Below are 57671 nucleotides of genomic sequence, written 5' to 3'. Positions count from 1 at the left end.
CACAACCAAAGCCATTTACATTTGAAGGCGGCGAAAAGGCTGTTTTATTACTTCACGGTTTTACCGGAAATTCTGCTGATGTTCGTATGTTAGGTCGTTTTTTAGAGAAAAAAGGATACACATGCCACGCACCTCACTATAAAGGACACGGTGTAGCGCCTGAAGAGCTTGTTCATACTGGTCCAAAAGATTGGTGGAAAGATGTCATGGAAGGCTATGAGTTTTTGAAAAGTAAAGGCCATGAAAGTATTGCCGCTGTAGGTCTTTCACTAGGTGGCGTATTTTCACTGAAATTAGGTTACACTGTACCTATAAAGGGTATTGTGCCTATGTGCGCGCCTATGTATATAAAGAGTGAAGAAGTCATGTATGAAGGTGTTTTAGCGTATGCACGCGAATATAAAAAGCGTGAAGGTAAATCGTCTGAACAGATTGAACAAGAAATGGAAGAGTTCAAACAAACACCAATGAACACGTTAAAGTCTTTACAGGAATTAATCGCTGAAGTGCGAAATTCAGTTGATATGATTTATGCACCGACATTTGTTGTACAAGGTCGTCATGATCATATGATTAATACAGACAGCGCCAATATTATTTATAATAGCGTCGAGTCTCCTACAAAAGATATAAAGTGGTACGAAGAATCTGGTCATACCATTACCTTTGATAAAGAGCGAGATCAGCTTCACGAGGATGTATATGCATTTTTGGAATCACTTGATTGGTAATAGAGATAATACGAATAATGAAAAAGGAGGGACATGATGTGAAAGAAGAAAATCAGCCCTATATGAATGAAATATTGGATTTTATGAAAAGGGATAATTACAAACCTTTGACTGTCCAAGAGCTTGCAAAAGAATTTAATACGGAGGATGCAGAGTCATTCAAAGAGTTTGTTAAGGCACTTGTTATTATGGAAGAGAAGGGTTTAATTATCCGAGCAAGAAATGACCGCTACGGGCTGCCGGAACAAATGAATTTTGTCAAAGGGAAAGTAAGCGGACATGCAAAAGGGTTTGCGTTCGTAGTTCCTGAAGAAAAAGATGCGGGTGATGTATTTATTCCCCCTACTGAAACAAACAATGCTATGCACGGAGATATTGTGCTTGCAAGAGTGTTATCAGAATCATCAGGTGCTCGTCGTGAAGGAACCATTGTAAAAATCTTAGAACGAGGTACCCAGCAAATTGTAGGTACGTATACGCAAAGCAAGAATTTCGGCTTTGTGATTGCGGATGACAAAAAAATTGCAGGTGATATCTTTATTCCCAAAGCAGCAAGAAACGGTGCAGTTGAAGGCCATAAAGTAGTAGTAGAGCTCACAACCTATCCGGAAGGCCGCATGAATGCAGAAGGAAAAGTTGTTCAAATTCTTGGACATAAAAACGATCCGGGGATCGATATCATTTCTGTTATCCATAAGCACGGTCTTCCTCAAGAATTTCCTGCTGACGCTTTAACGCAAGCAATTGATACACCTGAGACGATTGATGAAAAAGATATCGGTAACCGTCGCGATCTTCGGGATCAAGTTATTGTAACCATTGACGGAGCAGATGCAAAAGATTTGGATGACGCTGTAACGGTTACAGAGCTTGAAAACGGAAACTACAAATTAGGCGTTCATATTGCAGATGTAAGTCACTACGTTAAAGAAGGTTCTCCGATTGATGTAGAAGCAGCAGAGCGCGGAACAAGCGTCTATTTAGTAGACCGAGTTATTCCGATGATTCCTCACCGTTTATCTAACGGAATCTGCTCATTAAATCCAAAAGTTAACCGTTTTACACTTTCTTGTGAGATGGAAATTAATCCACAAGGTGAAGTAGTAAAACATGAGATTTTTGAAAGTGTCATCAAAACGACAGAACGAATGACGTATTCAGATGTGAACAAAATCTTAGTGGATAAAGATGAAGAAGTGTTAGAACGCTACGAGCCAATCGTTCCGATGTTTGAGCGTATGGAAAAGCTGGCAGCTATTCTTCGTAAAAAGAGAATGGATCGCGGTGCCATTGATTTTGATTTCAAAGAAGCAAAAGTATTGGTAGATGATGATGGACATCCTCACGATGTTATTTTGCGTGAACGTTCAGTTGCTGAAAAGCTAATCGAAGAATTTATGCTGGCGGCGAATGAAACAGTAGCAGAACATTTTCACTGGATGAACGTACCGTTTATTTATCGTATTCATGAAGATCCAGATGCAGAGAAGCTTACTCGTTTCTTAGAGTTTATTACAAACTTTGGTTATACAGTGAAAGGGACAGGCAACGATATTCATCCGCGTGCGCTGCAAGATATTTTAGAAGAAGTAAAGGGTACGCCTGAAGAGATGGTTATTTCAACTGTTATGCTTCGTTCGATGAAACAAGCGAAATATGAAGCAGAAAGTTTAGGCCACTTTGGTTTATCAGCTGAATTCTATACGCATTTTACGTCTCCAATCCGTCGTTATCCGGATTTAATCGTTCATCGTCTCATTCGTACGTATTTAATTGAAGGAAAAACAGATCAGCAAACGCAAGAAAAATGGCGCGAGCTTCTGCCTGATGTTGCTGAGCATTCTTCTAATATGGAACGTCGTTCAGTTGACGCTGAGCGAGAAACGGACGATATGAAAAAAGCTGAGTTTATGGCTGATAAAGTTGGGGAAGTATTCAATGGTATTATTAGCTCTGTTACAAACTTTGGGATGTTCGTGGAGCTAGAAAATACGATTGAAGGGTTAGTTCATGTTAGTGACTTAACGGATGACTATTATCGTTACGACGAACGTCATTATGCGATGATTGGAGAAAGAACGGGCAACGTCTTCCGAATTGGAGACGAAATTGAAGTGAAAGTTGCCGATGTGAATAAAGACGAGCGTTCAGTGGACTTTGTTATTGTGGGAATGAAAGAAGGCCGCAAACGCTTATCTAAAGATCGTCCTAAAGTGATTAAGGCAAAGCAAAAGTCACGCAAAGATGATAAAGGAAAAGGTCGAGAGGGCAGCCGAAGCAAAAATGAAGAGTGGTCTACTCAAAAACCAAAGAAGAAAAAGAAAAAAAGATTCTTCGAAGGCGCTCCAAACGTTAAGCGCAAAAAGAAAAAGCGCAAATAATCGACAGCAGTGAAGCAGAAGGGTAGACCTTCTGCTTCAAAACAGCTCTATTAAACGTTTTAGTTGTTGTTTAGATTTCCATACAGTAAAATGATACATAATATCATACATATACGTAAGTACGGCTGAAGGGAAGGAACGTTTTATGCCAAAAGGTGAAGGGAAATTAATTGCACAAAACAAAAAAGCCCGCCACGACTTTTTTATTGAAGAAACATATGAGACGGGTATTGTTCTACAAGGAACGGAAATTAAATCAATTCGTAATGGTCGTGTGAATTTAAAGGACTCTTTTGCTCGTGTGCAAAACGGAGAAGTATTTTTACACAATATGCACGTTAGTCCTTACGAACAAGGAAATCGATACAATCATGAGCCACTTCGTACACGAAAGCTATTGCTGCATAAACGCGAAATCAGCAAGCTAATTGGCTATTCAAAAGAAACAGGTTATTCACTAGTTCCGTTAAAAGTGTATTTGAAAAATGGATACGCAAAGGTTTTACTAGGGCTTGGTAAGGGTAAAAAGAAATATGATAAGCGTGAAGACTTAAAGCGTAAAGAAGCCAAGCGTGATATCGAACGAGCATTTCGTGATCGTCAAAAGATGTAAAATTACAAAATCTTACAATTGCAAAATGCTCATTTTGTGATATAATAAATATTGTTATCAGTTAGATTTCATTTTGCACACTGAAGTCGCTATCTGATGTAAGAATTTTTCTTACACATTCCGACTCCCTTTTATATGGGGACGTTACGGATTCGACAGGGATAGTTCGAGCTTAGGTTGCGAGTCGAGGAGATGGCCTCGTTAAAACATCAACGCCAATAATAACTGGCAAATCTAACAATAACTTCGCTTTAGCTGCATAATAGTAGCTTAGCGGTTCCTCCCTCCATCGCCCATGTGGTAGGGTAAGGGACTCACTTTAAGTGGGCTACGCCAGAGTTCGCCGTCTGAGGACGAAGGAAGAGAATAATCAGACTAGCGACTGGGACGCCTGTTGGTAGGCAGAACAGCTCGCGAATGATCAATATGCCAACTACACTCGTAGACGCTTAAGTGGCGATATTTCTGGACGTGGGTTCGACTCCCACCGTCTCCACCAAATACATATTTTTGGTGGCTTACCTTACTTATAACAGGAGCTAATCAAATGTATGATCTACATTTGATTAGCTCCTTTTTAATTTATGATGTATGTAAAATTGAAAAAGCGGTACAAAAGTAAAAGGATGCCTCTTTGTGTAAGAGGCATCCTTTTACTTTTGTTTAAGCTGAACAAAAAGCAGCATAAGAAAGGAAAGAAAGACGATCGAGATAACCCATAGCCAAGCGAGATTCGTGTTTCCAGAGTCAATCGCGACGTAGATAGCGGTAGGAACAGTTTGAGTTTCACCTGGAATATTGCCAGCAAACATCAAAGTGGCTCCAAATTCTCCGAGTGCTCTTGCCAGACTTAACACACCTCCTGTTACGATAGCTTTAGAAGCTAAAGGAATGGAAATAAAGAAAAAGACTTTCCATTCGCTTGCACCATCTACTCGAGCTGCGTCTTCAATTTCATGATCAACGCCTTGGAAGCCCGTTTTGGCAGATTGATACATAAGGGGAAACGCAACGACAACGGATGCAATAACAGCTGCCCACCACGTAAAAATAACGGGTTGTTGAAAGAACCATTCAATTGCTCGGCCGAGTAGGCTGTGTTTTCCGAATATGACAATCAATAAAAATCCAACAACGGACGGAGGCAGGACCAATGGCAGCATCAACACCGTTTCAACCATCACTTTTCCCTTAAAGTGTTTCCTTGATAACAGTTTTCCTATAACAGTGCCTAGAATAATCACGACAAATCCCGCTACTAATGCAATTTTAAGCGATAGCTGAAGAGGAGATAAAAACTCTTGAATCATAGCAGTCTCAATTCGCAGTGAAACCGTATTTTTTAAACGTGTTAAGAGCCGTCTTACTTTGTAAAAATTGATAAAAATCCTTGGCTTCTTGTGGATGTTTCGAATCCTTAATAACGCCTACAGGATATACAATTGGTTTGTGAGTGCTATGATCTGCAGTGGCTACAATCTTCACTTTTTTTGAAATCAACGCATCGGTTTTATAAACAACTCCAGCTTCAACGTTTCCTGTCTCCACATAGGAAAGCACCTGGCGTACGTCTTTTGCATAGACGGTTTTAGGCTCAACGTTTTTCCACAGATTCATGTGTTCAAAAGTCTCTTTTGCATACTGTCCGGCAGGAACGGATTCCGGTATGCCAAGTGCAATTTTTTGAACAGCAGGCTTTGATAGATCTTCAAAATTTTTGATGGCAGCCGAATTATTCTTTGGGACGATAAGCACAAGGTCGTTGCCAACCAAGTCAGTTCCATTTTCTTTAGAAATAACTCCCGACTTTACCAGTGCATCAAACTTATCTTCCGCTGCTGAAAAAAACAAATCAGCCGGTGCGCCGTTTTCGATTTGCTGTTGCAGCGAGCCTGAAGCCCCAAAATTAAATTTTAAGTCGACATTCGGATGCTTTGTTTCATATTGCTTTTGAATATCAGTAAGCGCATCTTTTAAGCTGGCTGCAGCGGATATCGTTAAGCTGACGTTTTGGTACTGAGCCGCTGATTGACTCGTATTTGTTCCGTTCGAACAAGCAGCAGTAAACATAATTAAAAATAATAGTGCGAATAAGGGTTTAAAGTATTGTTGCATCGTGTCACCTCAATTAGTTTTAGTAGAGCAATTTAGTATAACTATATCACGTTCACTTAGAAAGGGACTTCCTAAAAAGAAAACAGCGACTTGAAAGGGAAAAAACTTTCAAGTCGCTGTCTTATTTACTCTTCCAACGCTTTGCCCATTCCTTTTAAAAAGTGAAGTCCAAATCCAATTGCACGATTAACATCTGGATCATTTAGCGCTTTTATAAGAGCTAACGCACTTACTTTTTTTCCTGTTTTTACATATTCATTTGCTTCGTTCATACCAGCTGTTGCACTGTTCACAAGTTTAGCGGTTACCTCTGGGTCTGCCTTCATCAAACCGCTGCTTGCACCCATAAGGGTATTAATTAAATTGGTTACGGGTTCTCTAGAAATTTGATGAAGCGCAATTTTTGAGATTTTTTCTTTTGCTTGAATCATTGAATCAGCAGCTTCAAGAACACCCATGTCGTTAAGTTCTCCGACAATACCGAGAATACGATTCAGCGCTTCTTCATTATCTGCCAGCAGGGAAGTCAAGTCTTCTAATTTTTGCTGTTTTTTTTCTTCCTCGCTTGGAAGAGGCTTTTTAATTTCTGTAATAGGTTGTGCCATCTTTTCTCCTCCTATTTACTTGTTAAATGGACGTAGCCAGGACGATTCCATTTACGCTGAACCTCGACCCCATTTTGAGGATGACGTTTTTTGTTACGCGGATTTGTAGACGGTAAAGGCGTTTTTCCACCTTTGCTTAATACTTCCATCCGTACTTTTGTTTGTTTGTAAGCCGGCGTATTTGTTCGTTGGTCTACTGCAGGCCCCGTCAAGAAGTTAATAGCCGAATCTTTATGAACGGAGTGCATCGGAAGATACAGCTCATTTGCTTTTACTCGCTCTGTAATTAATGCCTGTACTTTTACTGCTCCAAACGGTGAGATTAATCTGACAAGCGAACCGTCTTCAATTTCACGCTCCTTGGCAAGCTGAGGTGAAATTTCTACAAATACTTCCGGTACCTTTGATTGAATACCGCTCGATTTATTGGTCATATTCCCTTCATGAAAATGTTCTAACATTCGTCCGTTATTAATGTTCAAATCATATTCCTCTGAAAATTCAGCAGGAAGAACCCAATCTGATAAAGCAAAGCGCGCTTTTTTATCTGGGAAATTAAACCCATCGACGTAAAGTAAAGGCGTGCTTTTCCCCTCTAAGCTCCCCCATAAGAAGCTATCCCAGCCTTCAAGGTTTTCGTAGCTGGCTTGGCTGAACAGAGGTGATAGACTAGCCATTTCTGAAAAGATGTCACCAGGGTGTGTATACGTCCAATTTGCACCTAAGCGGTTTGCAATCTCTTGAACAATCCACCAATCCGGCTTCGAATCACCAAGCGTTGGCAATGCTTGATACAATCTTTGTACGCGTCGCTCCGTATTGGTAAACGTTCCGTCTTTTTCAAGAGAAGGAACAGCAGGGAGTACAACATCAGCATATTGAGCCGTTCTTGAAAGGAAAATGTCTTGGACAACAAAAAAATCTAGATTTGATAATATTTCGTGTACGTGATTAGCGTTCGAATCGACAAGAGCCATATCTTCTCCTACAAGGTACATAGCTTTCATTTTTCCTTCATCAATTGAATGAAGCATTTGGATATTATCAAGACCCGGCTTGTCTTTAATTTTCACGCCGTATGCTTTTTCAAATTTTTCTCGAGCGACTGAGTCCGTGACGTGCTGATAACCTGGAAGCCAAGCGGGAAGAGTTCCCATATCGCATGCGCCTTGCACGTTATTGTGGCCTCGGAGTGGATAAGCGCCTGCACCAGGGCGTCGATAGTTTCCAGTAGCAAGCAACAGGTTTGAGATAGCCGCTGATGTATCAGAGCCTCCTGTATTTTGCGTCACGCCCATACCCCACAGCACACAGGTTCCATCGGCGTCTCGAATCATTTCAGCTATTTGAATGAGTGTTGCTGCTGAAATACCCGTAATTTGTTCAGCATATTCAAGTGTGTACTTTTCAAGCAAAGAGTTAAAGTCTTCAAAATAGTTGACGTTTTCTTGGATGAATTTTTCGTTGTGCCATCCTTGATCAATCATGTATTTTGTTACAGCCATTAGCCATACTTGGTCCGTACCTTGTTTTGGACTGATAAAAATGTCAGAGCGTTCAGCCATTTCGTTTTTGCGCAAATCTGCGACGATTAGTTTTTGGTCATGAAGCTTATGCGCGCGTTTGATACGAGTTGCTAATACAGGGTGACCTTCGGCAGGGTTAGCTCCAACGATGATAACCAGTCCAGCTTTTGCGATGTCTTTTATCGTGCCGGCATCGCCTCCCATTCCGACTGTTCGAAATAATCCATCGGTTGCAGGAGACTGACAGTAGCGAGAACAGTTGTCTACGTCATTTGTTTCAAACATTTGGCGAGCCAGCTTTTGAATAACATAGTTTTCTTCGTTTGTAATCTTAGAAGAAGAGATAAAACCAACGGATCCATGTCCGTACTGCTGATTGATAGAGTTTAACCTGCTTGCTACTAAATCGAGCGCTTCTTCCCATGATGACTCTACAAATGCGCCATTTTTTCGGATTAAAGGCTTAGTAATACGTTTTTCAGAGTTTACAAAATCCCAGCCGAATTTTCCTTTCACACAGGTTGAAATAGCGTTTGCGGGAGCATCTGAGCTAGGTTGAACTTTAAGGATTTCGCGGCCTTTTGTCCACACTTCAAATGAACATCCAACTCCGCAAAATGTACAGACGGTTTTTGTTTTTTTCGTCCGAGTTTCACGCATAGCTGCTTCCACCTCTGAAACAGCAAAAATTCCGCTGTACCCTGGTTCCACTTCTTTAACTAAATCAATCATTGGATTCAAAACGCTTTTTGGAAGTCCGGTCATGAATCCAGCTTCTCCGAGCATAGATTTTTCCATTAAGGCATTACAAGGGCATACTGTTACACATTGACCGCAGCTCACACAAGAAGATTCATTGATTGCTACACCATCATCCCAGAGAACGCGGGGACGTTTCGCTTCCCAGTCGATAGAGAGCGTTTCATTAACTTGAAGATTTTGACAAACCTCTACACATTGTCCACAAGCAATGCATTGATTAGGGTCATAACGGTAAAACGGATGAGACATATCGACTTCATCCTCTGAGGCCTTTGGCGTATAGGGGTATTTTTGATGTTCAATCTCCATCATTTCGGCTGTATTATGTAATTTACAGTTTCCGTTGTTATTATCGCAAACGGTGCAGTATAGCAAATGATTTTCTAATAAGCGATCCATTGCTTCCGTCTGTGCCGCTTTTGCGGGTGCTGATTGTAATTCAATCTTCATGCCGTTTTCAGCTTTTGTAGAACAAGAACGAACTAACTCGCCATTCATTTCAACAATACATGTGTCACAAGTTTGAATAGGGTCTACTTCAGGCACATAACAAATCTGAGGATGCTCGATGTTTTGCTGGTTAATAATTTCGAGTATGGTAGAACCTGAAGCTGCCTTGTATTCGTTGCCATTTATATGAACAGTGATGATTTCACGACTCATTTGTTTTCCTCCTTTATATAAAACAAAAAACCACCATGAATACACATGCCTAATTAAATAAGGGAAGTGCAATCATGGTGGAATAGTTTACTAGCAGGTCTTACTAATATGCCAATCCGGCCCATTTATATCGTTAAGAAAAAGTGATAGAGTAATAACAATTCATTATTATTATTATTCCATCTCGGTTATTTATAATTATATCGCTACGTTTTTAAATGCACAACTTTTTTAAATACCCAACTCTCTTCAAAAGTTTTGCTGCAAAGATTTTAGGCTTTTATTTTTTGAAGTGTTGATTTATGATAAAAAAACTGTAGGAATAAAATGCACAATTTAATTTTAATCGGTGGGAGAGCGTTGATTATGTCAAAAACAATTCATGAATTTAATGATATTATTCGGAAGCTTCGAAAAGATTTATTTGGAAAAGGACCGGAAAGAATACATACGGTTTTTGTTGAAAATATGGCTGTCTCAACACTGTATGGAAATTTAACTCCGACAGAAACATTTATTGCAAGCACTTCTGAAGGGTGTGACATGGTTCATTTAGCTCGAACAAAAATGATTCAAGATGTATATGCATCGAATCCGCCGGAAGGGCTAGAAGAATTGGTAGGAGCAAAGCTGGTTAATTTATTTTCAGATATGAAAATAAAAGAAAATATAGCGGTTTCCGTATTTGTTTTTGATAAAAACATTATTTAAAAAAGGAGACATCACATGAATTCGACCGTTAAGAAGCGTACAGTTCTTAGATTTAAAAATGGTGAAATGGAAAGCGTGGAAGATAAAATTGTAACGGAGTTTCCTGTGACTGTGAAAATTAATGAAGAAGAGTTTGTCACGATGGTATGTAGCCCTCAATACATTGAAGATATGGTAATTGGCTATTTAGCATCTGAAGGGGTTATTCGAGAATACAAAGACATTAAAAACATATGGGTTCAAGAAAAAGAAGGGTATGTTCATGTTACAATAGATAAATTAAACCCGTATTTTCAAAACCTTCAAAATAAACGATATATCACGTCTTGCTGCGGGGCGAGCAGACAAGGGTTTGTCTTTATAAATGATGCGCTGACTGCTAAAAAAATGAATGATATATCGGTAGAACTTTCAATTAAGGATTGTTTTCAACTCATGAATAAGCTGCAGCAATCTGCTGCTACGTTTCAAGAAACGGGTGGCGTTCATAACGCTGCCATTTGTGATAAAAATGGTTTCATGCTTAGCAGAATGGACATTGGCAGGCATAATGCTCTAGATAAACTATATGGGTATTGCTTAAAACACCATATTTCAATTAGGGATAAAGTAGTCGTTTTCAGCGGCCGTATTTCTTCAGAAATTTTGTTGAAAGTAGCGAAGATCGGGTGTGAAGTGGTTCTTTCAAAATCCGCTCCGACTGAACTTGCTTTAAATCTAGCAGAAGAATTGAGAATTACAACGGTAGGGTTTATCCGAAGTGATTCGTTGAATATTTATACATGCCCGGAAAGAATTTTAAGAGAAAGTTAATCTGCTGTGGAGAAGCTGACAGCTAGAGAGGAGAGATGAGGCAGATGTCATACACTATAGTTGATACGTTAAAGCGCCCTTTACGAGACTTGCGTTTGTCCGTAACAGATCGCTGTAACTTTCGCTGTCGATATTGTATGCCTGAAGAAATTTTTGGGGCAGACTATCCATTTTTACCTGCCGAAAATATTCTTTCGTTTGATGAATTAGAGAGACTCACGAGATTATTCGCATCGCTAGGAGTAAAAAAAGTGCGTATAACGGGAGGAGAGCCACTGCTAAGAAAAGGCTTGCCAGATCTAATCAATCGTCTGAAGCAAATTGAGGGTATAGATGATATTGCCATAACAACAAACGGCTCACTGTTAAAGAAGCATGCAGAAGCCTTATCAAAAGCGGGATTATCAAGAGTAACCGTCAGCTTAGACTCGCTTGATGAAGTGAGATTTCAAGAGCTGAACGGAAATCGAGGAAGCGTCAAACGAGTGTTAGAAGGAATAGAGGCAGCAGCTCTTGCGGGGATTTCAGTCAAAATAAACATGGTTGTCCAAAAAGGCAAGAACGAGCAGGATATCCTTCCGATAGCCCAATATTTTAAAGGCAAAAAACATACGCTGCGCTTTATTGAATACATGGATGTTGGAAATTCAAACGGATGGAAAATGGATGAGGTTATAACAAAGAAACAAATTCTTGATATAGTTGGACAAGAAATGCCTCTTGAAGAAATTCCGCCTCATTACACGGGAGAAGTAGCTACCAGGTATCGGTATGTTGGGACAGAAGAGGAAATTGGTATCATTTCATCCGTGACAGATTCATTCTGTTCGACTTGTTCACGCGCAAGAGTATCGGCTGAAGGAAAGCTCTATACCTGCTTGTTTGCGTCAAAAGGGTACGACCTCCGGAAACTGATACGATCACAAGCATCTGATCATACTGTTTGTGACACCATTTCTGATATCTGGAATCATCGGAAAGATCGTTACTCAGATGAGCGGGCTAACGGAAGACAGGTCCAAGGCGCTGAGAAAGTGGAAATGTCTCATATTGGTGGATAATTCAAAAAAAGCCTTATAAATGCCAATCACTGCGATGATTCACATTTATAAAAGTAGGATCTTCTGCTGAAAAAGGCACGCGAAGGACGTTTGCCTGATTCAACAATCCTGTAAGCCTTCTTTCACCTTGTGTAACGAGTTGGTCAATAAGAGGAAGCGTTCTACGGTGATAGAGGGCTAGAAGCGGGTGCATGTGATTTGGCTGAACAGGAAGAACAATATCAGCTGAGTTCGCCTGAGTTAGGGTAATCATATTATGAACAAACTCAGCATTAACAAAAGGAATGTCACACGAAAGAATAAAGAACCATTCAGCACGGCAATCAATTGCAGTTAAAGCATGATGAATTGCATACAAAGGTCCTTGATACGGGCATTTTTCAACTGCAAATGAAACATCTTTTCTTTGAAAATAAGGAAGTAAATCTTGGTTGGTAGACACAAGTATAGGTGTGACGTGATTTTCTTTTAATGCATCTATACTATATTCGTAAAATGATTTCTTGTTATAGGTTTCAAACATTTTTGGTTGACCGTAGCGAGAAGATTTTCCTCCTGCTAATACAATGCCGGCAATGGACATTTATTAAATACCTCCATCAAAATATATTTGTATATTTATGCACATAAGCGTCCGTAAAGCAGCTTAGCTTTATGTGTATAATAGCATGTTTTTAAAGAAATATCTTTGACGAAGGAATAGATAGTGAGGTCATAGATTGAACGAGAAAGGGAGAGAAAAGAGTGACAGAACGTTATTCACGTCAGCAGCTTTTCCAGCCCATTGGAAACAAAGGGCAGCAGCAAATTAGAAGTAAGCATGTTTTAGTTGTAGGCGCAGGGGCTCTAGGCAGCGCTAGTGCAGAAGCCCTCGTGCGTGCTGGAATTGGAAAATTGACTCTTGTAGATCGTGATTATGTAGAATGGAGTAATCTGCAGCGTCAGCAGCTTTATACAGAACAAGATGCGCAAAACAAACTGCCTAAAGCTGTAGCAGCCAAAAATCGTTTGCGTCAAATAAACACAGAAGTGAAAATCGAAGCGCTGGTGATGGATGCTCAGCCTGCTAATTTAGAAAGTATCGTCCAAACAGCTGATTTGATTATCGATGCGACAGACAATTTCGACATTCGCTTTATTTTAAATGATTTGTCACATAAGTATGAAGTTCCTTGGATCTACGGCTCATGTGTAGGGAGTTATGGCACCACTTATACCGTTATCCCAAACGTAACCCCTTGTCTGCACTGCATATTGAAAAAAATGCCTGTGGGAGGAGCGACGTGTGAGACAGCAGGAATTATCAGTCCAGCCGTTCAAATTGTGGCAGCCTATCAAATAACCGAAGCATTAAAAATTTTAGTGGGAGACGTTGAAGCTTTGCGACACACATTTCTAACTTTTGACGTCTGGAATAATCAGCACGCTGAATTTAAGACGGGTAAAATGAAAAGTTATGAATGTTCTTCTTGCGGATCGGCACGCACATATCCGTACTTAGCGTATGAAAATCAGCTTAAAACAGAAGTTCTTTGCGGCAGAGAGACGGTTCAGATCAGACCCTCGCAGCAGCATTTACACAACTTTGATGAATTGGAAAAGCGTTTAAAAAACCAAGGGAAAGTAGACCGCAACCCATATCTTCTGTCATGTCAGCTTCCAGAGCAGCGCTTTGTTATTTTTCAAGATGGCCGTGTATTTATTCATGGAACGAATGATATTCAATTTGCGAGAAGTTTATATTATCGTTTATTAGGATGAGTAAAGGAGTGAAAAAATGAGAGAAAAGCGAACTCCTATCCCTGTCGGAGAATGCGTTGGGCGAGTGATGCAGTATGTCAAAAGCGGAAAGCAAGAAATCATTGCGCTTGAAGAAGCTCACGGCAGATTTTTAGCAGAAGATTTAATGGCAGATCATGATGTTCCTGCTTTTAATCGTTCTCCATATGATGGTTTTGCTATTCGGTCACAAGATACGAAAAAAGCATCATCACTTCATCCAGTAGAACTGGATGTTCGAGGAGAGATAGGAGCGGGTTCTGTTTTTGAACATACAGTCAACGCGATGCAGGCTGTGCGTATTATGACAGGAGCTCCTATTCCAAAAGGCTGCGATGCGGTGGCAATGCTTGAAGTAACAAAAGAATATATAAAAGACAACCAGCCCGTCGTTCAAATCAAGCGGTCGTTTAACAGCGGAGATAACATTTCGTTTCAAGGAGAAGAAACAAAAAAAGGCACTATGTTAGTTTCAAAAGGAACGTATATCACTCCGGGAGTAGCTGCTCTTCTAGCCACATTTGGTTATAGTAACGTAGCTGTCTTCAAAAAGCCTGTAGTTGGATTACTTGCAACGGGAAGTGAACTAGTGGAAGTACGTGATCCTGTTCAGCGAGGGAAAATTCGTAATAGCAATGCTCATATGCTTCGTGCCCAAATTGAAAAAGCTGGAGGAGAAGTAAACTATTTTGGTATTATGCCCGATGATTTAAGTCAGTGCTACAGCGCGGTAAAATCTGCGCTATCAGAAGTGGACATGCTGATTACAACGGGGGGCGTTTCAGTAGGAGATTATGATTATCTACCAGAGGTGTATAAGCAATTACAGGCCGAAGTTCTTTTTAATAAAATAGCGATGAGACCAGGCAGTGTCACAACAGTTGCACGTATGGAAGACAAGCTTTTATTTGGTCTATCGGGAAACCCTACGGCCTGCTACGTTGGTTTTGAACTGCTAGCTCGTCCGGTCATCAGTACATATGCGGGGAAAAGAACCCCTCACCTCCGGAAAGAAAAAGCTTTGTTAGGAAAAGACTTCTTAAAGCCAAATCCTTTTATGCGATTTGTATCTGGCAGGCTTTCATACAGGGAAGGACAGCTGATTGCTTCTCCATTAAGCTTTACAAAATCTAGTGCTGTTTCTTCTTTAGCTCATGCGGATACGTTAATTATATTTCCCGGAGGGACGAGAGGGTACAAAGAAGGAATGCTGGTTGACGTCTTATTGCTAGATGACGTGCAGGGAAGTGAATGGCCTTGGTAGCAAGTTGCACCGTTTTACAAGTAGTTGGATTTCAAAACAGCGGAAAAACGACTTTAGTGGAAAAGCTAATTAAAAAAGCGAAACAATTCGATCTACGTGTAGGTTCTATTAAGCACCATGGACACGGCGGACCTCCAGATAGCAGCAGTGAGCTAAAAGACAGTCATCGCCACCAGCAAGCAGGTGCCGATGTGGCAGGTGTAGAAGGAGGTGGGATCCTTCAGCTTACGGCAAACAGTAAAGACTGGAGCCTAAAAAAGCTGATTGATTTTTATCAATTTTTCTCGCCAGATGTCATTTTTGTTGAAGGATATAAAAAAGAATCCTATCCAAAAGCAGTCTTGATTCGAAGTGAAGAAGATCTTGTTCTGCTTTCCTCTCTAACCAATATCATATGCGTGATTAGTCACATTCCGCTTAAAAACGAAGTGCAGCGAGCATATCCAATGTTTCACTTACAAGAAGACGAGCTTTATCTTAATTTTTTATTGAAAGAAGTGGGGGAAAGAAGATGAACCAGCACTTATTTGAAGTAGTAAATCAGCCAATTGCGGTAGATGAAATAATTAAAAAAGTTTCTAGAAGAGACGCGGGAGCTATTACGACATTTATTGGAACGGTAAGAGAATTTACAAAAGGCAAAAAGACGCTCTCTCTTGAATATCAAGCCTATGTGCCAATGGCAGTGAAAATGCTCAGCCAAATTGGTGACGAAATTCAGGAAAAGTGGCCGGATGCTTTGACAGCTATTACTCATCGAATCGGAAAGCTTGATATAACAGAAGTCGCAGTAGTTATTGCGGTTTCTTCTCCGCATCGCAAAACAGCTTATGAAGCAAATGAGTATGCTATTGAACGTATTAAGCAAATTGTGCCAATTTGGAAAAAGGAATTTTGGGAAGATGGAACAAAATGGATTGGCGATCAGTTAGAAACAAAAGAATATCCTGAAGGAAAGCCATTGAAGGAGATGTAAAAATGATTAACGTCTTATTTTTCGCTGCTATACGTGAAGAGGCTGGAGTGGAACAAGTAACAGTTGATAAGCAAGATATAACAGTGAAGGAATTAAAGGAATATGTACAAAAAACATATAAGCTGTCCTCTCTGAATCAAACGATGACAGCAGTCAACGAAGAGTTTGTAACAGATGAAGAAATCATTGGAACGGGAGATACCGTTGCATTTATTCCACCCGTTAGTGGAGGATAAAAAAAGGTGCTGAATACACAGCACCTTTTTTATTATCTAAATTGAGCTACTTTTTCAATTGGTAAACGTACAGAAGGGTAACCGCTATTTGCTGCTTTGCCGATTGAAAGTAACATAACCGGTGCATAGCGTTCTTTGTCTAAACCGAATGCTTCGGCAATTTGATCTTTTTCATAACCGCCAATAGCATTCGTATCATAACCGTGAGCACGTGCAGCAAGCATTAACTGCATAGATACTAAACCGCCGTCAATTAATACCGTTTCTTTATTTAATTCTTCAGAAGCAGCTGCGTAGTGCGCTTTGATTTTTGGAATTTGCATATCTCTAATTTCTTGTGGCATATAGCCTAGTTCAACAGCTTTATCGTAAATTTCATCTAAATTTTCTTCGCTTTTTAAATCGCCGAATATCGCAATAACAGCTGCCGATGTTTCTACTTGTGATTGATTAAATTTAGCAAGCGGAGCTAGTGTTGCTTTTCCTTCAGGGCTATCAATTACTAGAAAGCGCCAAGGCTGTGCATTAACAGAAGATGGAGCTAGCGTCGCTTCTGTTAAAATTTCTTTCATTTCTTCACGGCTGATTTTGACAGATGGATCGTAATAACGAATAGATCTGCGCCCTGTAATAATATCTTGGAAATCATTGTTTAGTGTTTTTGTTTGTGTCATGATGAACTCTCCTTTATGTTAAAAATGTTATGACCGTTCAATGGCCGAAATGTTTACTTTTAAACGCTCAAGCATTTTGGAAAGCAGCAGCTGTTCTTCTTCGCTGAAATCTTTAAATGCTTCATCAATAAAGCGAGCTTTTTCGTTTCGAAATGCACCGATTTTTTCATGTCCGCTTTTCGTAAGCTTTACAAATGTTACGCGGTTGTCATCAGGATTTTTACGGCGTGATACAACATCTCTTTCTTCTAGCTGCTTTAAATGCCTTGTAATTGCAGCATTATCAATGTTTACTTGCTGTTGAAGCGCCTTTTGACTCATTTCACCTGTTTCATAAAGCTGATGTAAAATATCAAGACGTGATTGGCTAACACCGGTACAATGCTCAAACTTTTGATTAATTTGTTTATTAACTTCTTGCAGAGCATACAGAACATTTGCTTTTTCAGAACATGAATGTGACAAGAAAGTCGCTCCCTTTTTTCTATGATATTTATTGATGGATTAATATTTGATACATCAATGTTTGATACATCAACTAATATAAAATAAATAAAAGTGAAAGTCAAGAAAGTGAACAATCTTTTTTTTATAAATAATAAAAAGAGATTGAGATATAACGAAATCAATGCAATCTAAAGACGAACAAATCGGATAAATGAGCTCGTATGGACCGCTTGTGACACGGCAGTTGATTTCCGTGCAAGACTTCGCTTTGTCCTCCAATCAACTGCCAGAAGGAACGAAACAGATAAAATCTACGTTCATCGTAACCAAAAAAAACGAACCACTGATCAAACGGTTTGATTAGTGGTTCGTTTTTCACTTCAACTATACTATTTTTGTCTCAGCGTCTTTAAGCTGAATGATTTTTTTTACTAATTTGTTCATGCGTGTAACGAGACAGAAACGGAATACGCTTGATAATCACATCGTGAATCCAGAATAATCGCTGGATAAGAGGAGCTGTTTTATCTGAAAGATAGATAACAAAGCAGCTGATAGCTCCCGCAATTACCATGCCTCCAAGTACATCTGCTGGATAGTGGACACCTACGTAAATGCGTGAAAGGCCCGAGATGGCAGCCCATATAAAAATGACGCTTCTCCATTTGTTTTTTCGTAACCACATGATCCAAGCAGCAGAAAAGACTAAAATCGAATGATCACTGACAAAAGATGAATTAGCCGGGTGCGGAATCAGCTTATGAACATGATGAGTCACAAACGGACGCGGGTGGTAATACACCAGGTGAATGACTTCATTGATACAAAGAGAAAGGACAATTGTAAACAACATGTATAAAGCCGTATAACGGTGATAAATTGTTCTTTCTGTTTTTCCGCTAAACCAAAGCAAAAGCAAACAGGCCATTATAAAATAAGGAACGCTATTCGTAATGATAACCATGACAGAATCCATTGCGCTGGATTTACCAGCAAACGAGTTAATCCATTGAAATACTTCGTAATTGAGGTTCATTTGTTTTCTCCTTATGCAGTACTTTTCACTCTTAGTTTAGATTGACACTCTAAAAAAACGATGAATTTCACATTAAAAATCAATTAAAATCCGAAATTCAAGGACATTTAATGATATAAAAAGGAGAGGAAGAAACTGCTTTTAGAATAGGAGATGAAACAGTTGAAAAAGGTTTTATTTTTACCTCTTCTAAAAATGCCTTCTGGCCATCATCAAGTGGCAGAGGCGTTAATGGATATATTGGAAAGAAGAACAACAAATATTTGTTATAAAAAAATAGATTTATTAAGTTATACAAACGAACTATTAGAAAAAGTGGTTACAGGCACATATTTGAAATGGATTCGTTATGCTCCAGAAACATACAATTTGGCATACAAACATCTCTTTTATGAACCGCCTGTTCATTCATTTAAATGGTATCATCACGTATTTGCAAAAAAAATGGAGCACTTAGTTAAAGAAGAAAATCCGGATTTAATTATATGCACACATGGATTTCCTTCTTATTTGCTCAGCCAATTAAAAGCAAAAGGCAAGTGCAATGTTCCTATTATAAATGTCTACACGGATTTCTTTATTAATAATTTATGGGGAAAAGAAGAGATTGACTTTCACTTTCTTCCTAGTGAAGAAGTAAAAAGAGGGCTTCGTGCTCAAAGTGAAATTCCACTTCAAAATATGATGGTCACAGGGATACCGGTACATGAAGAAATAACAAAAACAAGAACTGTTAAGCATCATGGTAGCCGAAATATTTTAATTGCCGGAGGCAGCAGCGGTCTAGGCAATATTATGGATTTTTACAATGATTTAAAAGACGCGCGCCATTTTCATTACTTTGTCTTATGCGGCAAAAATCAAAAGTTATATGAAGAAATCAAAGGGTGGGAACTACAACACGTTACACCAATTCCGTACATTTCATCACGCACAGAAATGAATGAACTGTATGAGCGAGTGGATGCTATTGTAACAAAACCAGGTGGTATCACGGTCAGTGAAGCTCTTCGCAAAAATTTACCGATTTTTGTTCATTCTGCTTTACCGGGTCAAGAAGAGGTGAATTTACGCTATTTAACAGAGCGAAACTTAGTTCAAGAACTAAAGGCGGATCAATCGTTAGAAAGTCAGCTGCAGACAGTGCTGCAGGATGCTGATAAAATGAGCACATTGTATAACGCGATTGCTGCTTACCATAAAGAAATCGAAGCACAAACGCCTGAAGAACTTTTAGCAGTAGTCAATTGGATTCTAGGTGAAAAGCAAACGATTGGTCTTCATGCGTAAAACATTCATGTTTACAAACAATAAGGATAAGCTAAAGAACAAGTATGTTGAAAAAGTAGGGTTTAGATAAAAAAACAAACATCTTTTGAAAAAGGTGTTGTTTTTTTATCTAAAGAAGCTATTCTTTCACTTAAGACATGTGGTGAGAGGTGCATAATATGAAAGAGAAAATTTTAATTGTGGAAGATGAAGCGCAAATTGCGAAAGTGCTAAAGATTGAATTGGAATTTGAAGATTATGAAGTAGATGTTGAGTACGACGGGAAAGCGGGTTTAGAGACGGCAATATCCGCTCAATATGACCTCATTTTGCTCGACGTGATGCTTCCAAGTCTGAGCGGTATTGAGGTGTTAAGAAGACTTCGGAAAGCGGAAGTGTTTACGCCAGTTATTTTATTAACTGCCCGAAATACGACGTTAGATAAGGTAATGGGGTTAGACCAAGGGGCTAATGATTATGTTACAAAACCGTTTGAAATTGAAGAGCTGTTAGCACGAGTTCGCTCTTGTATTCGCTATCGTTCGCTCGTAGAAGCATCAGGAACGAAAGAAGCTGAAGCAGAGCTCTTAACGATCAGTGATTTGACCATTAATCTTGAAACAAGGGAAGTCCTAAGAAACAATGAATCCATTACGTTGACACCGAAAGAGTATGATTTAGTCGTGTATTTGCTTACGAATAAAAATAAAATTGTCACGAGAGAAGGGATTCTCACAAACGTTTGGGGCTATGAATATGAAGGAGAAACAAACGTAATTGATGTGTATATTCGCCACTTAAGAAAAAAAGTAGATGAAGGTTTTTCTACTTCTCTCATTCATACGGTGCGGGGCGTAGGATATATGATGAAAGAGGAGAAACATGAAGATCACGACGAAGATTAATTTGCTGACAACAGCATGGCTAGTGGTTATTTTATTAATCATGAACATCGTTGTTTTTTTCTCCTTCACTAAATCTACGGTGAATATGGAACAGGACATTTTATTCGAAAAAGCACGCGAGATTATTCAAAAAGGTCAGCAAGATCATTCCGTGGAGCTTTCGCCAGAGTTACTAAAATTTTATTTGACCAACCATTCATTTATCCGAACAGTCTCAGAAAATTCTACGGTCATTAATCAAGTATCAAATGATCCTCATCTGGTGAAAATTAAGCCCGAATTTTCAAAGAAAAAAAAGGTGAAGCTTCGCAAAATTAGAGAAAAACAAGTATTGGTTATTCGCATGCCTGTCAAAGTCAATAATCAAGTCGTTGAAACGCTTGAGATTGGTGAGCTCCTGACTGGTTTTGAAACCCGCAAAGATATTTTGCTATCAATTTTGATTTTTTGTTCGCTTGTGTCCATTTTACTGTCGCTTTTAGGAGGAAGATGGTTATCACGCGTCATTATGCATCCTATTAAAAATATGGTCACAACGATGAAAGAGATTGAAGAGAGCGGTGTTCCTAAAAAAGTTCTCATTCAAACGGAGACGAGAGATGAACTGCAGGGTATGACCGTTACGTTTAATCATATGATTGACCGCTTGCGAGAAAATATTGAAAAGCAAAATCAGTTTGTTTCTGATGCTTCTCACGAATTAAAAACCCCTCTAACCGTTATTCGCAGTTATTCTAATTTATTAAGAAGAAGAGGGATTAAAAATGAAGAAATTACGCTGGATGCGATCGACACCATCTATGCGGAAGCAACCAAAATGCAAAAAATGATTGAAACGCTGCTTGATCTGGCAAGTGTGGAAAAAGAACAAACGCTTGATCTGAAGCAAACAGATCTTGTTCTTATTTTTGAACAAATCGTTAAGCAGCTGCAGCAGGTATACAAAAGAGAATTAGTTCTTCATTATGATCAAACGCCCATTATGATTCAAGTGGATGAACTGAAAATGAAGCAAGTGCTGATTATTTTGCTTGATAATGCAATTAAATACAGTACGAATAAAATTGAAGTGACCGTGGAAAAAAAGCAGGAAGATGTCATTATCAAAGTGAAAGACTATGGAATTGGTATTCCAAAAGAAGATCTTGCACATATTTTTGAACGTTTCTACCGAGTGGATAAAGCTAGAAGCAGAGCTACGGGAGGAACGGGGCTTGGACTATCGATTGCACAAACTATTGTCCGCCAGCATAAAGGCGAGATTTTTATTAAAAGTGAAGAAGAACAAGGGACGGAAGTTGTGATTCATCTTCCCGTTTCATCTATAAACTAAAAAAGCCGCCATTAGGCGGCTTTTTTATGATCATGATGCTGATTTTTGTTTTCTTACTCTTAATTTTTTTAACTCCGTTTGGAAGAATAGATACAGTGATGCAACTGTAAATACACTAAATCCAATTATCTCAAGGGGTTCTCCACCAGCTTCAAATAGCTTAACCAAACCTTCACCGCATAACTCTCCCCCAATAAAAATAAGGAAAATACCAAGCGCTTTAAAAATAATCCAAAGGTTCAGCTTAATAGCTGTTTTGAACAAAATGTATGTAATAACGACGGCCAGCAAAATGCCACTTATACTGCCGAATACAATAGAAGAGGCGTGTTGATTCACTTGTGTCAGATTAAAAATGATTAGTTCTGTTCCTTCACGAAAGACAGATAAAAAGGCTAAAACGATTAATCCCCACTTGGAAGAGCTTTTGGAAATTTTTGATGTAACTGAAGATGTCACTTCTTTGCTTCGGTGCAACCACAGAATAAAATAAGCAATAAGGCCTGCAGCTAAAAGCATCATGACTCCTTCAAAAATTTCTTCTGACTCTTCTTCTAACTCTTTCGCCTCATTAAAACCAATAAAGCCAAATACTAAGCTGAAAATAAGGCCAGCAGCAGCGCCAATAAAGACGGAATATTTTAAGTCTTTTCGGCCGATTTTTGTAACATGAGCTAAAATAATTCCAATGATAAGCGATGCTTCTAAACCTTCACGAAGCGACAAAGCCAAACTTGACCACATAAAAAGCTCCCCTTACTTTAAATGATAAATAATAAATTCTCTCTAATTTTAATGATAATGATTATCGTTGTCAATGTGATTTTTAGCTCTTTAAAAATTCTTACTTATATAAGATTTCTCCGACTAAAGTATGAAAGTATTTCATTATAAAGTCGTGCGAAACGCAAGGACAAAGCGAATAAAATAAGAGTATCAACAATCAGTGGAGGTTTTAGTATGAGTTATACTCTTTTTATAAAAGCAAATGACAGATCGGCAAGTGAAGCGGTCAGCGTAAAATTATATGATGCGTTTTTAGAAAGCTATCAACAATCGCACCAAGGTGAAGAAATAATGGAGCTAAATTTGTTCAAAGAAGAACTTCCTTATTTAGGTGCTGACATGATAAACGGTCAGTTTAAATTAGCAAGAGGACTAGAAGTGACGGCAGCGGAAAACAAAGCAGCAGAAATTGCTAATCGTTACCTAGAACAATTTGTGAAAGCTGATAAAATTGTCATTGCCTTTCCTCTTTGGAATTTTACTGTGCCGGCCGTGCTTCATACGTACTTTGATTATTTAAATCAAGCAGGCAAAACGTTTAAGTATACGCCAGAAGGTCCTGTGGGATTACTGGGCGATAAAAAGGTGATGTTATTAAACGCGCGTGGCGGAGTATATTCAGAAGGTCCAGCAGCTGAGGTCGAAATGGCCGTTAAATATGTTAGCAGCGTACTTCAATTCTTTGGAATCACGGACGTGAACTCCGTTATTATTGAAGGACATAATCAGTTTCCGGATCGTGCTCAAGAAATTATTGAAAGTGGTTTAGAACAAGCAGCACAAGCAGCCAAAATATTTTAAATAACCGTAGTAAAAAAGGACAGGACAAAAGTATTTTAGGTGAAGGTATATCCGAACGATAAATCGTTCGGATTTTTTGCTGTATATCTTAAAAGTTAATAGGTAAAATGAATAAATAAGATAAAAGATATTCGCTTTATCTATAGGAGGAGCAGAGATGGATATTCGTCAGCTTAATTATTTTTTAGAAGTCGCTAAATTAAGGAGCTTTACTAAAGCATCTCAAAGTCTTCATATTTCACAGCCGACCTTGAGCAAAATGGTGAAAAACTTAGAAGAAGAATTGGAAGTAGAATTAATTGATCGTTCCGCAAGACAGATTGATTTAACGGATGCCGGGGAAGTTGTGTATGCGCAAGGACAAAAAGTTATGGCATCCATTGATGAGCTATCGACTTATTTATATGATGTGATGAATCTGAAAAAAGGAATGATTAAAATTGGAATTCCTCCATTGATTGGAGTGCTGTTCTTTCCAAAGATTATTAAAGGGTTTCAGCAGCTCTATCCAGATATCACAATTAAACTTATTGAATACGGAGCCAATCGTGTTCAAAAAGCAGTAGAAAAAGGAGAGTTAGACCTAGGTGTAGCGGTGCTTCCAGTAAATGAACATCTTTTTGACATTAATCCTTTTATCTCAGAAAAAATGCTTTTATATGTTCACCACTCTCACCCTTTAGCCTCTAAAACTCATGTGGAAATTAATGAACTAGCCCAAGAGAAATTTATTTTGTTTAATGAAGATTTTACGCTTCACGACCGGCTTATTCAGGCGTGTCAACAAGCAGGATTTGAACCTAATGTAGCTTACGAGAGCTCTCAATGGGATTTTATCGGTGAAATGATCGCGGAAAACTTAGGTGTATCTATCTTTCCACAATCCATTGCAGCAAAAGTGGATTCTGCTATCGTAAAAGCAGTTCCTATTACTAATCCTTCAATTTCATGGGATTTAGGATTGATTTTAAAAAAAGATAAATATATTTCATATGCCTCTAAACAATTCCTCCACTATATGAATGAACAGCATTCTGTTTTATATAGATAAAATGCATATGTTGTATTGAATATATGTATTTTACGAAAGAAAGAATGTGCGCTAAAGTAGATAGTGTAGAAAACATACACGAAAACAAACATTGATTCCGCGCGGTGTCAGTAAAAAATACGGAGGTTGATTTTACATGGCACAAAATAGTTATCAAAAAGGTTTAGATAAATTAATGGAATATACGTTAACGAGTAACGATGATATTTCGACTCATTTAAAAATTACGGAAGACTTAAAAGACCTAGCTCCTGACGTTGGGAAATATATTATTGAATTTGCCTATGGAGACATTTATTCACGACCAGGTTTAACGAATAAGCAGCGAGCATTAGTAACCATTTCATCACTGGTTACTCAGGGTACAGAGCCTCAGCTTGAGCTGCATTTAAACACAGGTTTAACAGCTGGACTAGAGCCGAATGAAATTGTGGAAAGCATCATTCAATTAATTCCATACACAGGTTTCCCTCGCGTGTTAAATGCTTTAAGCGTAGCTAAGAAAGTATTCGCTCAGCGTGACGTGGAAGTAGAGACAGGCGAAAAAGAGCTAGTAGAAAATAAATAATAAGCACAAAAAAGACGCTCTAAAAGAGCGTCTTTTTTTTATGCGAGCTGCTTTTGTTTGGTTTCTTTTCCTAGAAAAACAACCGAACCAACACCGATTAAAATAGCTGCACAGAAGATTGAGAACGTAACGGTTAAAGAAACACCTTGAGTTGACATATACCCAACTAACAGCGGTCCTAGAATTCCTCCAATTCGTCCAAAAGAAGCGGCCATTCCAGCTCCTGTGCCTCGAATAGATGTCGGATATTGCTCAGGTGTATACGCGTACAAAGCTCCCCAAGCGCCTAAGTTGAAGAAAGACAACAACATTCCTGCTGTTAGCAGCAGCCAAAGTGACTCCGCATTTCCGAAGATATATGCGCTGGCAGCCGTACCTAACAGATATGTGACCAATACGAATTTTCGGCCCATGCGTTCAATAAACCAAGCAGCCGTATAATAGCCAGGCAGCTGAGCTAATGTCATAATCAATACGTATTCAAAGCTTTTGATTAAGCTAAATCCTTTAATGACCATGACGCTAGGTAGCCATAAAAACATGCCGTAATATGAAAATACAACGCAAAACCACAGAACCCACAGCATAACGGTAGATTGACGATAAGGCTTAGACCACACGCTTCTTACATTGTCCGCAATAGACGGTTTCTTTTCCTTTGTCGCCTCTAAAAATTGAGGAGAATCTGGCAGTTTGATGCGCAAATAAATGGCATAAAATGCTGGTATAGCCGTTAGGATAAGAGCTAGTTGCCACCCGTAAGCTGGAATTACAAAGTAAGAAATAAGCGCTGCCAGTAGCCAGCCGAACGCCCAAAAACTTTCTAACAAGACGACCACTTTACCGCGTTTTTCCGGCGCCACGGTCTCAGACACAAGGGTAGAAGCAACAGGCAGCTCTCCTCCTAAACCCATTCCAATTAAAAATCGAAATACTAAAAAAGCAGCAAGGGTAGTAGTAAGAGCCGAAAGTCCGCTTGCCACTGAAAAAAGAACAAGAGTCACAATAAAAACGGTTTTTCGCCCAATTCGATCAGCCAGCAGCCCGAACACGAGAGCTCCAACGGCCATCCCGATCGAGTTAACGCTGCCTATCCAACTCATTTCAGTAGGGGAAAGTCCCCATTCAGCGTGAAGAGCTGCAATGATAAAAGACAAAATGCCAACATCCATTGCATCGAAGAGCCATCCTAGCCCTGCGATGCCAAGAAGCTGACGTTCTGATAATTGTTTTGTTTTCATGTCTTCCTCCTAGAAGCAAAGAATTTTGCTTTAAGTTTACACCTGTCTTGACATAATGTCACGTCTATTTTAAAGAAAAAATGCAAACGGAAAAGCTCTATACCTTAAGGTATAGAGCTAATTGTATTCTCACATTTTATCGTAAAGCATTTTTCCAGGCCATGTATACGCCATATGACCGCCATCTACCGTAATGCAGTCACCCGTTACATATGAGCTGTCATCGGATGCTAAAAATAATACGGCACCGGCTACTTCTTCTGGTTTGCCTAAACGGCCCATGGGATCGACCCATTCATATGCTTTTCTGAATTTTTTTCCTTCTTCAGCGCCTGATAAATCATCAAGAAGAGGCGTTTCAATTGTTCCAGGAGCAATTGAGTTAACGCGAATACCTTCACGAGCGTAGTCAATTGCCATGGTTCTTGTTAAGTTGGTAATAGCACCTTTCGCCGCGTTATAGCCAGAACGGTCTAAGTCTGCTGCCAGTCCGGATACGGATGAATTATTAATAATCGACCCGCCATTTTCTAACATCAGCGGAATAACATATTTGCTTACAAGAAATGTTCCGCGTAAATCTACCGACATTAAGCGATCCCAAAGTTCTACAGGATATTCGTGAAGCTTGCCGCCTTCTGTGTCTGTCCCCGCATTATTAAAAAGAATATCCACTTTTCCAAATTTCTTTTCAATTTCCGCTGTGAACTCTTTTACTTTTTCTTCTTCAGCTACATCGATATAGTAGGCGTATGCTTCACCGCCAGCGTCTTTAATTTCTTTTGCTACTTTTTTTACCCCGTCCAAATTAATATCGGCACAAATAACAACCGCTCCTTCTTTCGCAAAGCGCTCAGCAGTTGCTTTTCCTATACCAGAGCTTGACCCTGTAATAACAGCAATTTTTGATTCTAAACGTCCCAATTGTATCCCTCCGAAAAAATAAATATATAAGTATGTATGTTCATGTACCCATCTATTATTTTGATAAAACGTCGCTAGTTTATACGTATGTGAATAGAAATAAAAAGACGCAGCAAAACAAATCCATTGTATAATGAACAGCAGTATGTCAGGAAAAATGAGGTGTTTGCATGAAAGCAATCATAAAAAGTTTTATTAATGGACTCTTAACGATTGTCCCTATTATCCTTGTTATTTATATTTTGGTAAGAGTATTTAATTTTTTAGACAGCATTTTAGGGAACGTATTGAAGCCCTATATGAAGCAGGATTATATACCTGGTATTGGAATCTTAGCAACGCTTGTCTTAATTACGTTCTTAGGGTGGTTATCTACCCGTTTTTTCGCTGGGAAAATTATTAACTTAATTGATCGATTGTTAGAAAAAATACCGCTTGTTAAAACGCTATATAGTGTCATTAAAGATACATTTCAATCTTTTCTTGGAGAGAAAAAGTCTTTTTCAAAAGTAGCTTTAGTGCCAATGCCCGGCACGTCAATGAAAGTCATAGGGTTTGTGACCTCTGAAGAAGTAGAAGAGGTGATTCATTCGTTAAAAGACCATGTCGCTGTCTATGTTCCACAAACTTTTCAAGTAGCCGGTTTTACTTTTTTGATTCCAAAAGAAGAAATTGAATGGTTAGATATTAAGCCGGAAGAAGCAATGAAGTTCGTGTTATCTGGGGGAGTATCTAGTTCAAAAGCAGAAAAATAACAGAAAGCTTGAAGCCTTCTGTTATTTTTGTTGGAGTAAAGCTGTTAAAAGATTAAGCGGTTCTTCCAACGGTTTAAGTTCCGTTAAATTTCCAACCATGCCTTTTACAATAGCAGCGGTAGGCTTATCTTTTTTTAGCTCCGTTTGTAAAATGTGAAAGCTGTCTGCGTGTTCATCAGAAATATGATCGCTGGTGTCTAGCAGATGTTTAATTTCCTCAAGAGCTTGTTTTACCTGCTCATTTTTACTTAGAAAAGTCGTTCGTTCCTTTCCGTATATATCTTCACCAAAAGAAGCGGGAATAAGGGGACGAGGTTTTCTAGCTAATAAATCTTCTACTAATACGTCAACTCGTTCCATTATGTACTGCGCGACTTCTTTAAAGGTAAGCTCGTATTGATTGAAGATAATAATTTCTAAAAAGGAATGATGAATACCTTCAATCATTTTCGTTAAATCGGAGATATAAGGAGTTACGTCTTCTCCGTATACGCTAACGAGGCTTTTGCGATGAAAGTAAAACGTTTCTCGCTGCATTTTATGAACAAAGGTCTCCACTTCTTTGTTAAATGGAATAGATTTTTCCCGGATTTGCATGATAATAAAATCTCTGTGCTCTGTAATAAATTCATAGAAATAGATGAGCTGATTCATATAGCGGCTGCGGGCATCGTTTACTTCCTCGTCGAGAGCATAAACAGAGCTAAAGAGCTTTTCATAGTAAAAGTTTAGAATTGATAATAAAAGTGCATCCTTAGATTTGAAGTGCAGGTAAAATGCACCTTTTGAAATGTTACATTCATCTACAATTTCTTGCACAGAGGTAGCATTAAATCCTTTTTTTGCAAAAAGCTTAATCGAAGCTTCAATTATTCTTTTTTCTTTTTCTTTCAAGTATTCTACCTCCTTTATTGAACAATTTGACCATTCATTTCGTTAGATAATAGTATCATACACTAAAAAAGATAAAGGTATATATCAAAGTTAAGAACGGGAGTCAGTTCCTCTAAAAAAGATTTATCGTAAATATGTCTTTATTATGAACATATTAGGAGAGAGACTGCTTAGGGTTGACACTGACCGGTTAGTCATTTATATTTTAAGTTGTTGTGACCAATCAGTCAATTTTATTAGTATACATATATTTGAAGGAGGATATGCATTGGGGAAGTTTATTAAATTTTCATTGAAAAATAAATTTGCAGTATGGCTGTTAACACTCTTTGTCATTATTGCAGGGCTGTATTCAGGATTTAATATGAAGCTAGAGACCATTCCTGATATATCAACGCCTGTTGTAACAGTCAGTGCAACTTATCCGGGCGCCACTCCGGAACAAGTGGCAGACAAGGTGAGTAAGCCAATTGAACAAAAGCTTCAGGGACTGAGCGGCGTTGACACAGTTAGCTCGTCTTCTTATGAAAATATGGCTACCATTCAAGTTGAATATGGCTTTAGTAAAAATATGGAGAAGGCAGAAGACGAAGTCAGACGAGCTCTTTCAAACGTGGATCTGCCAGATGATGTAGAGGAACCAAATGTTTCAAGACAAAGCATCAGTGATTTTCCGATTATTTCATTAAGTGTTTCAGATGATAAAAAATCATTAGAAGACTTAACGAAGTATGTAAAAAATACCGTTGTTCCACAAGTTGAAAAAGTGCAAGGCATTTCTTCGGTCAGCGTGTCAGGAGAACAAGTTGAAGAAGCAGAACTTGTATTCAAACAAGACAAGCTCAAGCAGCTGGGACTCGATGAAGATACGGTGAAAAAGCTGATCCAAGCATCCGATGCAAAAGTGCCGGCTGGTACGTATACGATGGATGGATCTCAAAAATCTGTTGTGGTAGACGGAAAGATGACAACAGAAAAAGATTTGGAAAACTTAGAGATTCCAGCTGTGCCTAGTCAAGGAGCTGCTCAAGGTCAGCAACAAGGAATGAGCCAGCAGCAAACACAAAAAGCCGTGCAGCAGGCGCCGTCCGCAGCTTCGATTCCAACTGTGAAATTAAAAGAAATTGCGGATGTTAAAGTGACGGGGAAAGCAGAATCCATTTCTCGCACGAACGGAAAACCTTCAATTGCTGTACAAGTTGTCAAAGCGAAGGATGCGAACACAGTAAATGTTGTAAATGATATTAAAGAAAAAATGAATAGCCTAGAAAAGAAAAATAAAGACCTTCACGTTGACAATATTTTTGATCAAGGTAAACCGATTGAAGATTCTGTTCATACGATGCTAAATAAAGCTATTATCGGTGCGGTCTTTGCGGTTATTATTATTCTTTTATTTTTACGTGATATTCGTTCAACGATTATTGCCGTTATTTCAATTCCGCTTTCGCTATTAATCGCCATTTTGGCGCTCAAATCAATGGATATCTCTTTAAATATTATGACGCTTGGAGCGATGACTGTAGCCATCGGAAGGGTTGTAGATGATTCCATTGTCGTTATTGAAAATATTTACCGCCGCATGGCTTATCAGGAAGAAAAGCTTACAGGAAAAGATTTAATTGTCGCGGCGACGAAAGAAATGTTTGTTCCGATTTTTTCTTCTACAGTCGTAACCGTGGCCGTATTCTTACCGTTAGGTCTCGTAGAAGGACCGGTAGGAGAGCTATTCTTACCGTTTGCGTTAACGGTTGTTTTTGCACTGTTAGCATCACTGCTAGTAGCGGTAACACTCGTGCCAATGCTTGCTCATTCGTTATTTAAAACAAATGTAAAAGTCAAAGAAGAAAAGCCAAGCAAACTAGCGCACGGATATAAGCGAATTTTGAACTGGACGCTAAACCATAAGCTTATTTCCTTTGGGTTAGCCGTACTACTGTTAGTAGGAAGTTTATTTTTAGTTCCTTCTATTGGGGTTAGCTTTTTATCATCCGATCAAGAAAAAACGCTGACGCTTACGTATACACCGAAAGCCGGACAGTCTCAAAGCGACGTGGAAAAAGCAGCGAATCGCGCAGAAGCGTACTTGATGAAGCGAGATGGTGTCAAAACGGTTCAGTATTCGTTCGGTGAAGGTAACTCTTTTAATCCGGGAAGCAAAAATAACGTTTTAACATTTGTGCAATATGACGAGGATACACAAAACTTTGATAAAGAGCAGGATAAAGTATTAAAAGCTCTGAATAAACAAGCGAATCAAGGTGAATGGGGCTCCATGAATACGGCGTCTAGCGGCAGCAATAATTCATTAAACGTCCTTATTTACGGAGATAGCTTAGACGAAATCAAACCTTATGCTGATAAAGTTCAGCGCGTTTTAGAAAAGCATAAAGAACTGAAAAATGTCGATTCTACGCTTTCAAATACGTTTGATGAATATACGCTAGTACCGAACCAAAAGAAAGCCGCTGAACTCGGCTTGTCTGCTAGTCAAATCGGAATGCAAATTTCCAACCTTGGACAGCGTGAAGTATTAACAACTATCCAAAAAGACGGAAATGAAATTAACGTATACCTTCCAAAAGAAAAAGAGGATTTCTCTACTTTTGCCGAACTTTCAAGCACAAAAGTGACCTCTCAAACTGGACAGGAAGTTACATTAAATGAAGTTGTCGATATTAAAAAAGGTAAAACGTCGAATACGGTAACGCGCCGTGATAATAAAATTTATGCAGAGGTAAGTGCCGATATTAAGAGTGACGATGTAGGCGGTGTTTCTTCTAACGTCCAAAAAGAAGTGAAGAAAATTGATTTGCCAAGTGATATGGACATTAACTTTGGCGGAGCATCAGAGCAAATTAATGACTCATTTAGTCAATTAGGAATTGCCATGCTCGCAGCCATTGGTATCGTGTACTTCGTACTTGTACTGACATTTGGTGGAGGTTTAGCGCCATTTGCTATCTTATTCTCACTTCCATTTACACTTATTGGTGCGCTAGTGGCGCTTTTAATCTCTGGGGAAACGATTAGTATTTCTTCGATGATTGGAGCTCTTATGTTGATTGGAATTGTGGTAACCAATGCGATTGTTCTGATTGACCGCGTGATTCATAAAGAGCAAGAGGGTCTTTCAACGCGTGAAGCTTTACTAGAAGCTGGAATGACACGTCTTCGCCCGATCTTAATGACAGCTATTGCAACGATTGGTGCACTGCTTCCATTAGCTTTTGGATTTGAAGGTGGAGGCCTTATCTCAAAAGGGCTAGGGGTTACCGTGATTGGAGGACTAACAAGTTCTACGCTGCTTACGCTCATTATCGTTCCAATTGTCTATGAGTTTTTTATGAAGTTTAAGCGCAAAAAAGTAAAAGAGTAGAAGCAAGACAAATTTCCGCTTTTGAGGTGAATAGCGATGAAGTCAATTGATAAACTAATGAAACAGCTGATTCAACAAGGAATTAAAGCAAAGAAAGTGACGATTGATAAATCAAAGCGCCAGCAGTGGATGTCCATGTCATTGCCTAAAACGGCATGGCAGCATTCAAAATAAAAAAGAGCTGACTTAGAGTCAGCTCTTTTTTTATTAACGATCTGTATCTTCAAATGATCCTTCTTGATAGGCGTCGCTTACTTGCTCATGTGTTTCTGCTAGACCTTGCGAGAGTGCATCTTGTCGGTTATAATCTTCTGTTTCGAACTGGCGGTCAGCCATTTCATTTGTATCTGGCTGCTTTTTAGGCTGTTTTTTTGAATTCATTTTCACCACTCCTATTTAATAAAGTGAGACCACGGTTAGTGTGCGATGAAAGGAAATACATTATACATGAAAGAAAGAGCTTCGATTCGTCGAAGCTCTTTCTTTCATATTATTGTTGTTTTTTATCTAAGAAGATTTTTTCAATATCATCAAGGACGATATTAGCTGCTAACACACCGCCTGCTGTATTCCAAGTAGCATCATCTACTTTATGAACATGATTTTCTTGAGCCACTTTTAGCTTTTTAAAGAGAGGATCGTTTATCCATTCTTTTTCAAGCTTTGTTGCTTCACCGTCTCCCGTTTCATAAGAGAAGTAAAATAGCTGATCGCCGTCCATTGCCGGAATGCGTTCTTTTGTTGCATTCATTTCAGCAAAATCATCCTTGTCTTGAGACTCAGGGCGAGCAAATCCAAGCTGATCTAAAATAACACCTGAGAATGAATCTTTATGATAGATACGAACGTCTCCAGCTGTAAAGCGTACAACTGAGATTTTTTGTTTTAACTGATCTCCAAGGCGTTTCTTTAAATCTGCTACGCGATTGTCATAGTCAGCTAATACTTCTTTACCTTTTTCTTCTTTGTTTACAGCTTTTGCATATAGCTTAAAGTTTGATTTCCAATCTCCGCGCAGCTCCTCAGAGAATACAGTCGGAGCAATTTGACTAAGCTGATCGTATACTTTTTCTTGTCGCATTTTATTTCCGATAATCAAGTCAGGCTTTAAAGCAGCGATTGCTTCTAAGCTTGGCTCGCTTTCTGTACCCACACTTTTAACGCCTTTCATCTGACCTTTAATATGGTCATACCACGGATTTCCTAACCATGATTGAACAGCGCCCACAGGCTTTACACCCATTGCAAGAAGAGCTTCAGTACCTTCGTTTGTTAAAACAACCACTCGTTTAGGCGTTCCTTTAATATCGGTTTTATCCATTGCGTGTTTTACTGTGTAAGTTTCGCCAGAACCCTCAGTTTTTTCTTTTTTATCGCTGTCAGCGCCGTTTGAATTACCGCAGGCTGCCAGCACAAGCAGTGTCATAATGGTAAGAATGGACAACAAATATGACAACTTGCCTTTAGAATATGTATTCACATCTTTTCCCCCTCGTAAGTGATAATGATTTTCATTAACAATTAAGATAATATTCTAACTTTTAAGCGGTGTCAATTAAAAATTGAAAATGATTCTCAAAATCATTGACACTTTTTTCAATGTTTCCTAAACTAAAGGTTAGATATATATAGGAATCATCTTAGAGGAGAGCAATGAAAATGATGCTACGCAGTGTTCAAATGAAAGTAATGGGGCTCATCATTGGAATCATGCTGCTTTTAATCTGTATTGGATTAAGTATCGTACTCGGATACACAGATACAAGTATCAAAACAGCATTTGAAGCTTTTCAAGCGTTTAACGGTTCGAATGAGCACATAGTTATTCAAAATATTCGATTGCCGCGCGCTATAATCGGTGCTGTGGTAGGTATTTGTTTAGGAATTGCAGGAGCAATGATGCAGGCGTTAACGAAAAACCCACTTGCTTCACCGGATATTATCGGTGTGAACGCTGGGGCCAGCTTTTTTATTGTTGTTGCAGTGATGATTTTTTCGGTCAATTCACTTCAAGCTTTTACATGGATTGCATTTGTAGGAGCGGCACTAACCGTAGTGGTTGTCTATTTTCTTGGGTCCATTGGAAAAGAAGGGCTAACGCCTATCAAACTGACGCTCGCAGGAGCGGCTATTGCAGCCTTTTTCTCTTCTTTAACACAAGGACTGCTAGCTGTGGATGAATCTTCGCTTGATCAAGTCCTCTTTTGGCTGGCAGGGTCTGTGCAAGGACGCAAGGTTGAAATGTTGTATGGCATACTGCCTTATGTAGTGCCAGCAATTATTGTTACTTTTTTTATCGCTTCAAAAATTAATATTTTAACGATTGGTGAAGACGTAGCCAAAGGATTAGGTCAAAGAACAGCTCTTGTCAAAATTATAAGCGGCATCATTATTGCGATTTTAGCGGGGGGAGCCGTTGCAGTAGCCGGTCCCATTAGCTTTGTAGGAATCATTGTTCCTCACGTTGTAAGAGCAATCGTAGGACAAGATTATCGCTGGGTATTTCCTTATAGTGCGGTTGTCGGCGGGATTTTAATTTTATTAGCTGATGTTGGCGCAAGGTACGTCATTATGCCTCAAGAAATCCCTGTTGGAGTCATGACTGCTGTTATTGGTACACCTTTCTTTATCTATATGGCAAGGAAAGGGGCGAAGACGTCATGAAAACATACTTATCTCTTCGCTTAAAGAGAATTTCATTTTTAGTTAATATAAAAGCTGCTCTAATCATTACCGGATTTTCAGCTGTCCTTGTTGCACTCTTTTTGTTAAGTGCAGGTACGGGTGACTTATTTATTAATCCATTTCGTGTAATTAAAATTTTAGCGGGTCATGGGTTGGAGTTTGAACGATTAGTTGTTACATCTTTTAGACTGCCGCGTATTATTGTTGCCATTTGTGCTGGTATTTGTCTAGCTATTGCGGGCGCTATCTTGCAGGGGCTTGTGAGAAATCCGCTTGCTTCACCAGACTTAATTGGATTAACAGGAGGAGCGTCAGTTGGTGTAGTGTTATTTTTGACACTATTTAGTGATAAAAGCAACTCGTTAACCGTAAGTATTAATTGGATGCCTGTTAGCGCATTTTTAGGTGCCGTGGCAGTGGCGCTTTTACTTTATGTGTTTGCCTGGAAAAATGGTGTCTCTCCTATTACACTAGTATTAATAGGAATTGGATTAACAGCGTTAACGAAAGCTATGACCACGCTGTTTATGATTATGGGTCCTATCTACCGCGCTAGCCAGGCAAATATTTGGATTACCGGAACGGTGTATGGTTCAAATTGGGCCAGTGTTTCCGTACTAGTTCCAGTTACTGCAGGGCTGGTTATAATTACGATTTTAATGATTCGAAATTTAAATGTTCAAGAATTAGGTGAAGAAATTGCGACTAACGTTGGAAGTCGCGTTCAAAAAAATCGATTGGCACTATTGCTGATGAGCACAGCTTTAACCGGGAGCGCCGTTGCATTTGCCGGTGGAATTAGCTTTGTAGGGTTACTTGCTCCACATATTGCCCGAAAGCTTGTAGGTTCGTCATTCGGCGCTTTAATACCGCTATCGGCACTAATCGGAGCGATTTTAATCACAGCAGCAGATTTAATTGGCCGAACATTCTTCTTGCCAATCGAAGTGCCAGCAGGTGTATTTACAGCTGCAATTGGCGCACCATACTTCATTTATTTACTATACAAACAAAGAAACGTATAGCATTCTTTGTAGAAGGAGCGATTCGCATGCATTCGTTAGAAACAAAGTCGCTAACATTATCATATGGAGAAGCGATGATTATAGATGAGCTTGACGTTACCATCCCAAAGGGTGAGATTACGGTTTTTATCGGCAGTAATGGATGCGGAAAATCTACGCTGCTGCGTTCACTGGCAAGGTTATTGAAGCCACATGCAGGCTCTATTTTACTAGAAGGTTCTAAAATTTCTTCTCTTCCTACCAAGGAAATTGCAAAGCAGCTAGCAATCCTTCCTCAAGGTCCTGTTGCACCTGAAGGTCTGACTGTGCTGCAGCTTGTTAAACAAGGGCGCTATCCGTATCAAAATTGGTTCCGCCAGTGGTCTCAAGAGGATGAAGAAAAAGTGCAAAATGCACTGGAAGCAACAGGCTTAGCAGACTTGGCAGATCGTCAAGTTGATTCGCTTTCTGGGGGACAGCGTCAGCGCGCATGGATTGCCATGACACTAGCGCAAGATACAGATATTATTTTACTTGATGAACCGACAACATATTTAGATATGACGCATCAAATTGAGATCTTGGACTTGTTGTTTGAACTGAATGAAAAAGAAAATCGTACCATCGTAATGGTGCTGCATGATTTAAACTTAGCTTGCCGCTATGCTCATCATATTGTGGCGCTTCAAGATAAAAAAATCTATGCACAGGGAAGACCAGAAGAAGTCATTAACTGCGATTTAGTACAGCGAGTCTTTAATATGAACTGTGAAGTGACGGTTGATCCGTTATTTGGAACGCCTCTTTGTATTCCTCATGGGCGCGGACGATGTATTGTGAATAAGCTGCGAGTTGAAACGCAGCATGCTCAGTAGGAATGAGCAAAGCGAGTTAGCAGAAAAATTCCGCTGTACGTTTAAAGATAACTCGCTGTACAGGTTTTCTCCTGCCAGCTGCATGGATGAAAGTAAGGTGAAGGTGCAGCTATTATGGATTCAAGAGACGATGGAGGCCGCTAGTTTGAGAGCAGCTGCTTCAATGTTAGCAAAGCGGTATAGTTTTGTTGTGGTTGCGGCTTTGTATTCATTTATTGTGTTTCAAAAAAAGATAAATGTATCGACTAAAAATGTATCTTTGCATACCGAACAAGTTGAAACGATGTGGCTTCCAAAAGTGTTTATCTCAGAAATTGAGACGACAGAAGTAACAGAGGATAATCGCGAAATTCTTCTTGATGAACTTCTTGATGAATTGTTTGCTCATCAAATTGAGCCGATGTGGTCAGTACTGCGTAAAGTGACAAAAATCTCAAAGCTGACGCTGTGGGAAAACGTAGCTGTTTATATTCACTGGCTTTATGATTTGCTTTTAGCAAACGAAGAAATAGACAATGTGAAAGTGCAAAAGAATTTACGATACGTGTTAGAAGAAGCTGAGGGACGTCACTTTGGTTCATATCATAACAATCCGCTTGCTCGGTACAGTTCACCTCCTCAATATATAGAGAAACAAAAGCAGGAGATAAGAGTACGAAAAACGTGCTGTTTGTCCTACCAAACAGGAGATAAAGAGACTTATTGTCGAACGTGTCCGGTTATTTGTAAACCAAAGAAAGGAGTGACTGCGCATGAGTAAAACCTTTCAAGAGCAATTCGACGGTTTGATTGAAAAGTATACGGAACTAATGGTTGGAGAAAGTGATGAACAGCTGCAGGAAAAAGTGAAAATGTGGGCACTTTACAACCATATCTCAAAATCTATGCCGCCTTTAACAAAGCATTGGAATCAATTATATCCAGACGCAAAAGCGGAAATGATTGAAATTGTGAAGGAAATAAAAGAGCTGAATGAAGCGCATCGAGCGTCACAGCGAAAACCAGAATAAAAACATTCATCACGAAGCTGATGAATGTTTTTTTATCAAAAAAGCTCCAGGTAGCTTTTTGATCTAGTGTGCATATGTTAATGAAGGGTGCCTATCTATCTGGTTGATAAAATGGTAAAATTAATGATAATTAGATAAAATTTGTGAGGTGTATGACAAGTGAAGGCGGGGGGTTGCTTTGGAACAAACGATAAGAAACTTTTTTTTATTGTTATCAAAAAGCAAAAAGTTAACAAAGCTGGCTAAGCGCTATGGTTTACGTTTTGGGGCAGCAAGGTTTGTTGCAGGGGAAACCATCGATGAAGCTGTTAGTGTGATAAAAAAGCTAAATGAACAGGGATTAAAAGTAACGATTGATTATCTCGGAGAGTTTGTGGAAAGTGAAGCTGAAGTCAATAATGCTGTGGCTCAATGCATAAAGGCCATCCATCTTATACACAAAGAAAGGTTAGATTCAGAAATTTCTTTGAAATTAACGTCTATGGGACTTGATATTTCTGAAGATCTGGCGCTTCATCATATGCGTCATATTCTAAATGAAGCGGAAAAATATAGCGTGTTCGTGACGATTGATATGGAAGATTATAAGCGATGCAGCAAGACGATTAAGCTGTTTAAACAATTAAAAAGTGAGTATGACCACGTAGGGACGGTACTTCAGGCATACTTATATCGAACAGAAAGTGACGTTCGCGAATTAGATGCTTATGCTCCTAAATTAAGGTTAGTAAAAGGAGCGTACAAAGAAGCGGCAGACGTGGCTTTTCCTGATAAAGAAGACGTAGACGAAAACTTCAAAAACATAATTGGACTTCATTTATTAAACGGTCACTACACAGCAGTTGCTACTCATGATGAACGAATCATTCAGTATACAAAAGAGTTTGTTAAAAAGCATGGAATTTCAATGAATCAGTTTGAATTCCAGATGCTATACGGTATTCGACCAGAAAGGCAGGTTCAGCTCGTAGCAGAACAATATCAAATGAGAGTGTACGTTCCTTATGGAACGGACTGGTATGGGTACTTTATGAGGCGCCTTGCAGAAAGACCTGCAAATGTCGCATTTGTCTTAAAAGGAATCGTAAAAAAATAACCATGAAATGGTCGTGATGACAGAATAAGAAATAGTCAAAAATCGAACATGATTCGATTACTCATGTTCGATTTTGAGGTTAATGTCCTTGTGTATTATGCTTTGTGTACTGCTGGTTTTGAGATGTCTTTTTGCCGCGTCCGTGCGGTTCATTAACCGGTCCAGCATTTCCTTTAACGCTTGCTGCGCTTACGCCTGCTGAAGATGGATCTTTCTTTAATTTACTCACAAAATCACCTCCTGTGTATTAAGATAACCAAACACATTAAAAATAGTTAGAGATAATATTGTGAATATATTGCGAAAATTTAAAAAATGCTTTATAGTAAAAACAGAGATTAACAGTGACTCTCTTTTTTTACACATAAAATGAATGACCATTCATTCAATATATCAAAGGGGATGTGGGGATAATTATGAACATAAAAAAAGCCGCCGTTTTAGGTTCAGGAGTTATGGGCTCTGGAATTGCAGCTCATTTAGCGAATGTAGGAATTCCAACGCTTTTGCTAGATGTGGTTCCAGCTTCATTAACACCAGACGAGAAAAAAAAACAGCTAACGCTTGAAGATAGGCAAGTCAGAAATCGGTTGAGCACAACTGCTTTAGCTAAATTAACGAAGCAAAAACCGGCACCTTTAACGTCGAAGTCGTCACTATCGTTAATTACGCCGGGAAACCTTGAAGATCATTTACAGCAGTTAAGCGACTGCGATTGGATCATTGAAGTAGTAGTGGAACGCCTTGATATTAAACAGCAGTTGTTTGAAAAAATTGACGGCGTACGAAAAAAAGGAAGTATTGTAAGTTCAAATACTTCAGGAATATCGATCCACGAAATGGCTAAAGGACGCTCAGAAGATTTTAAAGCGCATTTCTTAGGAACGCACTTTTTTAATCCACCTCGTTATTTAAAGTTATTAGAAATTATTCCAACTCATGACACAAAATCAGAAATTGTTGAATATATGAAAACGTTTGGTGAAGATGTATTGGGTAAAGGAGTAGTTATTGCAAAAGATACGCCTAACTTTATCGCCAACCGTATCGGTACGTACGGTTTACTTGTGACCGTTCAAGAAATGTTAAAAGGTAATTACAGCGTGGGAGAAGTTGACTCTGTGACGGGTCCCTTAATTGGAAGACCAAAAAGCGCAACGTTTCGAACGTTAGACGTAGTGGGACTAGACACATTTATTCATGTGGCCAACAATGTGTTTGACAAAGTGGAAGGCAAAGAAAAAGAGGTATTCGACGTGCCTTTATTTATGAAACAAATGCAGGAAAATGGCTGGCTGGGAAGCAAGTCGGGGCAAGGCTTCTTTTTAAAGAAAGGCAAGGAAATTTTAGAACTTGATCCTAATACACTTCAATACGTCGAAAGAAAGAAGTTAAAAACAGCTTCTACCGAATTAAGTAAGCAGGCAAAAGGGCTGCAAAACAAAATGAAAGCGCTTATATATTCTGATGATCGTGCTGGACAGCTTCTTTGGAACATTATCAGCCCCGTTCTTGTGTATGCAGCACAGTTGAAAAATGAAATCGCCGACGATATCGTCGCCATTGATCAAGCTATGAAGTGGGGATTTGGCTGGAAAATGGGTCCTTTTGAAACGTGGGATGCAATTGGTTTAGAAAAATCAATTGAGAAGATGGAGCAGTCTGGCTTAGCCATCCCGCAGTGGGTAAAACAAATGCAGGAAAATGGATTTACAAGCTTTTATAAAGAAATGGAAGGTCAAACGCTTTACTACGAAGAGGATGAGTATAAAGCAGTAAAAGAAAATAAAAAGGTGATCCACCTGTCATCTTTACGCTCTCAAAATAATGTCATTTTAGAAAACAGCGGAGCGAGCTTAATTGATTTAGGAGATGATGTGGCATGCCTGCAGTTTACTTCTCCTAACAATGCGATTGGGCTAGATATTATCAGCTTATTGAATCAGTCTCTTGAAGAAGTGAACAAGAATTATAAGGGGATGGTCATAGGAAACCAAGGAAAAAATTTCTGCGTTGGCGCTAACTTAGCTATGATTTTGATGGAAGCACAAGATGACAATTATTTTGAAGTTGAGCTTGTCATTAAACAATTTCAACAGGCAATGATGAAGGTGAAATATAACGAAAAGCCGGTTGTTGCAGCTCCATTTGCGATGACTCTTGGAGGCGGAGCAGAAATTTGCTTACCGTCAGCTAAAATCCAAGCTTCTGCTGAAACTTACATGGGCCTTGTAGAAGTAGGAGTCGGGTTAATTCCTGGCGGAGGAGGTAACAAGGAGCTTTATATCAAACAGCTAAATGGTTTACCGAACGGTGTAACGCTCGATCTTCAGCAAATTGCCAATAAAACATTTGAAACAATTGCTACTGCAAAAGTATCTACTTCTGCTGCAGAAGCTAGGCAGCTAAACTTTTTAAACCTCCATGATGCTATCAGTGTAAACGGAGATCACTTGCTGAATGATGCAAAGAACTCAGTCCTTGCTTTACACGACACGGGCTATAAACCGCCTGTAAAAACTAAAGTTCCTGTCGTTGGAGAAACAGGATATGCAACGTTGCTGCTAGGAGCTCAATCCATGAAATATTCAGGATATATATCAGAACATGATTACAAAATTGCTAGTAAGTTAGCATTTGTATTAGCTGGAGGACGCGTAGCGTTTGGTTCCGAAGTGGATGAAGAGTATTTGCTTGATTTAGAGAGAGAAGCATTTTTAAGCCTTGTTGGAGAAGCGAAGTCTCAAGAACGTATGCAGCACATGTTAGTTAAAGGAAAGCCACTGCGCAATTAAGGGGGAGAAAAAATGAGAGAAGCAGTTATTGTAGCAGGTGCTAGGACACCGGTCGGAAAAGCAAAAAAAGGTTCATTGGCAAGTGTTAGACCTGATGATTTGGGAGCTATTGCGGTTAAAGAAACTCTTCGCCGAGCAGGCGGATACGAAGGACCGATTGATGATTTAATTATTGGTTGTGCGATGCCTGAGGCAGAACAAGGTTTGAATATGGCTCGAAATATTGGCGCTCTTGCAGGTTTGCCTTATACGGTGCCAGCAATAACGATTAATCGTTATTGTTCATCAGGTTTGCAAAGTATTGCCTACGGTGCAGAACGAATTATGCTAGGGCAAGCCAAAGCAGTGTTAGCTGGAGGAGCAGAATCAATGAGTTTTGTTCCAATGTTTGGAAACGTAGCGCGTCCGAATGTTCAGCTGGTTGAAAATGCGCCGGAGTATTATATGGGCATGGGACATACAGCAGAACAAGTGGCGATGAAATACGGCATTTCACGTGAAGACCAGGATGCATTTGCCGTACGCAGCCATCAAAAAGCAGCAAAAGCACTTCAAGAAGGGAAGTTTAACGACGAAATTGTTCCCGTGGAAGTGACGCTTCGGAAAATCGATGAAAACAATAAGCTACGTGAACAAAAGCTGATGTTCTCTCAAGATGAAGGAGTTCGTCCTGGCACAACTGCGGACGTATTAGGGAAACTTCGTCCAGCCTTTTCGATTAAAGGATCCGTCACAGCTGGAAACTCTTCGCAGACAAGTGACGGAGCTGCATCCGTTTTTCTAATGGATAAAGAACAAGCTGAAGCAGAAGGCTTAAAGCCTTTGCTTAAGTTTCGCTCATTTGCAGTTGGAGGAGTTCCGCCTGAAGTAATGGGGATTGGCCCGGTAGCTGCCATCCCTAAAGCTCTTAAACTAGCAGGGCTGGAGCTTTCTGATATCGGATTGTTTGAATTAAATGAAGCATTTGCTTCTCAAGCACTTGGCGTTATTCGTGAATTAAATATTAATGAAGATAAAGTAAATGTAAACGGAGGCGCTATTGCCTTAGGTCATCCATTAGGCTGTACTGGAGCTAAGCTGACTCTTAGCTTAATGCACGAAATGCAGCGTCGAAATGAGCAGTTTGGAATTGTCACCATGTGTATTGGTGGAGGAATGGGAGCTGCTGGTGTATTTGAATTGTTAGCATAATCATTTCAAAGGGGGATATGAACATGTCAAATAAAACAAAACAAATGATTAAAGGTGGAAGTTTTTTAATTGAAGAAGGCGATGCAAGCCGCGTCTACACACCGGAGGATTATACATCTGAACAAAAGATGATTGCCAAGACGACAGATGAATTTGTAGAAAACGAAGTCCTTCCGCAAGTGGAATATTTAGAAAAGCATGAGTTTGACCGTTCTGTAAAGCTATTAAAACAAGCTGGTGAATTAGGCTTGCTTGGTGCAGATGTACCGGAAGAATACGGTGGGCTTGGTTTAGATAAGATTACCTCGGCTTTAATTGCTGAAAAAATGTCTCGAGCAGGCGGATTTTCCATCACTCATGGTGCTCATGTAGGAATTGGGTCATTGCCAATCGTCTTATTTGGAACAGAAGAGCAAAAACAAGCATATTTACCTGCTTTAGCGGTAGGGGAAAAAATAGCGGCTTATGCGCTGACTGAACCGGGTTCTGGTTCGGATGCTCTCGGTGCTCGAACAACAGCTCGCCTTAACGCAGAAGGTACACACTATGTGTTAAATGGAGAAAAGCAGTGGATTACGAATGCTGGATTTGCTGATGTATTCGTGGTGTACGCAAAAATTGACGGCGATAAATTTTCTGCTTTTATCGTTGAGCGCGAATTTCCAGGCGTTTCGGTTGGCCCGGAAGAGAAGAAAATGGGAATCAAAAGCTCATCAACCAGAACGTTGATTCTTGAAGATGCGCTTGTTCCAAAAGAAAACGTGCTAGGTGAAATTGGAAAAGGCCATGTGATTGCCTTTAACATTTTAAATATTGGGCGCTATAAGCTTGGAGTTGGAGCAGTTGGAGCAGGGAAACGTGCGTTAGAAATTACGTCTCAATACGTTAACCAGCGTCAGCAGTTTAAAACGCCAATTGCTAAATTCTCATTAACACAAGAAAAGTTAGCCACAATGGCTTCTAAATTGTATGCAACTGAAAGCTCCGTATATCGTACGGTAGGACTTTTTGAAGACCATATGGGCCAGCTTTCAGAAGAACAGCAAAAAGACGGAAAACAAATTGCTGCTTCCATTGCTGAATATGCTATCGAATGTTCATTAAATAAAGTGTTTGCCACGGAAGCTCTTGACTACATTGTAGATGAAGGCGTGCAGCTTCATGGAGGCTACGGTTTTATGAGCGAGTATGAAATTGAGCGTCTGTATCGCGATTCTCGCATTAATCGTATTTTTGAGGGAACAAATGAGATTAACCGTCTTTTAGTACCAGGCACATATTTACGCAAAGCGTTAAAAGGAGAGCTTCCACTGCTTCAAAAAGCACAAACGCTTCAAGAAGAATTGATGATGCTTATGCCGCAGGAAGTAGGAAATGAGCCGTTAGATCAAGAAAAAATGCTTGTGCAAAACGGGAAGAAAATTGCGCTCTTGCTTTTGGGATTAGCTGCACAAAAGTATGGCAAAGAATTAGAAAAAGAACAAGAAATTCTCGTTAATATTTCTGATATGATTAGTAACGTATATGCAATGGAATCTACTGTTTTACGTACTGAAAAAGCCATTTCCAAAACAGGAGTAGATCAAAACAGCTTAAAATTAAAATACACGCAAGTATTCTGCCAAGAAGCATTTAATCGAATCGAAGCAGATGCAAAAGAAACGTTAATTGGCGTTGAACAAGGTGATACGCTTAGAGTCATGCTTTCGTCTCTTCGCAAATTAACTCGCTATACACCAATCAATGTAATTAGCGTAAAGCGCGAGGTTGCAAAAACGCTTCTAGAAGTAGAGAAGTTCACAGTTTAAGGAAAAAGGAGCTCGTTTTGCGAGCTCCTTTTTGTTTAAGAAGCCTCTATCTAGGTAAATGATAAAGGATGTGTTAAAATACGAAAAAAGCTTAAAATAAAGGGTGGTTGACGAAATGTCATTATTTTTTTATTCATATCCAAAGTGCGGTACGTGCCGAAAAGCAAAGAAGTGGCTCGATGATAACGGAGTAGCATATGAAGAAATTCATATTGTAGAAAATCCGCCAACAAAAGAGCAGCTGCAAGCTTACTATCAGAACAGCGGCCTAGAATTAAAAAAATTCTTTAATACAAGCGGTAAAAAATATCGCGAGTTAGGTCTTAAAGATAAAGTAAGCAGTGCGAGTGAAGACGAACTTCTGTCTATTCTTGCGTCAGATGGCATGTTAATTAAGCGTCCGCTGCTAACAGATGGACAAAAAGTAACGCTTGGTTTCAAAGAAGAGCAGTTTGAGGACGTGTGGAAGTAAGTTTTCAAATAGAAAATTTTTACCTTTTACGTTACACTGTTAATAGGAAGTTATTTTAGGTTGTAGAAAGTGTTCTCCACGTTGAAGGCGCTTTTTATATAAACAAATTACGATACATATTTTGGAGGGATTAAGATGAGTACACCAAAAGATTTGCGTTATTCTGAAGAGCATGAATGGGTAAAAACAGAAGGAGACGTTGTCCGCGTAGGTATTACACATTTCGCTCAAGCTGAGCTTGGAGACATCGTATTCGTTGAACTGCCAGAAGTAGGAGCAACAGTAGAAGCTGACGAGCCGTTTGGTAGCGTTGAATCAGTAAAAACAGTTTCTGAGCTTTACGCACCAATTAGCGGTGAAGTTGTAGCAGTAAACGACAACTTAGGCGATAGTCCTGAACTTGTTAATGAATCTCCATACGAAGAAGCATGGATGATTACAATCAAACCATCTGATGCTTCTCAAGTAGACAAGCTGATGACAGCAGAGCAATACGAAGAAATGACAAACGAAGGATAATATTCCTCCATAAATTGTCTTTATGAAAAGTTTTTGACTGGACACTCTATTAGTAAACAAGCTAAAGGAGTGTCTTTTTATGTTTGAAAAACAAAAAATGGACGTTACAGATCGCGTTACAGCTAAATTTCATGACGGCGGTATGAAATTATACGTTGATAAGCAGCCAATTGGTGAAGTTAGCTACGGAACAAGCGGCAATGAATACCGCTTTGAAGAAGGATATTCGCAAGAAAATAATAAGTTCTATCAATACGCGGACGTACAAAAACAAGGTGAAACGCAAAAATATACAGACTGCGATGAAGAAGCAGGATGGTGCTAAACAGTGGCAACTGCCGCTGTTTTTCTTGTTTTATAGAGATAATATGGCCTAAACTGCCTTTTAAAAGAGTTCTTTCTTGCAAATTTCTTTTAAAAAACAGGTGAACTGTGATACATTAACGAATATTGTATAGCATAAAGAAATGATGTTACTATACAACTGACGATTATGGGTGATGAAAATGGGGCTAATTGAAATTGAAAAAGTAATTATTGTCGAAGGAAAGTCAGATAAAAAGCGTATTCAAGATATCATTCGAGAACCAATTGAAATTATTTGTACAAACGGTACGATTAGTTTATCAAAGCTGGATGAAATTATTGACTGTACGTTTAACAAAGAGGTATACATACTCGTTGACTCTGATGATTCAGGGAATAAGCTGAGAAAACAATTTAAACGAGAGCTTCCGGAAGCAGAGCATCTATATATTGATAAAATGTACCGAGAAGTTGCTGCCGCCCCTAGACATCACATAGCAACAGTATTGCTGAGTGCCAATATCGATGTTAATGCAGAATTTTTAACATAAAAGGAATGAGCAACATGCAAGAATGGAGCGAAAAACAGCTGGATGATCAGTTAAAAGAAGGAGAAAGAGCCTTTATCTTTTTCCATACGCCTTTTTGCGGGACATGTCAGCTGGCAAAAAAAATGTTAACCGTGGCAGAAGCGATGCTGCCGGATGTAACCATCGGAATGAGCAATTTAAATTATATGCCTTCAAAAGCAGAATTATTTTCTATTGAAAGCGTACCTTGTTTGATTGAAGTGGAAAATGGTGAAATGGTAAAAAAACTCTACGCGTTTCATTCCATCGAGCACGTACTCGAGGAGCTTCGATAATCAAACGTTTGTTTAAAATGAAGAAATGGAAAGAGAGCGAACCGTTGGGGCTGTTGAAATCTTGGGATATTATCCCAAGAACAAAATCTGTTGACAGCCTATCTGACACATGCTAAAATCACACTCATGAATGTTCATAAATGAATGAATATTTCCCAAAAACAAAATAATTGTTGCGAACTCTTATCAAGAGAGGTGGAGGGACTGAGCCCTGTGAAACCCGGCAACCGTCAGACTAACTGAAATGGTGCCAATTCCTGCAAAGCTATGCGCTTTGAAAGATGAGAGAAAGGATTAAATATCGAGCCTTTCTGTCATGCGCAGAGAGGCTTTTTTAATGGGGAAAATTGTTTTACGGCTTTTTCATCCTATAGGGCAACCTAACATAATTAAGTTTTTATTAAAGAAGGTGAAGAAATATGATTACATTAACAGACGTTACAAAAATTTATCAGGCCAAAAGCGGTCAAGTAACAGCTGTTGATAATGTGAATCTAACCGTTAACCAAGGTGAAATTTACGGAATTATTGGTTATAGCGGAGCGGGGAAAAGTTCTTTGATTCGCTTGCTAAACGGATTAGAAACACCAACGACAGGAACGGTCGAAGTAGCAGGTAATGATATTGGAAAAATTAAAGGCGGAAAACTCAGAAAAGCTAGACAAGAAATTAGTATGGTATTTCAGCACTTTAATATCTTGTGGTCGCGTACGGTACGAGAAAATATTGCCTTTCCGTTAGAAATAGCAGGGATTTCAAAAGAAAAAAGAATGAAACGAGTAGACGAACTTATTAAGCTAGTCGGGCTTGAAGGGCGTGAAGATGCTTATCCATCACAGCTTAGCGGCGGACAAAAGCAGCGTGTTGGGATTGCTCGAGCGCTAGCGAACAATCCAAAAGTATTGCTTTGTGATGAAGCAACATCAGCGCTTGATCCTCAAACCACAGATTCTATTTTAGATCTGTTAGTAGATATTAATGAGAAGCTAGGGTTAACCATTGTATTGATTACTCATGAAATGCACGTCATTCGTAAAATTTGTCATCGAGTAGCCGTTATGGAAAATGGGGCAGTAGTAGAAGAAGGACAAGTGCTAGAAGTATTCAGAAAACCTAAGCAGCCGATTACAAAACGATTCGTTCAACAGATTTCTGAACCAGAGGAAACGTTTGAAACGATTGAACAAGTAAAAGAGCTGTATCCAAGCGGGCAAATTATTCAGCTGACGTTTGTTGGCGGAAAAGCAGAGCAACCGCTCATTACAACGATTTTAAAACAGTTTGATGTAACGATTAATATTTTGCAAGGAAAGATTTCTCATACACAAACAGGTTCATACGGGACGTTGTTCGTTCATTTAGACGGAGAATTAACAGAAGTTAAAAAAGTCATTGCATACATTCATGAGCAGCAGGTAGAAGTGGAGGTAATGACAAATGCTTGAGAAACTATTTCCAAACGTTATTTTAGATGATTTTATTCAAGCGACAAATGAAACACTATATATGACGGCTATTTCAGTTGTAGCCACATTTGTTCTAGGTATTTTATTGGGCTTGCTTTTATTTTTAACGTCCAAAGGACAGCTTTGGCAAAACAAACCTTTATATGCCATTGTGTCGGCGGTTGTAAATATCTTTCGTTCCATTCCATTCATTATTTTAATTGTTTTACTGATTCCATTTACCAAAGCATTGGTAGGAAGTATTTTAGGCGCTAATGCAGCGTTACCGGCTTTAATTGTTGGAGCAGCACCATTTTATGCGCGTCTTGTAGAAATTGGTCTGCGTGAAATTGATAAAGGTGTTATTGAAGCTGCTAAATCAATGGGAGCCACAACAAGCACTATTATCTTTAAAGTGCTGTTACCTGAATCGCTGCCAGCTTTGATTTCCGGTTTGACAGTAACAACCATTGCGTTAGTCGGCTATACGGCAATGGCGGGTGTGATTGGAGCTGGAGGTCTTGGAAACCTTGCATATTTAGAAGGATTCCAGCGCAGCCATAATGACGTAACGCTAGCCGCTACGATCTTAATTTTGATTATTGTATTTATTATCCAACTTATTGGAGATGCGATTACTGCAAAAATTGATAAAAGATAAAGGGAGGATTATTTATTATGAAAAAATGGCTTTCAGCTTTAGCATTAACATCTGCGCTAGTAGTAGGATTAGCGGCGTGTGGATCTAACAATGGATCAAAAGATGAAAAAAAAATTGTCGTGGGTGCATCTAATACGCCTCATGCTGAAATTTTAGAACAAGCAAAACCTATTTTGGAAAAACAAGGAATTGATTTAGAGATTAAAAAATTCCAAGATTACATCTTACCGAACACAGCTCTTGCAAACAATGAAATTGATGCAAACTACTTCCAGCACGTTCCTTATATGAATTCAGTGCTAAAAGATCATAAAGGTGAAAAAGGGTATGATTTCGTAAGTGCCGGTGCCATTCACATTGAACCAATTGGTATCTACTCTAAAAAATACAAAAGCTTAAAAGATCTTCCGAAAAACGGCACAGTTATTATGCGTGATGCAGTAGCAGAGCAAGGACGTATTTTATCGATTTTTGAAAAAGCTGGCGTGATCAAATTAAAACCAGGCGTAAAGAAAACAGACGCACAAATTAAAGATATTGTAGAAAACCCTAAGAATTTAAAATTTAAAGCCGATGTTGAAGGCGGATTGTTACCTCAAATGTACAAAAACAATGAAGGTGACGCTGTTGTTATCAATGCTAACTATGCTATCGATGCTGGTTTAGATCCAGTAAAAGATCCAATCGCAGTGGAAAGCAAAGAAAATAACCCATATGCAAACATCATTACGGTTCACAAAGGTGACGAAAATAAAGATACAGTGAAAGCTTTAGTAAAAGTTCTTCACTCTAAAGAAATTCAAGACTACATTAAAGAAAAATACAAAGGCGGAGTATTGCCGGTAAATAAATAATAGAAGAAAAGCGCTTGCCCACTCTGGGCAAGTGCTTTTTTGTATGCATCAAAACGAATAACTCTTATTTTTCTCACGCATACTAACCGTGAAAACTTTACTGATGATGGGAGCTGACGTTATGCAGCAAGAAGCACGTCATTCAACTGAGCAAGCACTTCATGATTATAAAATGGGTGTTGGGAAATTTAGCGAAAAATTGCCGGAAGTAACAAAAACGTTTAATGCGTTTACTGAAGCATGTTTTGGAGAAGGTTCTCTTTCTAAAAAAGAAAAGCAGTTAATCGCGCTAGGAATCAGCGTAGTAGCTCAAGACGAGTACTGTATGATTTATCATACAAAAGGCTGCATTGATCAAGGTGCAACTGAGCAAGAAATTTTAGAAGCATGCGGAGTATCAGCGGCATTTGGCGGAGGCGCAGCGATGAGTCAGTCCGTTACGCTTGTCCAAGAGTGTGTTTCAGAACTGACTAGCCACACGCACTAAGTAAATAAAGCGGGTAAAAAGCTTGTCTTAGAAGGCTCTATCGAGTCTTTTAAGGCAACTTTTTTATGAGTGGATTTAGTCTTAAAAAACGTACATAATGGTTTAAAACCTTTTGGGTCAAAAGGTTGCTATAAGTTTTCATTTGTTATAAGATTGTAATGAGAATAAAATGAGAATAATTAAAAAGATATAGGTATATCGTTTTTTACTATATACGTCTATAACTGGAGGTTTTAATATGGCAGGGTCAACTTTAACAATTAAAGATCTTCATGTTGCAATTGAAGGTAAAGAAATTTTAAAAGGTGTTAATTTAGAAGTTAAGGGCGGCGAAATCCATGCAATCATGGGACCAAACGGTACTGGTAAATCAACATTATCTTCAGCAATCATGGGACATCCTAAATACGAGGTTACACAAGGAAGCATCACGCTAGACGGCGAAGATGTACTTGAGATGGAAGTAGATGAGCGCGCTCGTGCAGGTCTATTCCTAGCGATGCAATATCCAAGTGAAATCAGCGGGGTAACAAACGCAGACTTCCTACGTTCAGCAATTAATGCTCGTCGTGAAGAAGGCGAAGAAATTTCACTAATGAAATTCATCCGTCAATTAGACAAAAACATGGATTTCTTAGAAATGGATCAAGACATGGCTCAGCGTTACCTAAACGAAGGTTTCTCTGGCGGTGAGAAGAAGCGTAACGAAATTCTTCAATTAATGATGCTTCAACCAGGAATTGCAATTTTAGATGAAATCGACTCTGGTTTAGATATCGATGCGTTAAAAGTTGTATCAAAAGGTATTAATGAACTGCGCGGCAGCGAGTTTGGTTGCTTAATGATCACTCACTACCAACGTTTATTAAACTACATTACACCAGATAAAGTTCACGTTATGATGCAAGGTCGTGTTGTAAAATCAGGCGGACCAGAATTAGCGCAGCGTCTAGAAGCAGAAGGTTATGACTGGATCAAACAAGAATTAGGTATTGAAGACGAAACTGTAGAGCAAGAAGCTTAAGAGTTAGGAGGATCTCTATGACTATTGATACGAAATTACCATTTGATCAAGAGTACATCAGCAGCTTTTCAAAAGAAGCTAATGAACCAAGTTGGCTGCTAGATCTTCGCTTACAAGCTCTTGCGAAAGCAGAAGATCTTGCACTTCCAAAGCCAGATAAAACAAACATTTCGAAATGGAACTTTACTGCTTTTGACAAGCACACTTCACAGGCAAGCACAATCTCATCTGTAGACGAGCTTCCAGAAGTGGTTAAAGCACTGATTGATACAGAAGCGGTTAAGAATCTATATGTTCAGCGTGACCAAACAGCTGCATACTCAACGTTAACAGAAGAGCTAAAATCTCAAGGCGTTATCTTCACAGATATTCAAACAGCTGCTAAAGAGCATAGCGACCTTGTTGAGAAGTACTTCATGAAAGACGGAGTTAAAGTAGATGAGCACCGTTTAACTGCATTAAACGCAGCGTTATTAAACGGGGGTGTATTTGTATACGTTCCTAAAAATGTAGAAGTACAAGAGCCTCTTCAAGCTGTATTTGTCCGTGAAGATGAAGAAGCAGCTTTATTCAACCATGTTATTGTTGTAGCTGAAGACAACAGCTCAGTAACATATGTAGAAAACTACATTGCTACTGCTGAAGAGTCACACGGTGTTGTCAATATCGTGACGGAAGTATTCGCTAACAGCAATGCAAAAGTAACGTTTGGAGCTGTTGACTACTTAGCTAAAGGTACAACTACTTATGTGAACCGCCGCGGCGTAGCGGGCAAAGATGGTCGCATTGAGTGGGCTTTAGGCTTAATGAGTGAAGGAAATACAGTTTCAGAAAATACAACGTATCTAATGGGCGACGGTTCATATGGAGATACAAAAACGGTAACAGTTGGACGTGGAGAGCAGTCTCAAAACTTAACAACAAGTATCGTACACTTCGGAAAACATTCTGAAGGCTACATTTTAAAACACGGCGTTATGAAAGAAAGCGCGTCTTCAATCTTTAACGGTATCGGTAAAATTGAACACGGTGCATCTAAATCAAACGCTGAGCAAGAATCCCGTGTGTTAATGTTAAGTGAAAAAGCACGTGGAGATGCAAACCCAATTCTTCTAATTGATGAAGATGATGTAACAGCAGGACACGCTGCATCTGTTGGACGCGTAGATCCAATTCAGCTTTACTACTTAATGAGCCGCGGTATTCCGCAAACAGAAGCAGAACGTCTAGTTATTCACGGGTTCTTAGCACCAGTGGTAAACGAGTTGCCAATCGAAACGGTTAAAAAACAATTAACGGATTTAATTGAGAGGAAAGTTCGATAATGAATATCTCTGATATTCGTAAACAATTTCCTATTTTAGACCAAGAGGTAAATGGCAGCCCACTCGTTTATTTAGACAGTGCAGCAACTTCACAAAAGCCGCTTGCTGTAATTGAAGCAATTGAGAAGTATTACAAAGAATATAACTCAAACGTACACCGAGGTGTTCACACGCTTGGTACAAGAGCAACAGACGGATACGAAGGCGCTCGTGAAAAGGTTCGTAAGTTTATTAATGCAAAATCAACGGAAGAGATTATCTTTACGCGCGGTACAACGACAGCTCTTAATACAGTAGCTGCAAGCTATGGCCGTGCGAATCTTAAACCTGGTGATGAAATTGTGATTACTTATATGGAACATCACAGTAACATCATTCCTTGGCAGCAAGTTGCCAAGGAAACAGGTGCAACGTTAAAATATATTTCACTAACAGAAGATCATGCACTTTCACTAGAAGAGGTAAAAAGCACGATTACATCTAACACAAAAATTGTATCGATTATGCAAGTATCTAACGTATTGGGTACAATTAACCCAGTAAAAGAAATTGCAGAAATTGCACACGCTAACGGTGCAGTAATGGTTGTGGATGGTGCGCAAAGTACGCCTCACATGAAGGTGGATGTACAAGATTTAGACTGTGATTTCTTTGCTTTCTCTGGACATAAAATGGGCGGACCGACTGGAATCGGCGCTCTTTATGGAAAGAAAGAGCTTCTTGAAAAAATGGAACCAATCGAGTTTGGCGGCGAAATGATTGACTTCGTAAACTTATACGAATCAACGTGGAAAGAGCTTCCTTGGAAATTTGAAGGAGGTACGCCAATCATTGCAGGTGCAATTGGTTTAGGTGCAGCGATTGATTTCTTAGAAGAAGTTGGTTTAGATAACATTCAAGCACATGAGCACAAGCTAGCGCAATATGCACTGGATCGCTTATCGCAAGTAGATGGAATTACGATTTACGGACCGAAAGAGCGAGCGGGTGTTGTGACGTTTAATATTGAAGATGTGCATCCGCACGACGTTGCAACAGTAGTAGACGCTGATGGAATTGCGATTCGTGCAGGTCATCACTGTGCGCAGCCGCTGATGAAATATTTAAACGTATCGTCTACTGCACGTGCAAGCTTCTATCTGTATAACACGGAAGAAGAAGTAGATAAATTGGTGTCATCATTAATAAAAACGAAGGAGTATTTTACAAATGGCTTTTAATAATTTAGATACTCTCTATCGTCAAGTAATTATGGACCATTATAAAAACCCGCGTAATCGTGGAACATTGAATGAAGATACTGTGAACATTCATATGAATAACCCGACGTGCGGAGACCGCATTGAACTTTCTTTAAAAGTAGAGGACGGCAAAGTGGTGGATGCAAAGTTCGAAGGTGAAGGATGTTCAATTTCAATGTCATCAGCTTCAATGATGACACAAGCAATTAAAGGTCAAGAAGTAGACAAAGCGTTTAAAATGGCCCATATCTTCTCTGACATGATGCAAGGTAAAGAGTATGATGATAGTATAGATTTAGGAGATATTGAAGCACTTCAAGGTGTAGCAAAATTTCCTGCGCGTATTAAATGTGCAACACTAGCGTGGAAAGCGATGGAAAAAGGTCTTAACGAACAAAAATAAGACCTTCATTCATTCCCAATCCTATCAAGTAGGGGGTAATAAAAGATGGCTAAAAAAATGCCAGAAATCGGCGATTATAAATATGGATTTTCCGATAAAGACGTATCAATTTTCCGCTCTAAACGCGGTTTAACAAAAGAAATCGTAGAAGAAATTTCTCGTATGAAAGAGGAACCACAATGGATGCTTGACTTCCGTTTGAAATCTCTAGAGCACTTCTACAACATGCCAATGCCACAGTGGGGCGGAGACATGGCAAGCTTAGACTTTGATGAAATTACGTACTACGTAAAACCATCTGAGAAGTCTGAACGCTCTTGGGATGAAGTTCCTGAAGAAATTAAGCAAACGTTTGATAAACTTGGTATTCCTGAAGCAGAGCAAAAATATCTTGCGGGTGTATCAGCTCAGTACGAATCTGAAGTTGTTTATCACAATATGAAAGAAGATCTTGAAGCGCAAGGTATCGTATTTAAAGATACAGATACGGCGCTAAAAGAAAACGAAGATATTTTCCGCGAGCATTTTGGAAAAGTTATCCCGCCAACGGATAACAAATTCTCTGCTCTTAACTCAGCGGTTTGGTCTGGTGGATCATTCATTTACGTACCAAAAGGCGTAAAAGTAGATACACCATTACAAGCTTATTTCCGTATTAACTCTGAAAATATGGGACAGTTTGAGCGTACGTTAATTATTGCTGATGAAGGCTCACACGTCCACTATGTAGAGGGCTGTACAGCACCTGTTTATACAACAAACTCTCTTCACAGTGCCGTTGTAGAAATCATCATCAAAAAAGACGCGTATTGCCGCTATACAACAATTCAAAACTGGGCAAACAACGTATACAACCTTGTAACAAAACGTGCAGTTTGTGAAGCAAACGCAACAATGGAATGGATTGATGGAAACATCGGTTCTAAGTTAACAATGAAATATCCAGCTGTTATCTTAAAAGGCGAAGGCGCACGCGGTATGACATTATCCATTGCCCTTGCTGGTAAAGGACAGCACCAAGATGCTGGTGCAAAAATGATTCACTTAGCACCAAACACATCTTCAACGATCGTATCAAAATCAATTTCAAAACAAGGCGGTAAAGTAACATACCGCGGTATCGTACACTTTGGCCGTAAAGCAGAAGGTGCACGTGCGAACATTGAGTGTGATACGCTAATTATGGATAACCAATCAACTTCTGATACAATTCCGTACAATGAGATTTTAAATGACAACATCTCACTTGAACACGAAGCGAAAGTATCAAAAGTATCTGAAGAACAATTATTCTATCTAATGAGCCGCGGTATTTCTGAAGAAGAAGCGACAGAAATGATTGTAATGGGCTTTATTGAACCATTTACAAAAGAGCTTCCAATGGAATATGCAGTAGAGATGAACCGTCTAATCAAATTTGAAATGGAAGGTTCAATCGGTTAATAATAGATAAAAACTCGTTTGCTGTTTAAGCAAACGAGTTTTTTTGTATCGTTTGTATTAAAATAAAGAAAAGCAATCTAAGAAAATAGAGGAGGAATGGCATGATTTATATTGGAGTTACAGGCTGGGGAGATCATGATTCATTATATGAAGCGGGTGTTTCATCAAGAGACAAGCTTGCCGTATACGCAGGCCATTTTCCAATTGTTGAAGTCGATTCATCTTTCTACGCCATTCAACCTAAGTCAAATGTTGAAAAGTGGGTGAATGATACGCCGGAATCTTTTCGTTTTGTGGTAAAAGCCTATCAAGGCATGACGGGGCATATGAGAGAAGGAAATCCGTTTGATAGCAAAGAAGAAATGTTTCATGCATTTTTAGAATCAGTGAAGCCATATGTAAGTTCAAATAAGCTTGGTATGATTTTATTTCAAATGCCGCCTTGGTTTGACTGTACAAAAGAAAACGTAGCCTATTTGAGGTATAGCCGTGAGAAGTTTGGAGATTTGCCAGTAGCGCTGGAGTTTCGAAATCAATCTTGGTTTAAACCGTTTTTCTATGATAAAACGTTAACGTTTATGGAACAAGAGAAGTGGATTCATGGTATTTGTGATGAACCGCAGGCAGGAGAAGGATCTATTCCCATTGTGATTCATGCTACAGATAAACAGAAAACACTTATACGTTTTCATGGACGAAACGTACACGGTTGGAATAAGCCCGCAGAAGGCAATTGGCGAGCGGTAAGGTTTTTGTATCGTTACAATGAAAAAGAGCTCCTAGAGTGGAAAGAACGTCTTGAAAAGCTGCAAAAACAAACGAAGGACATTTACCTGTTATTTAATAATAACTCCGGCGGAGATGCTGTACATAATGCCAAACAGCTCATGAGCTTATTAAATATTGAATATGAGAATTTAGCTCCTAAGCAACTAGATTTTTTTAACGAATTTTAGCACCGAGGTCTATAAAATGTATAAGGATTACTCTAAACGTTAAATAGGTAGAAAAGTATATGTAAAACCTCACTTTTTTCTTTCAAAATCATAAATTGATTAAGAAAGGAGTGAGCTACTATGATTACCTTAGCGCCTATCGTAATTGAAGGTCATACGTTTAATGCAGTTACCGTATTGCTGCCAAAAACAACTTTGTTAACCATTTCATCAGATAAAGGCTACATTATGTGCGGAGCACTAGACGTAGGTCTATTAAATGATAAATTAGCTGATCGTCAAATAATAGCTGGAAGAGCTGTAGGTGTACGTACAATTGAGCAGCTTCTTGAAGCGCCGCTTGAATCTGTAACGCTTGAAGCTGAAAAAAGAGGGATTTTTAAAGGCACAATTGGCAAAGATGCTTTATTGAAAATGCTTTAATATAGTCGAGAATTTAAGATAAAACTTTTTAAAAGAAGCGTGAACCTCCTTATACATGCATACATATAGCTTGTAAGGAGGGATTTTTTTTGGTTAAACTTCGTCGGAAATTAACAAGAAAAGGCCCGCTTCCTTTTCGTTACGTTCTGTTGCTCACCTTTCTTTTTTTTATGCTTTCCACAGGGGTAGGATTATGGCTAATTAATAGAGGGATTGAACCAACGTTGATGAAATATGCTGAAGCACAAACAAAAGAGATTGCAACTTTAGTTATTAATAAAGCGGTGAATAAACAGGTACTGGATCAGCTCGACGTAGATGTTATTAAAGTGGAATCTACACCTAACGGTCAAGTAGCCAAAATTGACACAGCGCTTGTGAACCGAGTTAGAGCTCAAACTACGTCATTTGTCCAGGCTAACTTAAAAGAAGCAGAGAAAGGGAATTTAGATGCACTTGAACTTCCAACAGATATTCGTATTGA

The 57671-nt window shown here is 39.1% G+C and carries 61 protein-coding genes, 1 other RNA gene and 1 riboswitch (2 of these 63 only partly in view); of the genes, 47 read left to right on the top strand and 15 right to left on the bottom strand.

Annotation, left to right across the window (positions count from 1 at the left end; genetic code table 11):
- The 4 genes from CEQ83_RS24555 to ssrA form a co-directional block, all read left to right on the top strand.
- Nucleotides 1-731, top strand: partial view of an alpha/beta hydrolase gene (locus CEQ83_RS24555; RefSeq protein ID WP_028412056.1) — the 3' portion only. 10 nt of this gene lie to the left of the window's left edge; 731 of the gene's 741 nt are visible here — the last part of the coding sequence; its start codon lies off the left edge, out of view; it ends in the stop codon at nt 729-731.
- A 38-nt stretch (nt 732-769) separates the two neighbouring features.
- Nucleotides 770-3112 (top strand): ribonuclease R, encoded by a 2343-nt coding sequence (gene rnr / locus CEQ83_RS24550; RefSeq protein ID WP_028412057.1) that lies wholly within the window; start codon nt 770-772, stop codon nt 3110-3112.
- 145 nt (nt 3113-3257) lie between these two features.
- Nucleotides 3258-3725, top strand: a complete 468-nt coding sequence (smpB, locus tag CEQ83_RS24545; RefSeq protein WP_013059694.1) for an SsrA-binding protein SmpB — start codon at nt 3258-3260, stop codon at nt 3723-3725.
- Nucleotides 3726-3862: 137 nt separating this feature from the next.
- Nucleotides 3863-4224, top strand: a transfer-messenger RNA (tmRNA) gene (gene ssrA, locus CEQ83_RS24540).
- A gap of 154 nt (nt 4225-4378) precedes the next feature.
- Here the strand turns inward: ssrA and modB are convergent.
- From modB to fdhF, 4 genes are all read right to left on the bottom strand, one after another.
- Nucleotides 4379-5035: a molybdate ABC transporter permease subunit gene (modB, locus tag CEQ83_RS24535; protein ID WP_098627038.1), complete on the bottom strand. Its 657-nt coding sequence runs from the start codon at nt 5033-5035 to the stop codon at nt 4379-4381.
- Between the two features lie 7 nt (nt 5036-5042).
- Nucleotides 5043-5840: a molybdate ABC transporter substrate-binding protein gene (gene modA, locus CEQ83_RS24530; protein ID WP_155017537.1), complete on the bottom strand. Its 798-nt coding sequence runs from the start codon at nt 5838-5840 to the stop codon at nt 5043-5045.
- Between the two features lie 125 nt (nt 5841-5965).
- Nucleotides 5966-6445, bottom strand: coding sequence for a helical membrane plugin domain-containing protein (locus tag CEQ83_RS24525; protein ID WP_028412060.1), 480 nt, complete (start codon nt 6443-6445; stop codon nt 5966-5968).
- A gap of 11 nt (nt 6446-6456) precedes the next feature.
- A complete protein-coding gene (gene fdhF / locus CEQ83_RS24520) occupies nt 6457-9396 on the bottom strand; it encodes a formate dehydrogenase subunit alpha (RefSeq protein WP_155017536.1) in 2940 nt (979 codons plus the stop codon).
- A gap of 366 nt (nt 9397-9762) precedes the next feature.
- On the opposite strand from fdhF, the gene CEQ83_RS24515 reads away from it, so the two are divergent.
- Genes CEQ83_RS24515 through moaA form a run of 3 tightly spaced genes read left to right on the top strand, consistent with a single transcriptional unit; the run spans nt 9763 to nt 11981 of the window.
- Nucleotides 9763-10107, top strand: coding sequence for a Na-translocating system protein MpsC family protein (locus tag CEQ83_RS24515; protein ID WP_013059689.1), 345 nt, complete (start codon nt 9763-9765; stop codon nt 10105-10107).
- Between the two features lie 15 nt (nt 10108-10122).
- Nucleotides 10123-10920: a formate dehydrogenase accessory sulfurtransferase FdhD gene (fdhD, locus tag CEQ83_RS24510; protein WP_033580428.1), complete on the top strand. Its 798-nt coding sequence runs from the start codon at nt 10123-10125 to the stop codon at nt 10918-10920.
- A gap of 44 nt (nt 10921-10964) precedes the next feature.
- Nucleotides 10965-11981: a GTP 3',8-cyclase MoaA gene (gene moaA / locus CEQ83_RS24505; RefSeq protein WP_155017535.1), complete on the top strand. Its 1017-nt coding sequence runs from the start codon at nt 10965-10967 to the stop codon at nt 11979-11981.
- 13 nt (nt 11982-11994) lie between these two features.
- Here moaA and mobA read toward each other — a convergent pair whose 3' ends face one another.
- Nucleotides 11995-12564, bottom strand: coding sequence for a molybdenum cofactor guanylyltransferase (mobA, locus tag CEQ83_RS24500; protein WP_028412064.1), 570 nt, complete (start codon nt 12562-12564; stop codon nt 11995-11997).
- Nucleotides 12565-12725: 161 nt separating this feature from the next.
- Between mobA and CEQ83_RS24495 the strand changes: the two genes are divergently transcribed.
- The 5 genes from CEQ83_RS24495 to moaD are packed head-to-tail and all read left to right on the top strand — an operon-like array spanning nt 12726 to nt 16236.
- The gene (locus CEQ83_RS24495) at nt 12726-13742 is read left to right on the top strand and encodes a molybdopterin-synthase adenylyltransferase MoeB (protein WP_155017534.1); all 1017 of its coding nucleotides are present in this window, start codon (nt 12726-12728) and stop codon (nt 13740-13742) included.
- Between the two features lie 16 nt (nt 13743-13758).
- Nucleotides 13759-15024 carry a molybdopterin molybdotransferase MoeA gene (locus CEQ83_RS24490; RefSeq protein WP_098627036.1) on the top strand — a complete coding sequence of 422 codons (1266 nt, stop codon included), beginning with the start codon at nt 13759-13761 and terminating at the stop codon, nt 15022-15024.
- A complete protein-coding gene (gene mobB, locus CEQ83_RS24485) occupies nt 15012-15539 on the top strand; it encodes a molybdopterin-guanine dinucleotide biosynthesis protein B (RefSeq protein ID WP_033580429.1) in 528 nt (175 codons plus the stop codon). Before CEQ83_RS24490 ends, mobB begins: the two co-directional genes overlap by 13 nt.
- Nucleotides 15536-16000 (top strand): molybdenum cofactor biosynthesis protein MoaE, encoded by a 465-nt coding sequence (locus tag CEQ83_RS24480; protein ID WP_025752620.1) that lies wholly within the window; start codon nt 15536-15538, stop codon nt 15998-16000. Before mobB ends, CEQ83_RS24480 begins: the two co-directional genes overlap by 4 nt.
- Before the next feature lie 2 nt (nt 16001-16002).
- Nucleotides 16003-16236, top strand: a complete 234-nt coding sequence (moaD, locus tag CEQ83_RS24475) for a molybdopterin converting factor subunit 1 (protein WP_028412068.1) — start codon at nt 16003-16005, stop codon at nt 16234-16236.
- 32 nt (nt 16237-16268) lie between these two features.
- Here the strand turns inward: moaD and CEQ83_RS24470 are convergent, their stop codons facing one another.
- The 3 genes from CEQ83_RS24470 to CEQ83_RS24460 all read right to left on the bottom strand — a co-directional run bounded on the left by CEQ83_RS24470 (nt 16269) and on the right by CEQ83_RS24460 (nt 18393).
- Nucleotides 16269-16910 (bottom strand): nitroreductase family protein, encoded by a 642-nt coding sequence (locus CEQ83_RS24470; RefSeq protein ID WP_013059680.1) that lies wholly within the window; start codon nt 16908-16910, stop codon nt 16269-16271.
- Between the two features lie 27 nt (nt 16911-16937).
- Nucleotides 16938-17375, bottom strand: coding sequence for a MarR family winged helix-turn-helix transcriptional regulator (locus CEQ83_RS24465; RefSeq protein ID WP_013085370.1), 438 nt, complete (start codon nt 17373-17375; stop codon nt 16938-16940).
- Between the two features lie 391 nt (nt 17376-17766).
- Entirely contained in the window at nt 17767-18393 is a 627-nt protein-coding gene (locus tag CEQ83_RS24460) for an undecaprenyl-diphosphatase (protein ID WP_155017533.1), read from the bottom strand.
- A 162-nt stretch (nt 18394-18555) separates the two neighbouring features.
- On the opposite strand from CEQ83_RS24460, the gene CEQ83_RS24455 reads away from it, so the two are divergent.
- The 3 genes from CEQ83_RS24455 to CEQ83_RS24445 all read left to right on the top strand — a co-directional run bounded on the left by CEQ83_RS24455 (nt 18556) and on the right by CEQ83_RS24445 (nt 21900).
- The gene (locus CEQ83_RS24455) at nt 18556-19683 is read left to right on the top strand and encodes an MGDG synthase family glycosyltransferase (protein WP_155017532.1); all 1128 of its coding nucleotides are present in this window, start codon (nt 18556-18558) and stop codon (nt 19681-19683) included.
- A 158-nt stretch (nt 19684-19841) separates the two neighbouring features.
- Entirely contained in the window at nt 19842-20567 is a 726-nt protein-coding gene (locus tag CEQ83_RS24450) for a response regulator transcription factor (RefSeq protein ID WP_025752630.1), read from the top strand.
- Nucleotides 20545-21900, top strand: coding sequence for a sensor histidine kinase (locus CEQ83_RS24445; RefSeq protein ID WP_155017531.1), 1356 nt, complete (start codon nt 20545-20547; stop codon nt 21898-21900). The genes CEQ83_RS24450 and CEQ83_RS24445 overlap by 23 nt, the downstream gene beginning before the upstream one ends.
- A gap of 30 nt (nt 21901-21930) precedes the next feature.
- Here the strand turns inward: CEQ83_RS24445 and CEQ83_RS24440 are convergent, their stop codons facing one another.
- Complete coding sequence (locus CEQ83_RS24440) at nt 21931-22644, bottom strand: FTR1 family protein (RefSeq protein ID WP_028412072.1); 714 nt, start codon at nt 22642-22644, stop codon at nt 21931-21933.
- Nucleotides 22645-22860: 216 nt separating this feature from the next.
- Here CEQ83_RS24440 and CEQ83_RS24435 point away from each other — a divergent pair, with 216 nt between their 5' ends.
- From CEQ83_RS24435 to CEQ83_RS24425, 3 genes are all read left to right on the top strand, one after another.
- Entirely contained in the window at nt 22861-23487 is a 627-nt protein-coding gene (locus CEQ83_RS24435) for an FMN-dependent NADH-azoreductase (RefSeq protein WP_048021813.1), read from the top strand.
- A gap of 157 nt (nt 23488-23644) precedes the next feature.
- Complete coding sequence (locus CEQ83_RS24430; protein ID WP_014457861.1) at nt 23645-24538, top strand: LysR family transcriptional regulator; 894 nt, start codon at nt 23645-23647, stop codon at nt 24536-24538.
- A 136-nt stretch (nt 24539-24674) separates the two neighbouring features.
- Nucleotides 24675-25106, top strand: coding sequence for a carboxymuconolactone decarboxylase family protein (locus CEQ83_RS24425; protein WP_014457862.1), 432 nt, complete (start codon nt 24675-24677; stop codon nt 25104-25106).
- Nucleotides 25107-25144: 38 nt separating this feature from the next.
- Here CEQ83_RS24425 and CEQ83_RS24420 read toward each other — a convergent pair whose 3' ends face one another.
- Both CEQ83_RS24420 and CEQ83_RS24415 read right to left on the bottom strand, forming a co-directional pair.
- Nucleotides 25145-26347, bottom strand: coding sequence for an MFS transporter (locus CEQ83_RS24420; protein WP_028412074.1), 1203 nt, complete (start codon nt 26345-26347; stop codon nt 25145-25147).
- 129 nt (nt 26348-26476) lie between these two features.
- Nucleotides 26477-27271: an SDR family oxidoreductase gene (locus CEQ83_RS24415; RefSeq protein WP_028412075.1), complete on the bottom strand. Its 795-nt coding sequence runs from the start codon at nt 27269-27271 to the stop codon at nt 26477-26479.
- A 170-nt stretch (nt 27272-27441) separates the two neighbouring features.
- Between CEQ83_RS24415 and CEQ83_RS24410 the strand changes: the two genes are divergently transcribed.
- The gene (locus CEQ83_RS24410; protein WP_028412076.1) at nt 27442-28026 is read left to right on the top strand and encodes a DUF502 domain-containing protein; all 585 of its coding nucleotides are present in this window, start codon (nt 27442-27444) and stop codon (nt 28024-28026) included.
- 21 nt (nt 28027-28047) lie between these two features.
- Here CEQ83_RS24410 and CEQ83_RS24405 read toward each other — a convergent pair whose 3' ends face one another.
- Entirely contained in the window at nt 28048-28920 is an 873-nt protein-coding gene (locus CEQ83_RS24405) for a TetR/AcrR family transcriptional regulator (RefSeq protein ID WP_028412077.1), read from the bottom strand.
- Nucleotides 28921-29188: 268 nt separating this feature from the next.
- Here CEQ83_RS24405 and CEQ83_RS24400 point away from each other — a divergent pair, with 268 nt between their 5' ends.
- Together CEQ83_RS24400 and CEQ83_RS27290 are read left to right on the top strand one after the other, a co-directional pair.
- The gene (locus tag CEQ83_RS24400; RefSeq protein ID WP_155017530.1) at nt 29189-32299 is read left to right on the top strand and encodes an efflux RND transporter permease subunit; all 3111 of its coding nucleotides are present in this window, start codon (nt 29189-29191) and stop codon (nt 32297-32299) included.
- A gap of 36 nt (nt 32300-32335) precedes the next feature.
- Nucleotides 32336-32473 carry a hypothetical protein gene (locus CEQ83_RS27290; protein ID WP_014457868.1) on the top strand — a complete coding sequence of 46 codons (138 nt, stop codon included), beginning with the start codon at nt 32336-32338 and terminating at the stop codon, nt 32471-32473.
- A gap of 33 nt (nt 32474-32506) precedes the next feature.
- On the opposite strand, the gene CEQ83_RS24395 is transcribed toward CEQ83_RS27290, so the two are convergent.
- Both CEQ83_RS24395 and CEQ83_RS24390 read right to left on the bottom strand, forming a co-directional pair.
- A complete protein-coding gene (locus tag CEQ83_RS24395; protein WP_013085357.1) occupies nt 32507-32680 on the bottom strand; it encodes a YozQ family protein in 174 nt (57 codons plus the stop codon).
- 109 nt (nt 32681-32789) lie between these two features.
- A complete protein-coding gene (locus CEQ83_RS24390; protein ID WP_034264222.1) occupies nt 32790-33779 on the bottom strand; it encodes an ABC transporter substrate-binding protein in 990 nt (329 codons plus the stop codon).
- A 179-nt stretch (nt 33780-33958) separates the two neighbouring features.
- Here CEQ83_RS24390 and CEQ83_RS24385 point away from each other — a divergent pair, with 179 nt between their 5' ends.
- The 6 genes from CEQ83_RS24385 (at nt 33959) to CEQ83_RS24360 (ending at nt 38969) form a co-directional block, all read left to right on the top strand.
- Nucleotides 33959-34963, top strand: coding sequence for a FecCD family ABC transporter permease (locus tag CEQ83_RS24385; RefSeq protein ID WP_028412080.1), 1005 nt, complete (start codon nt 33959-33961; stop codon nt 34961-34963).
- A complete protein-coding gene (locus CEQ83_RS24380) occupies nt 34960-36009 on the top strand; it encodes a FecCD family ABC transporter permease (RefSeq protein ID WP_028412081.1) in 1050 nt (349 codons plus the stop codon). Before CEQ83_RS24385 ends, CEQ83_RS24380 begins: the two co-directional genes overlap by 4 nt.
- Before the next feature lie 26 nt (nt 36010-36035).
- A complete protein-coding gene (locus tag CEQ83_RS24375) occupies nt 36036-36863 on the top strand; it encodes an ABC transporter ATP-binding protein (protein ID WP_013059664.1) in 828 nt (275 codons plus the stop codon).
- Nucleotides 36853-37623: an IucA/IucC family C-terminal-domain containing protein gene (locus CEQ83_RS24370; protein ID WP_028412082.1), complete on the top strand. Its 771-nt coding sequence runs from the start codon at nt 36853-36855 to the stop codon at nt 37621-37623. Before CEQ83_RS24375 ends, CEQ83_RS24370 begins: the two co-directional genes overlap by 11 nt.
- Nucleotides 37616-37873: a YusU family protein gene (locus CEQ83_RS24365; protein ID WP_028412083.1), complete on the top strand. Its 258-nt coding sequence runs from the start codon at nt 37616-37618 to the stop codon at nt 37871-37873. Before CEQ83_RS24370 ends, CEQ83_RS24365 begins: the two co-directional genes overlap by 8 nt.
- 178 nt (nt 37874-38051) lie before the next feature.
- A complete protein-coding gene (locus tag CEQ83_RS24360) occupies nt 38052-38969 on the top strand; it encodes a proline dehydrogenase family protein (protein WP_028412084.1) in 918 nt (305 codons plus the stop codon).
- A gap of 79 nt (nt 38970-39048) precedes the next feature.
- Here the strand turns inward: CEQ83_RS24360 and CEQ83_RS24355 are convergent, their stop codons facing one another.
- On the bottom strand, nt 39049-39198 hold the full coding sequence (locus tag CEQ83_RS24355; protein WP_013059660.1) for a YuzL family protein: 150 nt from the start codon (nt 39196-39198) through the stop codon (nt 39049-39051).
- Nucleotides 39199-39382: 184 nt separating this feature from the next.
- On the opposite strand from CEQ83_RS24355, the gene CEQ83_RS24350 reads away from it, so the two are divergent.
- The 20 genes from CEQ83_RS24350 to yunB form a co-directional block, all read left to right on the top strand.
- Nucleotides 39383-41764 (top strand): 3-hydroxyacyl-CoA dehydrogenase/enoyl-CoA hydratase family protein, encoded by a 2382-nt coding sequence (locus tag CEQ83_RS24350; RefSeq protein ID WP_194273214.1) that lies wholly within the window; start codon nt 39383-39385, stop codon nt 41762-41764.
- Between the two features lie 12 nt (nt 41765-41776).
- Nucleotides 41777-42955, top strand: a complete 1179-nt coding sequence (locus CEQ83_RS24345; RefSeq protein ID WP_014457877.1) for an acetyl-CoA C-acetyltransferase — start codon at nt 41777-41779, stop codon at nt 42953-42955.
- A gap of 23 nt (nt 42956-42978) precedes the next feature.
- Nucleotides 42979-44763 (top strand): acyl-CoA dehydrogenase family protein, encoded by a 1785-nt coding sequence (locus CEQ83_RS24340; protein WP_033580444.1) that lies wholly within the window; start codon nt 42979-42981, stop codon nt 44761-44763.
- A 115-nt stretch (nt 44764-44878) separates the two neighbouring features.
- Entirely contained in the window at nt 44879-45235 is a 357-nt protein-coding gene (locus tag CEQ83_RS24335) for an arsenate reductase family protein (protein ID WP_028412087.1), read from the top strand.
- A 135-nt stretch (nt 45236-45370) separates the two neighbouring features.
- Nucleotides 45371-45754 (top strand): glycine cleavage system protein GcvH, encoded by a 384-nt coding sequence (gene gcvH, locus CEQ83_RS24330; protein ID WP_014457880.1) that lies wholly within the window; start codon nt 45371-45373, stop codon nt 45752-45754.
- 79 nt (nt 45755-45833) lie between these two features.
- A complete protein-coding gene (locus CEQ83_RS24325) occupies nt 45834-46079 on the top strand; it encodes a YusG family protein (RefSeq protein WP_014457881.1) in 246 nt (81 codons plus the stop codon).
- A gap of 181 nt (nt 46080-46260) precedes the next feature.
- Nucleotides 46261-46611 (top strand): toprim domain-containing protein, encoded by a 351-nt coding sequence (locus tag CEQ83_RS24320; protein WP_025752660.1) that lies wholly within the window; start codon nt 46261-46263, stop codon nt 46609-46611.
- A gap of 14 nt (nt 46612-46625) precedes the next feature.
- On the top strand, nt 46626-46925 hold the full coding sequence (locus CEQ83_RS24315) for a thioredoxin family protein (protein WP_033580445.1): 300 nt from the start codon (nt 46626-46628) through the stop codon (nt 46923-46925).
- Between the two features lie 180 nt (nt 46926-47105).
- Nucleotides 47106-47213, top strand: a riboswitch (SAM riboswitch).
- Nucleotides 47214-47344: 131 nt separating this feature from the next.
- A complete protein-coding gene (locus CEQ83_RS24310) occupies nt 47345-48370 on the top strand; it encodes a methionine ABC transporter ATP-binding protein (RefSeq protein ID WP_033580446.1) in 1026 nt (341 codons plus the stop codon).
- Nucleotides 48363-49031 carry a methionine ABC transporter permease gene (locus CEQ83_RS24305; RefSeq protein ID WP_016765829.1) on the top strand — a complete coding sequence of 223 codons (669 nt, stop codon included), beginning with the start codon at nt 48363-48365 and terminating at the stop codon, nt 49029-49031. The genes CEQ83_RS24310 and CEQ83_RS24305 overlap by 8 nt, the downstream gene beginning before the upstream one ends.
- 17 nt (nt 49032-49048) lie before the next feature.
- A complete protein-coding gene (locus CEQ83_RS24300; protein ID WP_014457885.1) occupies nt 49049-49885 on the top strand; it encodes a MetQ/NlpA family ABC transporter substrate-binding protein in 837 nt (278 codons plus the stop codon).
- A 121-nt stretch (nt 49886-50006) separates the two neighbouring features.
- A complete protein-coding gene (locus CEQ83_RS24295; protein WP_016765828.1) occupies nt 50007-50372 on the top strand; it encodes a carboxymuconolactone decarboxylase family protein in 366 nt (121 codons plus the stop codon).
- 238 nt (nt 50373-50610) lie between these two features.
- Nucleotides 50611-51396 (top strand): Fe-S cluster assembly ATPase SufC, encoded by a 786-nt coding sequence (gene sufC / locus CEQ83_RS24290; RefSeq protein WP_013059647.1) that lies wholly within the window; start codon nt 50611-50613, stop codon nt 51394-51396.
- 17 nt (nt 51397-51413) lie between these two features.
- The gene (sufD, locus tag CEQ83_RS24285) at nt 51414-52721 is read left to right on the top strand and encodes a Fe-S cluster assembly protein SufD (protein WP_028412089.1); all 1308 of its coding nucleotides are present in this window, start codon (nt 51414-51416) and stop codon (nt 52719-52721) included.
- Nucleotides 52721-53941 (top strand): cysteine desulfurase, encoded by a 1221-nt coding sequence (locus tag CEQ83_RS24280; RefSeq protein ID WP_013059645.1) that lies wholly within the window; start codon nt 52721-52723, stop codon nt 53939-53941. Before sufD ends, CEQ83_RS24280 begins: the two co-directional genes overlap by 1 nt.
- Nucleotides 53931-54365 (top strand): Fe-S cluster assembly sulfur transfer protein SufU, encoded by a 435-nt coding sequence (gene sufU / locus CEQ83_RS24275; RefSeq protein ID WP_013085338.1) that lies wholly within the window; start codon nt 53931-53933, stop codon nt 54363-54365. The genes CEQ83_RS24280 and sufU overlap by 11 nt, the downstream gene beginning before the upstream one ends.
- Nucleotides 54366-54410: 45 nt before the next feature.
- Nucleotides 54411-55808, top strand: coding sequence for a Fe-S cluster assembly protein SufB (gene sufB, locus CEQ83_RS24270; protein ID WP_013059643.1), 1398 nt, complete (start codon nt 54411-54413; stop codon nt 55806-55808).
- A gap of 101 nt (nt 55809-55909) precedes the next feature.
- Nucleotides 55910-56764: a DUF72 domain-containing protein gene (locus CEQ83_RS24265; protein WP_028412629.1), complete on the top strand. Its 855-nt coding sequence runs from the start codon at nt 55910-55912 to the stop codon at nt 56762-56764.
- Nucleotides 56765-56884: 120 nt separating this feature from the next.
- A complete protein-coding gene (locus tag CEQ83_RS24260) occupies nt 56885-57187 on the top strand; it encodes a YunC family protein (protein WP_013059641.1) in 303 nt (100 codons plus the stop codon).
- A gap of 89 nt (nt 57188-57276) precedes the next feature.
- On the top strand, nt 57277-57671 hold the 5' portion of the coding sequence (yunB, locus tag CEQ83_RS24255) for a sporulation protein YunB (RefSeq protein WP_034264201.1). 358 nt of this gene lie beyond the right edge of the window; the window shows 395 of its 753 coding nt (coding positions 1-395); its start codon is at nt 57277-57279; the stop codon falls past the right edge of the window.

The organism is Priestia megaterium, from assembly GCF_009497655.1.
Taxonomy (GTDB): Bacteria; Bacillota; Bacilli; order Bacillales; family Bacillaceae_H; genus Priestia; species Priestia zanthoxyli.
This window is presented reverse-complemented; position numbering and strand designations above follow the sequence as displayed.

Bases quoted from the DNA above. Each gene is read 5' to 3' on its own strand.
- CEQ83_RS24480 (WP_025752620.1), top strand. From the start codon at position 15,536: ATGAACCAGCACTTATTTGAAGTAGTAAATCAGCCAATTGCGGTAGAT.
- CEQ83_RS24335 (WP_028412087.1), top strand. From the start codon at position 44,879: ATGTCATTATTTTTTTATTCATATCCAAAGTGCGGTACGTGCCGAAAA.
- CEQ83_RS24515 (WP_013059689.1), top strand. From the start codon at position 9,763: ATGTCAAAAACAATTCATGAATTTAATGATATTATTCGGAAGCTTCGA.
- CEQ83_RS24525 (WP_028412060.1), bottom strand. From the start codon at position 6,445: ATGGCACAACCTATTACAGAAATTAAAAAGCCTCTTCCAAGCGAGGAA.
- fdhD (WP_033580428.1), top strand. From the start codon at position 10,123: ATGAATTCGACCGTTAAGAAGCGTACAGTTCTTAGATTTAAAAATGGT.
- moaD (WP_028412068.1), top strand. From the start codon at position 16,003: ATGATTAACGTCTTATTTTTCGCTGCTATACGTGAAGAGGCTGGAGTG.
- sufU (WP_013085338.1), top strand. From the start codon at position 53,931: ATGGCTTTTAATAATTTAGATACTCTCTATCGTCAAGTAATTATGGAC.
- CEQ83_RS24280 (WP_013059645.1), top strand. From the start codon at position 52,721: ATGAATATCTCTGATATTCGTAAACAATTTCCTATTTTAGACCAAGAG.
- mobA (WP_028412064.1), bottom strand. From the start codon at position 12,564: ATGTCCATTGCCGGCATTGTATTAGCAGGAGGAAAATCTTCTCGCTAC.
- CEQ83_RS24445 (WP_155017531.1), top strand. From the start codon at position 20,545: ATGAAGATCACGACGAAGATTAATTTGCTGACAACAGCATGGCTAGTG.
- CEQ83_RS24295 (WP_016765828.1), top strand. From the start codon at position 50,007: ATGCAGCAAGAAGCACGTCATTCAACTGAGCAAGCACTTCATGATTAT.
- modA (WP_155017537.1), bottom strand. From the start codon at position 5,840: ATGCAACAATACTTTAAACCCTTATTCGCACTATTATTTTTAATTATG.
- CEQ83_RS24310 (WP_033580446.1), top strand. From the start codon at position 47,345: ATGATTACATTAACAGACGTTACAAAAATTTATCAGGCCAAAAGCGGT.
- sufB (WP_013059643.1), top strand. From the start codon at position 54,411: ATGGCTAAAAAAATGCCAGAAATCGGCGATTATAAATATGGATTTTCC.
- CEQ83_RS24265 (WP_028412629.1), top strand. From the start codon at position 55,910: ATGATTTATATTGGAGTTACAGGCTGGGGAGATCATGATTCATTATAT.
- CEQ83_RS24440 (WP_028412072.1), bottom strand. From the start codon at position 22,644: ATGTGGTCAAGTTTGGCTTTGTCGCTTCGTGAAGGTTTAGAAGCATCG.
- CEQ83_RS24385 (WP_028412080.1), top strand. From the start codon at position 33,959: ATGATGCTACGCAGTGTTCAAATGAAAGTAATGGGGCTCATCATTGGA.
- CEQ83_RS24425 (WP_014457862.1), top strand. From the start codon at position 24,675: ATGGCACAAAATAGTTATCAAAAAGGTTTAGATAAATTAATGGAATAT.
- CEQ83_RS24325 (WP_014457881.1), top strand. From the start codon at position 45,834: ATGTTTGAAAAACAAAAAATGGACGTTACAGATCGCGTTACAGCTAAA.
- CEQ83_RS24490 (WP_098627036.1), top strand. From the start codon at position 13,759: ATGAGAGAAAAGCGAACTCCTATCCCTGTCGGAGAATGCGTTGGGCGA.
- CEQ83_RS24450 (WP_025752630.1), top strand. From the start codon at position 19,842: ATGAAAGAGAAAATTTTAATTGTGGAAGATGAAGCGCAAATTGCGAAA.
- CEQ83_RS24370 (WP_028412082.1), top strand. From the start codon at position 36,853: ATGCTCAGTAGGAATGAGCAAAGCGAGTTAGCAGAAAAATTCCGCTGT.
- CEQ83_RS24340 (WP_033580444.1), top strand. From the start codon at position 42,979: ATGTCAAATAAAACAAAACAAATGATTAAAGGTGGAAGTTTTTTAATT.
- CEQ83_RS24435 (WP_048021813.1), top strand. From the start codon at position 22,861: ATGAGTTATACTCTTTTTATAAAAGCAAATGACAGATCGGCAAGTGAA.
- CEQ83_RS24430 (WP_014457861.1), top strand. From the start codon at position 23,645: ATGGATATTCGTCAGCTTAATTATTTTTTAGAAGTCGCTAAATTAAGG.
- CEQ83_RS24380 (WP_028412081.1), top strand. From the start codon at position 34,960: ATGAAAACATACTTATCTCTTCGCTTAAAGAGAATTTCATTTTTAGTT.
- CEQ83_RS24410 (WP_028412076.1), top strand. From the start codon at position 27,442: ATGAAAGCAATCATAAAAAGTTTTATTAATGGACTCTTAACGATTGTC.
- CEQ83_RS24460 (WP_155017533.1), bottom strand. From the start codon at position 18,393: ATGAACCTCAATTACGAAGTATTTCAATGGATTAACTCGTTTGCTGGT.
- CEQ83_RS24420 (WP_028412074.1), bottom strand. From the start codon at position 26,347: ATGAAAACAAAACAATTATCAGAACGTCAGCTTCTTGGCATCGCAGGG.
- CEQ83_RS24345 (WP_014457877.1), top strand. From the start codon at position 41,777: ATGAGAGAAGCAGTTATTGTAGCAGGTGCTAGGACACCGGTCGGAAAA.
- CEQ83_RS24470 (WP_013059680.1), bottom strand. From the start codon at position 16,910: ATGACACAAACAAAAACACTAAACAATGATTTCCAAGATATTATTACA.
- CEQ83_RS24300 (WP_014457885.1), top strand. From the start codon at position 49,049: ATGAAAAAATGGCTTTCAGCTTTAGCATTAACATCTGCGCTAGTAGTA.
- CEQ83_RS27290 (WP_014457868.1), top strand. From the start codon at position 32,336: ATGAAGTCAATTGATAAACTAATGAAACAGCTGATTCAACAAGGAATT.
- CEQ83_RS24365 (WP_028412083.1), top strand. From the start codon at position 37,616: ATGAGTAAAACCTTTCAAGAGCAATTCGACGGTTTGATTGAAAAGTAT.
- CEQ83_RS24305 (WP_016765829.1), top strand. From the start codon at position 48,363: ATGCTTGAGAAACTATTTCCAAACGTTATTTTAGATGATTTTATTCAA.
- gcvH (WP_014457880.1), top strand. From the start codon at position 45,371: ATGAGTACACCAAAAGATTTGCGTTATTCTGAAGAGCATGAATGGGTA.
- fdhF (WP_155017536.1), bottom strand. From the start codon at position 9,396: ATGAGTCGTGAAATCATCACTGTTCATATAAATGGCAACGAATACAAG.
- smpB (WP_013059694.1), top strand. From the start codon at position 3,258: ATGCCAAAAGGTGAAGGGAAATTAATTGCACAAAACAAAAAAGCCCGC.
- CEQ83_RS24395 (WP_013085357.1), bottom strand. From the start codon at position 32,680: ATGAATTCAAAAAAACAGCCTAAAAAGCAGCCAGATACAAATGAAATG.
- sufC (WP_013059647.1), top strand. From the start codon at position 50,611: ATGGCAGGGTCAACTTTAACAATTAAAGATCTTCATGTTGCAATTGAA.
- CEQ83_RS24375 (WP_013059664.1), top strand. From the start codon at position 36,036: ATGCATTCGTTAGAAACAAAGTCGCTAACATTATCATATGGAGAAGCG.
- CEQ83_RS24315 (WP_033580445.1), top strand. From the start codon at position 46,626: ATGCAAGAATGGAGCGAAAAACAGCTGGATGATCAGTTAAAAGAAGGA.
- CEQ83_RS24260 (WP_013059641.1), top strand. From the start codon at position 56,885: ATGATTACCTTAGCGCCTATCGTAATTGAAGGTCATACGTTTAATGCA.
- moaA (WP_155017535.1), top strand. From the start codon at position 10,965: ATGTCATACACTATAGTTGATACGTTAAAGCGCCCTTTACGAGACTTG.
- modB (WP_098627038.1), bottom strand. From the start codon at position 5,035: ATGATTCAAGAGTTTTTATCTCCTCTTCAGCTATCGCTTAAAATTGCA.
- CEQ83_RS24320 (WP_025752660.1), top strand. From the start codon at position 46,261: ATGGGGCTAATTGAAATTGAAAAAGTAATTATTGTCGAAGGAAAGTCA.
- mobB (WP_033580429.1), top strand. From the start codon at position 15,012: ATGGCCTTGGTAGCAAGTTGCACCGTTTTACAAGTAGTTGGATTTCAA.
- sufD (WP_028412089.1), top strand. From the start codon at position 51,414: ATGACTATTGATACGAAATTACCATTTGATCAAGAGTACATCAGCAGC.